Genomic DNA, 56,192 nt, shown 5'->3' on the forward strand with positions numbered 1-56,192 from the left:
GCGCCGCCCCCACGCGCAAGCAGATCGGCGCCCTGACGAGCGAGCTCTACGGCCCGAGTCCGCGCCAGGCGCAGGAGACGGCGCGGTCGCTGCGTCAGCTCAGCACCGACACCACGATGGCCCGCACACAGTCGGGACCGCCCGTCGCGTGGATCTGGGCGGGAGTCGCGCTGCTGGCGGTGCTCCTGGCGTCCGTGCTGTTCTGGGTCTGGACCATCAGCATGCGCCCCGCCGACGTGCCCAGCACCTCGAGGCTCGTCCCTGATCTGACGAACGTCGCCTCCGAGCGCGCGCAGGACGACCTCGCGGAACTGGACCTCTCCTCGAAGATCGTCATCGAGTCGAGCCCGTCGATCGCCGAGGGCAACGTCATCCGCACCGATCCCGAGGGCGGCGTGTCCGTGGAGAAGGGCTCGACGGTCACCCTCTACGTGTCGTCCGGCGAGGAGACGGTGGTCGTGCCGAAGCTCGAGGGGATGTCCCTCGATGCCGCGACGAAGGCGCTGAAGGCCGCCGGCCTCGAACTCGGCACGGTGACGCAGCGCAATGACAAGGGTCTCGCCGCCAACACGGTGATGACGGCGAGCGAGCAGCCGGAGGCCGAGGTGGCTCCGGGCACCGTCGTGAACCTCGAGGTCGCCAGCGGGAAGGTGACGCTGAACAACGTCGTCGGCTGGTCCATGGACTCGGCGACGCAGGCGCTCGACGACCTGGGACTCACGCCGGTGCCGACCGAGGCGCCGGAGTGCCCGGCGACGGATCCGGCGACGGTGCACTCGATGTCCATCGCTCCGGGCGATGTCCCCGTCGGGTCGTCGGTCGAACTCCGCTACTGCACCGGGTCCTGACGCGGGACGCGCCGCGGCTCAGCGCGTCAGCGGATCGAGGAGGGCGGAGCGGGCGACGGCCTCCTCGTCGCCGCAGAGGCGGAGCCAGTTGGCGAGGAGCCGGTAACCCCCTCGGGTGAGGACGCTCTCCGGATGGAACTGCACCCCGTGCAGCGGCAACGTCCGGTGCGCCAGCGCCATCACGGTGCCGTCGGGGGCGGTGGCGATGACCGCGAGGTCATCGGGGAGGTCTGCCGCGGACAGCGCGAGCGAGTGATAACGCCCGACGTCGAAAGGTGAGGGGATCCCCGCGAACAGGGCGGAGCCGTCGTGGCGGACCGCCGAGACCATGCCGTGCATGACCTCGGGAGCAGACCGGATGGCCGTGCCGAAAGCGGCCCCGATGACCTGATGCCCGAGACACACTCCAAGCGTGGGGATCCCCCGCCGCACCGCGATGCGAGCAGCGTCGATCGAGACGCCGGCATCGGCAGGAGCCCCGGGACCGGGGGAGAGCAGGAGCGCGTCATGCGCGCCGAGAAGCTCCTCGAGCTCGGCCGCGTCGGTCGCGTCGGACTCCACGAGCGTGGTGTCCGCACCGAGCTCGCGGAGATATCCCACGAGGGTGTGCACGAAGCTGTCATGGTTGTCGACCACCAGGACGCGCGTCATTCGACGTCGACCTCGCCGGGGGAGATGAGGGGGCTGACCCAGGGGAACACGTACCAGAACAGCGCGTAGAGCACCGCGGCGATCACCACGAGCAGGATGAGGACGCGCAGCCACCACGGACCGGGCAGCAGGCGCCAGAGTGCGGCGTACATGGGTCTTCTCTCTCCTGGAGGCGGGTCACACGGACGGTGCGGCCGGCGGGGGCGGCGGGTCGGTCAGAGCGGACGGGGGTCCCTCGGCTCGCGGCTGGAAGCTCTCGAACACCCCGTACGCGACGATGCGCTCGGCGAGCGAGTACAGCGGTGAGCAGGCCGTCAGGGTGATGTACTGCTCCCCCGTCTGCTGCTCCGGCATCTGCGGCACATCGGCGAGCACGTCGGTCTGCGTCGGCTTCACGTACTCCAGCGTGCGGAACCGATAGGTGTACCAGCCGTCAGGGGTCTCCACGACGATCGCGTCGCCGACGTGCAGCTTGTCGAGCTGGTTGAACGGCTTGCCCCAGGTCGTGCGGTGGCCGGCGAGCGAGAAGTTGCCGACCTCTCCAGGCATCTTCGACTGCGCGTAGACGCCGATGCCCTTCTGATCGAGGGTGCGCGCGCGACTCGTGCCGCCGTAGATGCCGAAGTTGTAGTCGGCGCCGAACCGGGGGATGTGCATCTGTCCGAACCACTCCCCGTCGGCCGGTGCCGCCGGGACGGGCGCCTCGTAGACCGTCTCACCGTCGTCCGTCTCGACCAGCGGCGGCAGTTCCGGTGCCTCCCCCGCGGCGAGCTGCTGCGAGATCGCGGCACCCTCCTCGTTCTTCTGCGCCGCGATGATGATGTCGCCGATCCACATCTGCCAGGCGACGAAGAGGAGCACGACGACGCCGGCGGTCAGGAGGAGTTCGCCGAGCACACTCGCGAACGTGGCGCGCGACCGGGGTCGCTGCCGCCGCTCGCGCCGCCCCCCAGGCACGACAGATGCAGTCACGGGCGTGATCATATCCGCCCGACCTGTGCAGCAGGAGTCGGGGCGCCGCCGATCGACGTCCTCACGTCTCGTCGGCGCCGAGGTCTCCCGGGTACAATGACGGCATGGCACGTGACCGCAAGACCGAAGAACCCGCCGTCGAGCGCGCCGAGGGCGACGCCGCTCCCAACGCCGTCTGGTTCAAGCCGGTGATGATCGGCTTCATGCTCCTCGGCCTCGCCTGGATCCTCGTCTTCTACATCTCGGGCATGCAGTTCCCCATCCCCGGCCTCGACAACTGGAATCTGGCCATCGGTCTGGGCATCGCCCTCATCGGATTCCTCATGACCACTCGCTGGCGCTGACCGCTCAGAACGAAAGGAACCCCTCGCCTCTTCGGCGGGGGGTTCCTTTCGTCTGTGCGGCAGGCGTCGAGTTATCCACAGGTTATCCCCACACTGGGGAGAATTACACCGATGTTATTCACAGGGGTTAACAACCCTGTTAACAACTCAGGATCAGGCCAAAAGGATGAGGGGCGGCACCACGGCGACCACGACGATCAACAGAACCACCAGGGCGGCGAGCGACACGATCTGCCATGTCCGCTGGTCACGGCGCTTCGTGCGGACGTAGATGAGGGCGACGAGCGCGCCCGTGATCGCGCCGCCGAGGTGCGCCTGCCAGGAGATGCCACCGGCGAAGAACCCGAAGGCGAAGTTGATGCCGAGGATCACGAGGATGCCGGTGACGTTGGCCCCGATGTGGCGTCCGATGATCAGGAGGGACGCCAGGAGCCCGAAGATCGCCCCGGAGGCGCCGACCGTCCACGTCTCCGGAGCGAGGACGGCCACCGCGACGGATCCGCCGAGACCGCTGATGAGGTACAGCGCGAGATAGCGGACACGACCGAGCATCGGTTCGAGATTCTGTCCGAGCATCCACAGGGCGAGCATGTTCAGCGCGAGATGCACGAAGCCCCCATGCACGAACAGCACGGTCAGCAATCGCCACGGCTCGAACGGCAGGAGGGAGAGGTTCGGGTAGAGGAACGGCGCGTAGAAGCCGAGAGCCTGGATGATCGGGGCGTTGAGCCCGGGGATCAGCTGCACCAGGCCGATGAACGACGTCACCGCCAGCAGGACGTACGTGACGACGGGCTTGCCGCTGCGCACGGCGCCCATGGTCGTGGCCCCACCACCACGCCACCGACGCGCGGCCTTCTTCTGAGCGGGGGTGCGGTTCTTGCGCTCCGCGTTCATGCACTCCGGGCAGATGACGCCGACCGGGGCGGGCGTCTGACACTCGGGGCAGATGGTGCGCAGGCACCGCTGGCAGAGCACGAAGGACTGCCGATCCGGATGCCGGTAGCAGAAGTTCTCACGGTTGTTCGTGAACTCGGGCGTCGTCATCCGGATCGGCCGTCGCTGTCGTCAGGCGGCGACGATGTCGATCGACTGCAGCACCACGGGCTCGATCGGGCGGTCGCCCGCCGCCGTCGGGACCGCGGAGATCGCGTCGACGACCTTGCGCGATGCGTCGTCGGCGACCTCCCCGAAGATCGTGTGCTTGCCCTGCAGCCACGGGGTCGGGTCGGTCGTGATGAAGAACTGCGAGCCGTTGGTGCCCTCGACCTTGCCGGTGATGGCGTTGCGGCGGAGGCCCGCGTTGGCCATCGCGAGGATGTAGGGCTCGTTGAAGTTGAGCTCGTTGTTGATCTCGTCGTCGAAGTTGTACCCCGGACCGCCGACGCCCTGGCCGAGCGGGTCGCCGCCCTGGATCATGAAGTTCGGGATGATGCGGTGGAAGATGACGTCCTTGTAGAGGGGACCCTCGCCCGGCTTGCCGGTGGCGGGGTGCGTCCACTCCTGGGAGCCGTCGGCGAGGCCGACGAAGTTCTTGACCGTCTTCGGGGCGTGGTCGCCGAAGAGGTTGATGACGATGTCACCGTGGTTGGTGTGCAGAGTTGCGACGTGGGAAGCGTGAACCATGCGTTCATTCTCGCAGAGCTTCCGGTGAGCGAGCCGGGCATGTACAACGCGGGAGCCGATGATGCAAGGGGCGGGCGATTCCCTCGCCGCATCCAGCCTCTCGTGGCAAGATGGGGAACCCGTACTCCAATGGACAGGAGAGCATCGTGAGCCTCAGCCGCAAGCGGAAGAAGCAGCTTCGTCGTCTTCAGAAGGACGCGAACCAGCTGTGGGAAGACCAGCAGGTGCTCGTCGGCCACGCTGCCGACGTCGCTCGTGAGGCGGGTCGCCAGCTCGGCAACTTCAATCGCGAGCAGATCGTCCCGGTGGTCCAGGACACCTACAACCGCCGCGTCGCCCCGGTCGTGGACCGCTCGGTCAAGGCCGGCAAGCACGTCGTGGACGACAAGGTCGTTCCGATCGTGGGCGGCGTCGTCGGTACGGCGCTGACCGCCTGGGACGTCGCGAACGCCAAGCGCCACGGCGTCGAATACAAGGCCCGCAAGGCCGTCTCGCAGAAGAAGGGTCCCGGTCTCGGATCCGTCATCGCCATCGTCCTGGGTGCTGCGGCCGCCGTCGGCGTGCTGTACGCCGCCTGGCAGGCGCTGCGGGCCGACGACGAGCTCTGGGTCGCCGACGACCCGCTGTCGGCTCCCGACGCGTGACCACTCCCGACCCGCACGCGCGGGTGAGGGATGCTGCGGCCGCCCGCGGACTCGACATCGAGATCCGCGAGCGGCCGCAGGCGCGTAGCCTCGTCGAAGCCGCCGAGATCCTCGGCATACCGCCGTCCGGCATCGTGAAGACCCTCGTGGTCAAGCGCTCGGACGACACCTATCTGTTCGCGCTCATCCCCGGTGGTCGGTCCATCTCCTGGCCGAAGCTGCGGGCCGTCGTCGGAGTGAACAAACTCCGCCTGCCCGAACCCGAGCTCGCTCTCGCGGCGACCGGTTACGAGCGCGGAACCATCGTCCCGATCGGCAGCACCACGGATTGGCCTGTCTACGCCGACGCGTCCATCGTCGGCGAGCGGGTCGCGATGGGCGCGGGCGCGCACGGATACAGCCTCTTCGTCGACGCCGACGCCCTCATCGCGGCGTACGGGGCGACCGTCGCCGACATCTCGGTGCCCGAAGAGCGCTGACCGTCGCCGGAGCCTCAGAGCAGGCCGGCCATCCGAAGGGCGATGTCCACCAGCCGTACACGCTGCAGTCCGGCGACAGCGGAGAGCGCGAACCACTCGGCGCGATCGGTGGAGCCGTCCGTCTCCCAGCGCAGCTTCCCCCCGGTGACCTCGGCCCGATAGACGATGCGCAGGGTATGCAGGGGGTCGGACGACTTCTGCACGCGCCGTCCGGCCGGGATGACACGGGAGTGGATGCCGAGGAGTTGCCCGACCCGGACCGTGTACCCGGTCTCCTCGCGGAGCTCCCGCCGCACCGCATCCTCCGGCGCCTCGCCCGGTTCCAGGCCGCCGCCCGGGAGCGTCCACGCCACGCGTCGGCCCTCCGTCCACCGCGCCAGCAGGAGGCGCCCACCCTCATCGGTGACGACCCCGTATGCGGCGACGCGCAGGTCCATGCGTCACACCTTATCCGGGTCTCGGGCCGTCCCTCGCCGCGTGACGATCGGGGTGATCGATCACGAATCGAGAAGCCCGACATCACGCGCCGTCCCTACGCTGGGAGCATCATCCGGCCCACGAGAGGAACATCATGGCTGACACCGAGAAGAACTTCACCGCCGAGGAGCGCGAGGCCATGCAGGCCGCCGCCAAGGAGGCCCGCACGCGACGCTCGCGAGCGAAGAAGTCGCCGGAGGAGCTGCGCGCGGCCGGAGAGGCCGACCTGAAGGAGGCCGTCGCCAAGCTCACCGATGAGGACAGGGCCCTTGCGGAGAAGCTGCACGCGCTGGTCTCCGAGGTGGCGCCGGACCTCGTGCCGCGCACGTACTACGGTATGCCCGCGTGGGGGCGCGACGGGAAGGTGCTGTGCTTCTTCCAGCCGGCCAGCAAGTTCAAGGTCCGCTACGGCACCTTCGGGTTCGAGCCGATCTCCAACCTCGATGACGGCACCGTCTGGCCGACCGCGTACGCGGTGACCGCGCTCACGGAGAAGGACCTCGAGTTCCTCGCCGGACGCATCCGCCAGGCGATCAGCTGATCCCGAAGTGGATCTGACGCAGCGGGGTCGCGCGCGTTAGCGTGGTGCCTGTGAGCACCCTTCCCTTCTCCGCCGCCGTCTACACCCGCCGTCTCGCACGCGCGCAGGAGCGCGCCCAGGAGGCTGGCCTCGACGCGATCATCGTCGGCCCCGGCCCCGACCTGCAGTACCTCCTCGGTGTCGAGGGTGACACCATCGAGCGGCTGACCGCCCTCGTCCTGCCGCCGCAGGGCGCGGCGACGGTCATCGTCCCGCGGATGGAGCTCGCCAAGGTGCGCAGCACGGCCGTCGGAGAACTCGGACTGACCGTCGCCGATTGGGTCGACGGCGACGATCCGTACGCCCTCGTCGCCGCGGCGACCGGTCCCGTCTCCCGCGTCGGGGTGTCGGATGCGCTTCCCGCGCTGCACGTCGTCCCGATCGGGGAACGGCTGGAGGCCCGGCTCGAACTCGCCACGCCGGTGCTCCGCGAGGGCCGGATGACCAAGGACGACGAGGAGATCGCCGAGCTGCGCCGAGCCGGCGCGGCGATCGATGCCGTGCACCGCCGCGTGCCCGGCTGGCTGCGCGCCGGCCGCACCGAGCGGGAGGTCGCCGCCGACATCGCCGCGGCGATCGTGGAGGAGGGGCATCGGACCGTCGAGTTCGTCATCGTCGGGTCGGGGCCCAACGGGGCCGACCCGCACCACGAGGTCTCCGACCGGGTCATCGAGGACGGCGATGTGGTGGTCGTCGACATCGGGGGTGCCGTTCCGAGCGGCTACAACTCGGACAGCACGAGGACCTACGTCGTCGGAACGCCCGATCCGGCAGCCGCGGACCGGATCGCCACTCTCGTCCGGGCGCAGCAGGCCGCCGTGGATGCGGTGCACCCCGGGGTCACCGCGGCGGAGGTCGACGCGGCCGCCCGCTCGGTTCTCGCGGAGGCGGGGCTCGGCGACGCGTTCCTGCATCGCACGGGTCACGGGATCGGCATCTCGGTGCACGAGGAGCCCTACATCGCGCCCGGCAACGACCTCGTGCTCCGCGAGGGCATGGCCTTCAGCATCGAGCCCGGCATCTACTTCGCCGGCGAGTGGGGAGCCCGCATCGAGGACATCGTGGTCGTGACGGCAGACGGGGCCGAGCGACTGAACACGGCGCCGCACGAACTCACGACGGCCGACCGGTGAGGGAGAGGATGGTGGAGCCTAGGAGATTCGAACTCCTGACATCCTGCTTGCAAAGCAGGCGCTCTACCAACTGAGCTAAGGCCCCGTGAGGGATTCTTGAATTGAAAGGGTGGGGCTACCAGGACTTGAACCTGGGACCTCTTCATTATCAGTGAAGCGCTCTAACCGCCTGAGCTATAGCCCCGTCAACCTCCAGAACTTTACCGGAGTTTCGGCGAAAATCCGAATCGAGGGCGAGGAACCCCTCCGGGATCCTCGCCCTCGGCCGGGTCACCGTCCCGGACTGACGTCCACGCTGCCGGCCGACACGGACACGTCGATCGTGCGGCGAGCGCTCGGGGACTCGTCGACCCGGGCATCGAACGAGCCCGCGTTGACGTCCTGACTGATCCGATACTCCACGTCGGGAAGGGTCAGATTCAGCGATCCGGCGCTCACGTCGATCGTGGTCGTCGTCGGCGCATCGCCGGTCAGCTCCACCGTCAGATCGCCTGCAGCGATGCCGAGATCCGCCTGGTCGACGCCGTCCAGGAGGACGTCCGCGCGTCCCGCGTTCATCTGCACATCGAAGGCCGAGGCCGCACCGGTGACGTCGAGGGATCCGGCGTTGATCTGGACCTCCAGCGTGCCGAACTCACCGGAGACGTCGAGAGCGCCGGCATCGAGCGTGAGACTCGCGTCGAGGTCGGAGCCGCTGAGCTCCTCCGGAAGGGTGAGGACGGCACGCTCGTCGTCGCCGAACCAGTTGCCGAACCACCAGCCGAAGGCCGGCCGAGGACTCCGGACGACGAGCTCGTCCGCCTCGCGCTCGAACGTCCACGAACCGCGGCCGTTGGTCACGGAGAGCTCCGCCGCGTCCACATCGCCGAAGTCGATGCGGACCATACTCGCGTCGGCGTCGAGATCGATCGCGGTGACGCCGTCGACGTCCACCGTCTGCACCGAATCCGGCCGGCTGGAGGAGAGGAGGGTGCCGGTCGCCGCGACGGCCGCCGTGCCTCCGGCTCCGAGCAGGGCGATCCCACCGACCACGGCGGTGACGATCATCACCGCCGTCGCTCCGGACGAGCGCTGGGGTCCGGGCGCGCCGGGCGCCGGCGTGGGTGAGGCCGCGGACGGCGGCGGGGGAGGAGTGATCGGGGTGTGTCCCCCCTGTGCTCCGGTGTTCTCGGTGGTCATCGTGTGACTCCTGTCTGGCCGTTCGGCGGCGTCGTGCCGCCCGTGTTCTCGAGGTGGGCGAGGGCGGCGAGCACGCGGCGGTTGCCCGACTCGTCCTGTTCGAAGCCCAGCTTCTGGAAGATGGAGGTGATGTGCTTCTCGACGCTCGCCGCCGAGAGGAAGAGGAGGCCGGCGATCGCCTGGTTCGACTTGCCCTCGGCGAGCAGGGCCAGCACGGTGCGCTCCCGCTCGGTGAGCCGCATCATGCGGTCGTCGCGGTTCCGCCGGGTCAGGAGCTGAGCCACCACTTCCGGGTCCAGCACCGTGGCGCCGTCGGCGATGCGCTGCACCGAATCGATGAACTCGGCGACGTCCGCCACCCGGTCCTTCAAGAGATAGCCGAGCGGACCGCCCTGCGCGGCGATGAGGTCGGACGCGTAGCGCTCCTCCACGTACTGCGAGAGCACGAGGATGGCGAGCGCCGGGTGCATGGCCCGCAGATCCAGGGCCGCGCGGATGCCCTCGTCCGTGAAGGTGGGCGGCAGCCGCACGTCCAGGATGCAGAGGTCGGGCGTGGTCGAGAGCACGGCCTCGCGAAGACCGGTCGTGTCGGTGAGCGCGGCGACCACCTCGTGGCCTGCGTCTTCGAGGAGCCGCACCAGGCCCTCGCGCAGGAGGACGGAATCCTCGCAGATCAGGATGCGCATGGCACGTTCACCTCCAGGCTGGTCGGACCGCCCTGGGGGCTGTCGAGTCGGAACGTTCCGCCCGCGGCGAGGATCCGGTTCGCGATGCCGTCGAGGCCCCCGCCCGGGATCACCTGGGCGCCGCCCATGCCGTTGTCCTCGACCCGCGCCCAAAGGGTGTTCCCCTCACGGAGCCGGACCGTGACGCGCGCTTCGCTCGCTCGGGAGTGCTTCGCCGCGTTGGTCAGCGACTCGGCGATGGAGAAATACACCGCCGCCTCCGCATCGCGCCCCGGCCGCGGGGTCCCTGAGCCGTACCCCTGGGTCCCTGAGCCGCCACCCTGGGTCCCTGAGCCGCGACCCTGGGTCCCTGAGCCGCGACCCTGGGTCCCTGAGCCGCGACCCTGGGTCCCTGAGCTTGTCGAAGGGTCCATCCGCACGTCCAACTGCACGGGGATGGGGGAGCGGCTGGCGAGCGCCGACAGTGCGGCGTCCAGGCCGCGGTCGTCGAGCACCGACGCGTGGATGCCTCGTGCGAGCTGCCGGAGCTCGGTGATCGCCGCCTTCGTCGACGTGTGCGCCTCGGAGATGAGCTCCTTCGCGGCGTCGGGGTCGGTGTCGATCTTCTGCTGGGCGAGCCCCAGCGTCATCCCGACCGAGACGAGCCGCGGCTGGACGCCGTCGTGCAGGTCGCGCTCGATCCGCGTCCGTTCCAGGTCGGCCGCGCGGACCGCTCCCTCCCGCTGGGCGGTGGATGCCCGCACACGCTCGGTGAGCTCGACCTCCCGGGCCCGGGCGACGATCGCCAGAGCGAGCGTGCGAGCCAGGAGCGCGAGGCCGATGATGCCGGCCGCCGAGGCGAGCGCGCCGAGGATGCCGATCAGGGGCGCCCAGGACACCGGGATCTGCCCGCCACCGAAGGGACCGATGATCGTCTCTACCGACGTCAGCGGGGCGAAGGCGATGAAGATCGACCAGAGGAAGGCCCAGAACAGCCGGAGCACCACGAACCCGAGGACGGCGGTGATGGCGAAGTTCGCGACCGCGCGCCACATCCGTCCGTCGATGGCCTGCCGCCCGAGGGAGCGGAGCCAGCCGCCGAAGCCGGGCCGGTCCCGGGGCTGGAGCCGCAGCGGGGCGTTCGGCACCCGGTACAGGCCGGCGACGCGGGCGATCTCGAACCAGCCGACGCCGAAGAGCGCGTACACGAGGCCTACGAGCACCACGATGCCGACGCCGAAGACGAAGAGGAGGCCGAGCCCGGTGCCGAGGAGCCCGCCGAGCATCCCGAAGATGGCGCCCCCGATCACCCCGACGCCGGCGAGATGCAGGATCGTGAGGGGGATGCGCAGCGGCGGCCTCCCGGTCGCAGCGGCCGCGGGGGTCGCAGTCTGTGTGGTCATGCTTCCACGGTAGGGCCGCCGCGCGCCCGCGCCCACCGAGTCAGCCGGACACTCCCGTTCGGGTTTTCCCTACTCTGCCGAAACCCCGTCCTATCGCCGAAACCCCGGCCTGCATCCGTGTGCAGGCCGGGGTCTCGGCGGGAAGACGGGGTCTCGGAGGCTCAGTTCGACATGAAGCCGACGAGCAGCCCGCCGGTGACCTTCACGGCCAGGTTGTAGATTCCGGCGACGACGGCGCCGAGCACCGTGAACACGATGAGGTTGAGGATCGCGACGACGGCGGCGAACGCCATGACCTGCGGCAGACCCACGAGCTCCGACAGCGGGATGGCGCCGTCGGTGAAGCTGCGCACGAACTCGTCCGCCGTGGACATGATGCCGGTGGCCTGGAGCACGAGGAAGATCAGGAAGAACGACACCATCGTGACCACGGCCAGTGCGACCGCTCCCAGGAACGAGAGCTTCACGGCGGACCAGAAGTCGACGTAGACGAGCCGCAGACGGACCTGCTTACCGCCGGTCTTCCGTGTCGACTTCTTCGCCAGCTTGTCGGCCACTGTGCTCATGCGTCTGTATCCTCGGGTGTCTCAGTCGTCTGGGGGGCCTCGGCATCGGCATCCGGCTCGGTCTCTTCTTCGGTGAGACCACGCTCACCGTTCCGGGCGATGGCGAGGATGCGGTCGGCCTCCGTCGTGCGGGCGAACACCACTCCCATGGTGTCGCGACCCTTGGCGGGGACCTCGGCCACGGCAGAGCGTACCACCTTGCCGCTGGACAGAACCACCAAGACCTCGTCGTCCTCGGACACGATCAGACCGCCCGCGAGAGTGCCCCGATCGTCGTTCAGCTTGGCGACCTTGATGCCGTATCCGCCGCGCCCCTGGACCCGGTATTCCTCGACGGCGGTGCGCTTGGCATAGCCGCCGTCGGTGACGACGAACACGTACTTCCCGAGTGCGGCGACCGAAGCGGACAGCAGGCTGTCGCCCTCGCGGAACTTCATGCCCTTCACGCCGGCGGTGGCGCGACCCATCGGGCGCAGGGCCTCGTCGGTCGCCTGGAACCGCACCGACATGCCCTTGCGGCTGATGAGGAGGATGTCGTCCTCGGCGTTGACGAGGAGGGCGCTGACCAGCTCGTCCTCGTCGTTCAGCCGGATCGCGATCACGCCGCCCTGGCGGTTGGTGTCGTAGTTGTCGAGGCGGGTCTTCTTGACCAGGCCTTCGCGCGTGGCGAGGACGAGGTAGTCGGCCACCGCGTAGTCGCGGATGTCGAGGACCTGCGCGATGCTCTCGTCCGGCTGCAGCGCGAGGAGGTTCGCGACGTGCGTGCCCTTCGCGTCACGCCCGGCCTCCGGCACCTCGTACGTCTTCGCGCGGTAGACCCGGCCCTTGTCGGTGAAGAACAGCAGCCAGTGATGGGTCGTCGTGACGAAGAAGTGCTCGACGATGTCGTCGGCGCGGAGCTGGGCGCCCTTGACGCCCTTGCCACCCCGGTGCTGCGAACGGTAGTTGTCGCTGCGCGTGCGCTTGATGTAGCCCTCGCGCGTGACGGTGACGACCATCTCCTCCTCGGCGATGAGGTCTTCCATCGAGACGTCGCCGTCGAAGCCGTGCAGGATGTGCGTGCGCCGCTCGTCCCCGAACCGGTCGACGATCGCGGTGAGCTCTTCGCGGATGATCGTCCGCTGCCGGCCCTCATCGGCGAGGATCGCCTTGTAGTCCGCGATGAGCGCCTCGAGCTCGTTCGCCTGGTCGATGATCTTCTGACGCTCCAGTGCGGCGAGGCGACGGAGCTGCATCTGCAGGATCGCATCGGCCTGGATCTCGTCGATGTCGAGGAGCTTCTGCAGACCCTCGTTCGCATCTTGGGTCGTCTGCGACCGGCGGATGAGCGCGATCACCTCATCGAGCGCGTCGAGCGCCTTCAGGTAGCCGCGCAGGATGTGCATGCGCTTCTCGGCCTCGTTCAGCCGGAACTGCGTCCGTCGCACGATGACGTCGATCTGGTGGGCGATCCAGTTCGAGATGAAGCCGTCGATCGCGAGCGTCCGGGGCACGCCGTCCACGATCGCGAGCATGTTCGCGCCGAAGTTCTCCTGCAGCTGCGTGTGCTTGTAGAGGTTGTTCAGCACCACCTTCGCCACGGCATCGCGCTTGAGCACGACGACGAGGCGCTGACCCGTGCGGTCCGAGGACTCGTCGCGGATGTCGGCGATGCCGGTGATCTTGCCGTCGCGCGCGAGGTCGCCGATCTTGACGGCCACGTTGTCGGGGTTCACCTGGTACGGCAGCTCGGTGATGACCAGGCAGGTCCGCCCCTGGATCTCCTCGACGTTGACGACCGCGCGCATCGTGATCGAGCCGCGGCCGGTGCGGTACGCCTCGTGGATGCCCTTCGTGCCGAGGATCTGCGCGCCGGTCGGGAAGTCCGGTCCGGGGATGCGCTGGATCAGCCCGTCCAGCAGCTGCTCCCGGGGGAGGTCCGGGTTGTCCAGCGCCCACAGCGCGGCATCGGATACCTCACGGAGGTTGTGCGGCGGGATGTTGGTCGCCATGCCGACCGCGATGCCGACCGAGCCGTTGACGAGGAGGTTCGGGAACCGGGACGGCAGAACCGTCGGCTCCTGGGTCTGGCCGTCGTAGTTGTCGGCGAAGTCGACGGTGTCCTCTTCGATGTCGCGCACCATCTCGAGCGCGAGCGGGGCCATCTTCGTCTCGGTGTATCGCGGTGCCGCCGCGCCCATGTTTCCGGGGGAGCCGAAGTTGCCCTGGCCGAGAGCGAGCGGGTACCGGAGCGACCACGGCTGCACCAGGCGGACGAGCGCGTCGTAGATCGCCGAGTCGCCGTGCGGGTGGTACTGACCCATGACCTCGCCGACGACGCGGGCGCACTTGGAGAACGACTTGTCGGGACGGAATCCGCCGTCGTACATGCCGTAGATCACGCGCCGGTGCACGGGCTTGAGACCGTCGCGCACATCGGGGAGAGCACGGCCGACGATGACCGCCATGGCGTAGTCGAGATAGCTGCGCTGCATCTCCGACTGCAGATCGACCTGGTCGATCTTGCCGTGCTCGTGGCCCTCGGTGATGTCGGGGCGTTCTTCGTCAGTCATGTGTCTTTCCTGGTTGGCTGAGCTTGTCGAGGCGTCGGATCCCCTGGCGCACGCTCGAGGACCCCGCGGTGATCAGATGTCGAGGAACCGGACGTCCTTGGCGTTGCGCTGGATGAAGCTCCGACGCGATTCCACGTCCTCGCCCATCAGCACGCTGAAGATCTCGTCCGCGGCGGCGGCGTCCTCGATGGTCACCTGGCGGAGCGTCCGGGTGGTGTGGTCCATCGTGGTCTCCCAGAGCTCCTTGGCGTTCATCTCGCCGAGACCCTTGTAGCGCTGGATGCCGGCGTCCTTCGGGATGCGCTTGCCGTTCTCGAGTCCGTAGGCCAGCAGCGCGTCGCGCTCGGCATCGCTGAACACGTACTCGTGCGCCGCGTTCGACCACTTCAGGCGGTAGAGCGGGGGCATCGCGAGGTACACGAAGCCGGCCTCGATGAGTCCGCGCATGTAGCGGAACAGCAGCGTGAGCAGCAGGGTGGTGATGTGCTGGCCGTCGACATCGGCATCGGCCATCAGCACGATCTTGTGGTACCGCGCCTTCTCGATGTCGAACTCCTCGCCGATGCCCGTGCCGAAGGCCTGGATCATCGCCTGGACTTCCTTGTTGCCGAGCGCCTTGTCGAGACGCGCGCGCTCGACGTTGAGGATCTTGCCGCGCAGCGCGAGGATCGCCTGCGTGTGCGGGTCGCGACCCTGGACCGCCGAGCCGCCTGCCGAGTCTCCCTCCACGAGGAAGATCTCGCTGATCGACGGGTCCTTGCTCGTGCAGTCCTTGAGCTTGTCGGGCATCGCGGCCGACTCGAAGACGCTCTTGCGGCGAGCCGTCTCGCGCGCCTTGCGGGCGGCGAGCCGCGCGGTCGCCGCGTCGATCGCCTTGCGGATGACGTTCTTCGCCTGGGTCGGGTTGCGGTCGAACCAGTCGCCGAGCTGATCGCCGACCACCTTCTGCACGAACGCCTTCGCCTCGGTGTTGCCGAGCTTGGTCTTGGTCTGGCCCTCGAACTGGGGCTCGCCGAGCTTGATCGAGATGACGGCGGTCAGCCCCTCGCGCACATCGTCGCCGGAGAGGTTGTCGTCCTTCTCCTTGAGGAGGTTGTTCGCACGGGCGTAGCGGTTGACGAGCGTGGTGAGCGCCGCCCGGAAGCCCTCCTCGTGCGTGCCGCCCTCGTGCGTGTTGATCGTGTTCGCGTAGGTGAACACGTTCTCCGTGTAGGACGTGGTCCACTGCATCGCGACCTCGAGCGAGATCTTGCGGGCCGTGTCCTCCGACTCGAAGGCGATGATCTCCTCGTTGACGACCTCGGCGTGGCGCACCTTGTTCAGGTACTCGACGTAGTCGACGAGACCGCGCTCGTAGAAGAAGACGTCGCTCGGCTGCTTCGTGACCGCCTGGCCGTCCTCCTCCGTCTCGTACGCCGACTCCGGCCGCTCGTCGGACAGCTCGATGCGCAGTCCCTTGTTGAGGAACGCCATCTGCTGGAAGCGGGTGCGGAGCGTGTCGTAATCGAACTCGACCGTCTCCTGGAAGATCTCCGCGTCCGGCCAGAACGTGATGCTCGTCCCGGTCTCCTCGGTGGCCTCGCCCTTCTCGAGCTTCTGCTGCGGGACGCCGCCGTCGGCGAAGCTGTGCCGCCAGACGAAGCCCTTCTGCTTGACCTCCACGTCGAAGCGGGTCGACAGGGCGTTCACCACCGAGGATCCGACGCCGTGCAGACCGCCGGAGACGGCGTAAGCGCCGCCGCCGAACTTGCCGCCGGCGTGCAGGATCGTCAGGACCACCTCGACGGTGGACTTCGACGGGTCGGAGGAGTGCGGATCGACGGGGATGCCGCGGCCGTTGTCGACCACGCGCACGCCGCCGTCGGCGAGAAGGGTGACGAAGATCGTGTCGGCGTAGCCGGCCAGCGCCTCATCGACAGAGTTGTCGACGATCTCGTAGACGAGGTGGTGCAGGCCGCGGGGTCCGGTCGAGCCGATGTACATGCCGGGGCGCTTGCGCACGGCCTCGAGTCCTTCGAGGATCTGGATCGAGTCGGCGCCGTATTCACCGGGCTGCTTCTTCGGTGCGGGTGCCGCCGATCCTCCGGCCTGTGAGCCCGACGAAGCGTCGTTGTTCGGTTCCGTCTCGTCAGCAGGGGATTCAGGCGTCATCAGAGGGCATTCTCCAGATCGATATCTCGAATTCCCATTCTAGCGGGGTTTCGAGTCGAAATGCCGCTCAACGGCCGCGTGTGGCCCTCTGAGCGTTTCGGACCCCTTGCATGGTGCCCTACCCGTAGGTATCGCGCGGGCCCCGCCCTGGAACGGCTCTGGGACCCCATTTCCACGAGGGGACGTCCGGTCCGATGAAGCGGAGGTTCTCCACCCCCGCCTCCGGATACCGTCGCCCGATCTCCGTGAGGATGGTCGCGCGCATGAACTGGAGGTTCTTCGCCCAGGCCGTCGAATCGCACTTCACGGTGAGCAGTCCGCGCTCGAGCGACACCGGCTCCGAGTGCTTCGCGGTGTCCGCCCCGGCGAGGTCGGCCCACTGGCGGACGAGGTCTTCCCGGGCGAGCGTCGTCTCCCACCCGGACTCGCGGCTGAGGATGTCGAGCACGGCACCGAGACTGCCCGGATCGCGCCCGGGGGTGAACGGCGCGTTGTCGTCGTCGACGGTGATCCGTCGCTTGCGCTTCCAGTTCTTGGCACTCGGCTGGAGTCCCCGCAGTCGCAGGTAGGTGGCGACGGTCTCGGGAGCCTCCGGCGCGGCCGCGCTGTCGGTGAGCACATCAGTCATTACTCGCACCCTCCTCTCCCTGCGATCGGTTCCGTTCGTCGCTGATGGTGCCCGCCGCGATACGGACCACGTGAGCATGGAGCACGTCGGGGATATCCTCCTCCACCGCCGCGGTGACCACCACCTGCTCGTAGCCGGCGGTGAGGGTGGCGAGTCGCTGGCGCCGATCCGCGTCGAGCTCGGCGAAGACGTCGTCGAGGATGAGCACCGGGTCGCCGGCGGGAGACTCGCTGCGCAGGAGTTCTGCGGAGGCGAGACGCAGAGCGAGTGCGACGGACCAGGACTCGCCATGCGAGGCGTAGCCCTTCACGGGGAGGTCGCGGACACGCAGCACCAGATCGTCGCGGTGCGGTCCGGTGAGGGTGAGGCCGCGGTCGAGCTCGTTCGATCGCTTCGCGGCGAGGGAGGCGCGGAACATCTCGGCGATGCGACGGGTGTCCCCGCGCACGTCGTCGGCGGGAGCGGTGCCCTCTGTGTCGTCCCGAACGTCGTCGTCCTCCGGATCGCCGCCGGCGACGGACAGGGCCCAGTCCAGCTGCGGCCGGTGGTCGGCGCCCGCGATCGCCGCGTAGGCGTCGGCCACCGGCTGCTGCAGGTCGGCGGCCAACCGCTGCCGCGCGGTGATGATCTCCGATCCGAGGGACACGAGCTTGTCGTCCCAGACGTCCAGCGTGCTCAAGGCCTCACCGCGGATGCCGCGCGCCCGCGCCGACTTGAGAAGGGCATTGCGCTGCTTGAGCACGCGATCGTAATCGGCCAGTACCGCGGCGAGACGCGGGGTGCGCTGGATGAGGAGCTGGTCGGCGAACCGGCGACGGGCCGACGGGTCTCCGCGGACGATCTGGAGGTCTTCCGGCGCGAACAGCACGACGTGCGCATAGCGGGGGAGCTCGTTGGTCTTCGACGGGGAGCCGTTGATGCGAGCCTTGTTCGATCCCTGCCGATTGAGCTGCACCTCGACCAGCACGCGCCGCTCGCCGTGGGAGAGCCGAGCCCGGATGACGGCGAAGTCCTGGCCGTCCCGCACCATCGGGGCATCGGACGACACCCGATGCGACCCGAGTGTCGCGAGGAAGACCACGGCCTCGGCGAGGTTCGTCTTGCCCTGGCCGTTCCGCCCGACGAGCACGTTCGGCCCTCGGTGCAGCGCGAGTTCCGCGGTCGCGTAATTGCGGAAATCGACCAGGCTGAGGTGCTCCACAATCACGGAGCCAGCCTACCTCCCGGGTCGGACACTCCCTCGGGGCGAGAGCTCGCGCTCAGCGCAGGAGCAGGTTGGGCTGCAGCAGGTACTTGAACGAGTCCAGACCGGCCTGGTCGACGGAGGTCTGGCTGGTGATGAGGACCGGGCTGAGCTTGTTGGCGTTGTCGCTGGAGGTGAACGTCACCCGCACGAACTCGCTCTTGACCGCGCCGAGCGCCTCGATGAGGTACTGCGGGTTGAGCCCCAGGGTCACCTCGTCGCCGCCGGAGAGGATCGCGTCGACCGACTCGGACGCGCGGGCGTGCTCGCTGCCGGACGCATCCATCGTGACGCTGTCGGTCGAGAACGTGAAGCGGAGCGGAGCGGCACGATCGAGCACGAGGGACACACGACGGACGGCTTCGATGAGATCGGCGGTGTTGACGACGGCGTAGTGGTCGGTCTGCTCCGGGAAGAGGCGTCGCACCGGGGGGAAGTTGCCCTTGATGAGCAGCGAGGTCACGGTCTTGTTGCCTGCGGTGAACGCGATGATCTCGCGGTCTCCGGCTCCCGAGAAGGCGATCTGGATCGTGCCGGCGTGACCGAAGGTCTTCCCGACCTCGACGAGCGTGCGAGCGGGGACCAGCGCGGTCGCCTCGACGGCCTCGCCGTCCCACGGCACGTCGCGGAGCGAGACCCGGTAGCGGTCGGTGGCGACGAGGCTGAGCGTGTGGCCGGTGACCTCGAGCTGGACACCCGTCAACACGGGAGTCACATCGTCGCGGGATGCGGCGAAGCCGACCTGCGCGATCGCGGTGCCGAACTCGTCGGCGGGGACGACGCCGGAGGATCCCGACACCTCGGGGATCGACGGGTATTCCTCGACCGGCATGGCGGCGAGCGTGAAGCGCGCCGAGCCGCAGGTGACGGCGATCCCGCCGTCATCCTCCACGGCGATCTCGATGGGAGCGTTCGGGAGTCGGCTCGCGATGTCCGAGAGCAGGCGGCCGTGGACGAGGATCGTGCCCGGGGTCTCGACCGTCGCCTCGATGGTCGTCCGTGCGGAGGCCTCGTAGTCGAAGGCCGAGAGCGTGAGCCCCGAACCGTCAGCCTCGATCAGGACTCCGGCGAGGATCGGCTGCGGATTGCGCTGGGGGAGCAGCTTGACGACGAAGGACACAGCCTCGCTGAAGACATCGCGGTTGACCTGAAACCTCACGGGTGCTCCCTTGTCGTCGAACATGACGGGTCGTCGTCGGGTCCTGCCAGTGCAGGGAATCCCATGCTAGCCCCACAGTCCTGCGCTTCCCTACGCCGGAGGACTTGTCATGCCTCGGACGGTTCTCCCCACCGTCTGGTGATCGGATCGCACCCTGAATGACTTAACTCCTTAACAGTGTTAACAGTTGTGGATACTGTGGATAACTCGGTGGAAAGCAGACGCGAGTAGGGAACTACAAGCCTGTCACTTGTGGAGACCCTGAGGAATCCGCGGGTGGAGAGGGGGCGGTCAGCGTTTCTTCTTCCCGGGGTTATCCACAGGTTTGCTGGATTGGCCCACATCCGGCACGGCGCGTTCCACGGTCATCCACAAGTTATCCACATGTGCATAGACGCATCTATCCGGCCATGCGGATGGTCGGGGAACGCCGAGAGGGACGCCGTCCGGGTATCGGATGCGGCGTCCCTCTCGTGAGTGCAGGTCGTCAGCGGCGGCCGAGCTGCGTGGTGATCTCGGTCACCTGGTTGTAGATGGAGCGACGCTCTTTCATGAGCTCGCTGATCTTCTTGTAGGCATACATGACCGTCGTGTGGTCGCGGTTGCCGAAGAGCTGGCCGATCTTCGGGAGGGAGAGGCTGGTCCGTTCACGACAGAGGTACATGGCGATCTGCCGGGCGGTGGCGATCTGCTGCGAACGGCTGGACCCGTAGAGGTCGTCGACGGTGAGCTTGAAGTACTGCGCGGTCGCCGTGATGATGTCGGTGGGCGAGATGATGTTGTCCTCGGCCGTGTCGATGATGTCCCGCAGCACGGTCTGGGCGAGGGAGATGTCGAGGGCCGAGCGGTTCAAGCTCGCGAACGCCGACACCCGGATGAGTGCTCCCTCCAGCTCGCGGATGTTCGAGGACACCACCGTGGCGATGTACTCGAGCACCTCGTCGGGGATGTGCAGGGCCTCGCTCTGCGCCTTCTTCCGCAGGATGGCGATACGGGTCTCGAGATCGGGCGCCTGCACGTCGGTGATGAGGCCCCACTCGAAACGGCTGCGCATGCGGTCCTCGAAGCCCGTGAGGTGCTTCGGCGCGACATCGCTGGTGATCACGACCTGCTTGTTGTGGTCGTGCAGCGTGTTGAACGTGTGGAAGAACGCCTCCTGCGTCTCCGCACGCCCCTGGAGGAACTGGATGTCGTCGATGAGGAGGATGTCCACCTCGCGGTACCGGGCTTGGAAGGCGGCGCCACGGTTGTTGGCGATGGAGTTGATGAAGTCGTTCGTGAACTCCTCGCTGGAGACGTAGCGCACCTTGACCCCGGCGTAGAGCGACTGCGCGTAGTCGCCGATGGCGTGCAGGAGGTGGGTCTTGCCCAGTCCGGAGTCGCCGTAGATGAAGAGCGGGTTGTAGGCCTTGGCGGGCGCCTCGGCGACGGCCACCGCGGCCGCGTGGGCGAAGCGGTTGGACTGGCCGATGACGAAGTTGTCGAAGGTGTACTTCGGGTTGAGGCGTGACTCGTGGCGTAGCGCCGTCGGCTGCTCCATCGGTGACTCGGCGCGCACCGGGTCCTGCCGACCATAGTCCGCCACGGCGATGGGAGCGGTGGGCTGATCGGCGAGCTCGTGGTTCACGACCACCCGATACGACGTCACTTCCTCGCCGACATGAGCGAGGGCCTCCATGATGGGCAGGCGCAGACGCTTGTTGATCTGTGCCGCGGTGAGGTCGTTCGGCACCTCCAGGTACAGCGTCGCCGACATCACGCCGGCCGGCACCGCGAGGCTCAGGAAGCCCTGGAGCTGCGGGGTGACCCGATCATCGGATTCCAGCAGCTCCTGCACCGTGGTCCAGATCGGGACATCGGGCTGGGCTGGTGAGGACATGGTGCTCCGGACGACGGATCGGGAAGGGGAGCGCGGGAGAGGCTGCCCTGTGGATAACTACGGATGCCCACGCTAGTCATCGGCGTCGGGAACGGCAACCTGCCGCAGAGAATCAGGTCGTGTGGCGGTTCGGTCGGTTGCTCGGGGTTGTGGATAGCTCCTGTGTGGAGGGGAGCCGCGCGCCGTCAGTCGGCGTCGTATTCGCAGCTGACCGTGCCCGAGTCCGAGGTCTTCTCGACGACCAGCTCATCGTTCCAGTAGATCCTGCAACCCACCGTCTGATCGTCGCTGTCGGTGGGTGCCGTGATCGTGATCCAGGCCGACGAGTCCGACGTGGTGTACTGCGCGTTCCCGACCGCCGGCCAGGGGAGAGTCCTGGTCTCGGTGTCGCTGCTGAAGGTGGCGGTGACGGATAGCATATCGACGGCCGGATGGCGCCCTCGCGCGCGGAGCGGCCGAGAACGGCCGTACGGTAGATTTGCCCTGCGCGCCGCCAAGACGTACCCTTAATCGGTTGACTTATGCCTGTATGGCAGTTCCCTATGTCTCCGGTCGAAGTGAATCCGGTGGCAGCATTCCCGGAGTGATCTCATGAGCAAGCGCACCTTCCAGCCCAACAACCGTCGTCGCGCCAAGAAGCACGGCTTCCGCGCCCGCATGCGCACCCGCGCCGGTCGTGCCATCCTCTCGGCACGCCGCGCGAAGGGCCGCACCGAGCTCTCCGCGTAAGCAGCTGTGCTCGCCCGCCCGTTCCGTTTGACCCGCGGGAGCGACTACCGACTGGTCGTTCGACGCGGATCACGTTGTGGCGGGGCCCGCGTCCTCACCTCCATGCTGGCGACGGGCGAGAGCAGGGCAGCGCGGTTCGGTTTCATCATCAGCAAGCAGGTGGGCACCGCAGTGGTGCGCAACACCGTGCGTCGGCGACTCAAAGCCGTCTGTGCGGAGGCGTTGCCGCGTGTTCCGCAGGGCACGGATGTCGTCATCCGTGCCCTTCCTGCGTCCGCGACCGCGTCGTACGCCGAACTCCGCAGCGACGTTCATCGCTGCCTGGCTCGGCTCACGCCGGCCGAGGCCGCATCATGACCGCCTTGCCGGCGTCCTCTGTGGGGTCCGGGGAGATGCGCGGGCGAGACGCGGTTCGGAGCATCCCGCTCCTGCCGCGCAACGCCGTGCTCGCGTTCCTCGCGGGGTACCGCAAGGTGGTCTCGCCGATGTACGGGGACGTGTGTGCGTACTACCCCTCCTGTTCCGCCTACGCTGTAGGTGCGGTGCAGCAGCACGGCGCCGTGCGGGGGGCTCTGCTCTCGGCGTGGCGCATCCTCCGCTGCAATCCCTGGTCTCGCGGAGGCGTCGACGACGTCACACCGCATCGACACTTCCGCTACGACCTGACCGCACACGGTTTCGTCGTCCCCTCCCGAAAGGACTGATCGGTGGGTCTTGACCTTCTGTTCGCCAGTGCCACCCCCAGCCCGGAACCGGCATCCGGCGGATTCGACCTGCTCGGCACGATCCTGTGGCCGCTGAAGTGGGTCGTCGAGCTCATCCTCGTCGCCTGGCACTGGCTGCTGACGGCCGTCGGTCTCCCTGCGGCCTCCGGAATCACCTGGGTCCTCTCGATCGTCGGCCTCGTGATCGTGGTCCGTGCAGCGCTCATCCCGCTGTTCGTGAAGCAGATCAAGAGCCAGCGGAAGATGATGGAAATTGCTCCTGAACTGAGGAAAGTCCAGGAGAAGTATCGCGGCAAGAAGGACCAGCTCTCTCGCGAGGCGATGAGCCGCGAGACGATGGCGCTGTACAAGAAGCACGGCACGACGCCGATGTCGAGCTGTCTGCCCCTGCTCGTGCAGATGCCGATCTTCTTCTCGCTCTACAGCGTGCTGAGCGACGTCAGCAAGCACGCGACGCAGGGCGTCGGCGGTGTCGGGCTGCTGAGCGCGGAGCTCACGCAGGAGTTCTACGACGCCAAGCTCTTCGGGGTCGCGTCCCTGCACGAGAACCTCGGCAACGCGATCGAGGCCCAGAACGTCACGGCGATCATCATCCTGATCACCCTGGTCGTCCTGATGATCGCGTCGCAGTTCTTCACGCAGCTGCAGATCATCTCGAAGAACCTCTCGCCGGAGGCCAAGACCGGCCAGGCGTACCAGATGCAGAAGATCATGCTCTACGTTCTGCCGCTGGGTTTCATCTTCTCCGGTGTCTTCTTCCCGCTCGGCGTGGTCGTGTACTGGTTCATCTCGAACCTCTGGACCATGGGGCAGCAGTTCCTCGTCATCCGTGAGATGCCGACTCCCGGCTCTGAAGCCGCCAAGGCTCGCGAGGAGCGGCTCGCCCGCAAGGGCAAGGCGATCGACTCCTCCGGCAAGGTCGTCCCGATGGCTGCCTACGAGGCCGAGCAGCAGCGCCTGCTCGAGGAGGCCGAGAAGGCGAAGGCGGCGGCGCCGAAGCGACAGCAGCCGGTCGGCAAGAAGCGTGCGAAGAAGAAGGGGAACGCGTCATGAGCGAGGTCGTGACCGGGAGCACAGAGCCCACTGTGGCGCAGCTCGAGAACGAGGGGGACGTCGCGGCGGACTACCTCGAGGAGCTGCTCGATATCGCAGACATCGACGGTGATCTGAACCTCGACGTCCGTCAGGGTCGTGCCTACGTCTCGGTCGAGGCCGAGGGTGACGGACTCGCGCTGCTCTCCGCTCCCGATACGGTGCAGGCGTTGCAGGAGCTCACGCGTCTCGCCGTCCAGAACAAGACCGGCTCGTTCTCGCGCCTCATCCTCGACATCGGTGGATCCCGCGACGCGCGGCGCCGTCAGCTCGTGACCCTGGTCGAGGCGGCGGCTGCCAAGCTCGATGAGGGCTCGTCGCAGGCCTCGCTGCCGGCGATGTCGAGCTATGAGCGCAAGCTGGTCCACGACATCGCCGCCGAGCGCGGGCTCGTCTCCGAGTCGTACGGCGAGGGCGCGGACCGCCACACGGTCCTGCGGCGGCACTGACACACGGAAGGCGAGCTCTGGCACGTGTCCGAGACGCAGGATCCCGGCGAGAAGACCGTCGAGCAGGAGCCGGCAGTCGCTGCCCAGATCTTCGGGGAGCGCCTGCAGCTCGCTCGACGGTTCACAGAATCCCTTGCGCGTGAGGGGGAGGAGCGGGGCCTGATCGGACCGCTGGAACTGCCCCGGTTGTGGACCCGTCACATCCTGAACAGCGCGATCGCCGCGCCCCTGTTCCACGGCTCCGTCGCGGACATCGGGTCCGGAGCCGGACTTCCTGGTCTGGTACTCGCGATCGCGCGACCCGACGTGTCGTGGACCCTCGTGGAGCCGATGGAGCGCCGGATCAATTGGTTGACTGAGCAAGTGAATGACCTGGGACTCACCAACGTCACCATTCTCCGCGCGCGTGCCGAGGACGTGCGTGCGAAGGGCGCCTTCGATGTCGTCACGGCTCGTGCGGTGAGCGCATTGCGGACGTTGATCCCTCTGACAGCGCCCCTAGTCCGCGATGGTGGGGAGCTGGCCCTGTTGAAGGGGATGAACGCCGCGAACGAGATCGAAGCGGCACGGAAGCAGATCGCGAAGTTCAAGCTCGCGGATGTTCGGGTCGAGGTGCTGGGTGAGGGGTTGCTCCCGGAGACCACGCGGGTCGTTCGCGCCTCCGTGCGCTGAGGAGGTCGCCGCTTCCCGTGAAACGGGGGGCTGACCCGGGGTCCGAACGTGCACCCATGTTCCCGGCGCCGTCGATACGTCGCCGGGAAGGCAGTCTCTACGGCGAGATGTCGGGCGAGCACGTCACGGAGGCTGCTCAGCTGCGGCTGCGGCTGTGTTCGTCCGGATCGAAGTCGGAGCTGTCGTCGTTCCCGGCGCCCACCATGGTTCGTCCTGTCGTCGTATCGATGGACTCACACCGCGGGTCGACGCGCTGGGCTGGGATGCCCTGTGTCGGTGCGTCGCGCAAGGTGCCTTACTCCGATTCGGACTCCGAGCTGTTTCACGTGAAACAGCTTCCCGTCTGCACCCTTGTATCGCCTTGGGGATAGGAACGCGACGCAGGGGGAGTGGGCTATCGTCACACTGCCGTGCGCCGATGCTTCGACATTCGTCCTTCTCCGGGCTCGTCAGTGGGTGCCGTGAACGCGGATGGGCGAACGGGACGATGGCGAGGTGGAGGTGTGGCCGAGGCAGGGCGGGATGGCACCCGTGAGGTTGAGGGGTGGGCCGTGTCCGTCGACCGTTGGGATGGGGTGACGTCCGCGCGGTGACTGCCGTGATGCCCTGTCTTCCGAGCGCTACCAAGGCAAGGCTCCGGTGCCTGCATGAGTAGGGCCCGGCAGCGCCCAGGCGATATCCGCGAACCGGGGCGACTCCGCTCGTCACGAACGCCTAGCTCCATGTGCTGTGGGCCCCCCATCCGGATGGGCGCGCCCCGATGCGAGGTCGGGTGGCAACGCGAGCGCTGCCCCGCTCAGCGCGTACTCGCGATGGCGGGCGGACGACTGGCTGGGCTCGGCCGCTCGGATTCACTCAGGAGAGGGCCGCGGGCCGCTTCGGCTGCCACCTGTCGGCTTTGGTCCGTTTCACGTGAAACAACGGCGACGACGTGTAGCGACTGCGGCGGACCAAATGTCCGGGCGGCACGGTAGAGGCGTACGGAGACGCGTTATGGGTAGGCGCGACTTCTGGCGTCCGACCCCTTCGGTGCGCTGAGGAAGACGCCGCCGACGTACACGTGAAAGGTCAGCTGAATTCAGCTGGGGTTCAAGCGCTGGGGTTCCGGGGAGATCTCGGCTCACGGCCTGAGGGCGGTAGGTACGGCTGGGCGGCGATATTGGCTAAGAGGCTTGGCGCGCAGGGCCGAGCATCGGGAGCCGTGCGGCGGTTTCACTTGAAACGGTGGCGACAGTTACCCGGGCGAAGGACTCTCGGTGCGTAAGGCAATCGTCTTGCTGCTCGAGCCCAGTGTTCGATGCTGCTGGCGGAGTTGGCAGGGAGCGCAGCGCGCAGGGCAGAGCGTCGGGCTGGTACCGCTGTTTCACGTGAAACGTTGGCCGTCAGGCGCCGCGCGAGCACCGCCGGCAGGGCGACAGCCGTCTCCTTATCTAGAAGAGGGCCTGATGCTGCGCGGCAGCGCTGAACCAGGATCGCAGCGCGCAGAGCCGAGAGTTCGGCGTCTTTCCGTGGTTTCACGTGAAACGGTTGGATCCAGTCGCTGTGGAAGCACGTGGGCAGTGGGGGAGCAGCCGCGTCCCAATCCACGGTCGGTGTCCCATGCTCCCCGGCGACGACGGCCACGGATCGCAGCGCGCGGAGCCGAGCGTCGGGCTCCGTACCGCCGTCTCCCCTGAACGTCGTCCAGGGTGAGCCTGCGGCGGTCAGGGCGGTTGCGTGATCTGACGAAGCCCGGCCCAATGACAGTCAGGTGGTTTCTGGGCGTCAGTCTTGGTGATCGGTCGTGGGTTGCGTCGCACTCACGGTGGCGCTCTCCATCTATGCGGCGGCTGGAACGCGGTCGTTCGTGGGTGCGGGTGCCCCTGTAGTGAGGGGCTTGGCGTGGGCCGCCTGATTGTCTGGTTGCAGGCGACAGCGAGCATCCAGGCGACGGCCAATGAAGGAGGTGTGCTCTCAGGGATTGGCGGACCGCGTGGAGTTCTCGTGCGTGACCGAGCACCGACCGGAGGCAATGAGCTTGACGACGTGCGCACGGTCACCCGCGTATCGTTCTGGGGGTGTCGCGGAGGATCCCGGGCCGTGCCTGGCGAACACTGGTGCCGAGCTTCTCGATTGCGCCACGGCATGGAGGGCGCACTCCAGCGGGCGCCACCGCTCCCGGTCCCCAGAAAGTTCACACCAGGTCGGCCTACTGGACCACCTGCGGTATCCAGCGACACGGAGTTCGCGTTCGCCTGAAGATGGAGGACCGCGGGACGTTTCACGTGAAACAGGGCCGGCGTGTGGACTCATCGGCTCTCCTCACGCACGAAGAGCAGCGGACCGGAGGATCCCGCGTGCCGGGTGACCGGCGTGCGCCGCGTACGACTCCCTACGGCAGCGACGGGTGGAGGCAGGCGCGGACGGAGCACCACGGGGGACCCGGGCTACGCCGAGTGCCTAGGCCGACCAAGGGTCGTGCGGAGGTTCACACGACGATGGCATGGTGCAGGTGAGCTGGACCGGTGCAGGGGGCCGTTCAGACACGGACAAGGAAGCAGTCCTCGGAGGCGCTCCCGTCTGGCGGCGTGGCGCTCGTCGTGCCTGCCCCGTCTTGGGGGAGCGGCGCGCAAATGTCGAGCCTGCGCGTGCCGGAGTGCCCATCGCGGGTCCCCGAAGCCGGGGCTCTTATGGGTTCAGGGCTGTATGACGGCGTGGAAGGACGGCGGAACGGGGAGGAATGTCCTCGATCTGGCCGAGGCGGGCGTGCCACCCGACGTGACCCTGGGACACGGATGAAGACGAGGCCCCAATTCCGCCCGCTACCCCGGACGACACGCCAGAGAAGTGAGGCAAGGAGGCCAATCTGCAGGACGGGAGTGCAACCAGGCGTTCCACGTGAAACGTCCAGGTTCTGCGTCCTGCAGGCCATCCGGCGGACGAGGTACGCGAGGCACGTATCCTGCTGCCTGGTCGTGCCGGTGATGCGAGGTCCGGCCCTGCGATTAGAGTGGAACGCGGCCCCGAAAGGAGTGGATGTTTCACGTGAAACAGTCCGAGAAGGCATCGTCGAACGAGTCGTTCGGGATGGATACACCCCTCGCGCGAGAAATCGCGGATCTCTCCGCCCGGCGCCGCGCGCTGGAAGGGGTCTCCGTTGAGTTCAGTGGCGACACCCGCATCCTGACGGTGTCGAATCAGAAGGGCGGCGTGGGTAAGACCACCAGCGCCGTGAACATCGCATCCGCGCTGGCGGGACTGGGCGCGAAGGTCCTTGTCATCGACCTCGATCCGCAGGGGAACGCCTCCACGGCCCTCGGGGTGCCCCACAATGCCGACACCCCGAGCGTTTACGACGTCCTCATCGACGAGTTCCCCCTCGCGGAGATCGTGCAGCCGAGCCCGGAGAGTCCGAATCTCTTCTGTGCGCCGAGCACCATCCACCTCGCCGGCGCTGAGATCGAGCTCGTCGCGCAGGTGGCGCGAGAGCACCGCCTCCGTCGGGCTCTGGAGGACTACCTCGCGGACCATCCGGTGGACTTCGTCATCATCGACTGCCCTCCTTCCCTCGGGCTGCTCACGATCAACGCTTTCACCGCCGCGAACGAGGTCTTCATCCCGATCCAGTGCGAGTACTACGCGCTGGAGGGTCTGAGCCAGCTGCTCGGCAGCATCCAGATGATCCAGAAGCACCTCAACCCGGGTCTGCATCTGTCGACCATCCTCCTCACGATGTTCGACGGACGGACGCGGCTGGCCCAGCAGGTGGCGGAGGAAGTGCGGTCCCACTTCCCTTCGCAGGTGCTGGACACCGTGATTCCGCGCTCCGTCCGTGTGTCGGAAGCCCCCAGTTTCGGCCAGACGGTCATCGCCTACGACGGTCAGTCCGCCGGGGCGATCGCGTACCGCGAGGCCGCCGTCGAAATCGCGTCGCGACAGACGCAGAGCAAGGAGAGATAATGGCGAAGCGCACTGGACTCGGCCGCGGTATCGGCGCCCTCATCCCGACGGCGGACCAGACCGAACGTCCCGTCGACGTGTTCTTCCCCGGCGCGAAGATCGCTCCGACCCCCGAGGCTCCCTCCACGAGCGCCGACGCCGCGCCCGAGACCGAACTCGAGGCGGTGCCGGGGATCCACCTGATCCAGGTCGACCCGCAGGCGATCGTCCCCAACCCGCGGCAGCCCCGCACGCACTTCAACCCCGAGGACCTCGCGGAACTCGTGCACAGCGTCCGTGAGTTCGGCGTGCTGCAGCCGGTGGTCGTCCGGAAGAACAACGACGGCGAATACGAGCTCATCATGGGGGAGCGGCGTACGCGGGCTGCCCGCGAGGCCGGACTCGAGGCGATCCCCGCCATCGTCCGCGACACGGCCGACGAGGATCTCCTGCGTGACGCGCTGCTGGAGAACCTCCACCGCTCGGAGCTGAATCCCCTCGAAGAGGCGTCGGCCTACCAGCAGCTCCTCGACGACTTCGGCATCACCCAGGAGGAGCTGGCCACGCGCATCGGGCGCTCCCGTCCCCAGATCAGCAACACCATCCGCCTGCTCAAGCTGCCGGTGCCGGTGCAGCAGCGGGTGGCCGCCGGCGTGCTGACCGCCGGGCACGCCCGCGCGATCCTCAGCGTGGACTCGCCGGAGGCGATGCAGCGTCTGGCGGACAAGGTCGTCAACGAAGACCTGTCCGTTCGCGCGACGGAGGAAGCCGCCAAGTCGCAGCCGTCCGCAGGGAAGACTCCCAAGCCCACGCCGGGTGCGCGGCGGGCCTACCTGGACGAGGTCGCCGGCAAGCTCGGAGACCGGCTCAACACGCGCGTCCGGATCTCGCTCGGTGCCCGAAAAGGCCAGGTCACGATCGATTTTGCATCGATCCAGGATCTGAACCGCATTCTCGAGGAGCTGGGCGAAGAAGGGTACGGCTCCGCGCGGTGACCCCGCCCCTGGTCGGGGCTGGCATAGACTCGCGTCATCTTGACGATGCGAGGGGGATGCCATGTCCAGACCAGCTGATCCAGCCACCATCAAGCGTCGCGTGATCGCCGTCAGTATCGCGGCGGCTCTGGGTGGATTCCTCTTCGGATTCGACACCGCGGTGATCAACGGCGCCGTCGACGCTCTGGCCGGAGACGTCTCCGGATTCGATCTCGGCACGGGCCTCAAGGGCTTCGCGGTGTCGTCGGCCCTGATCGGCTGCGCCGTGGGCGCCTGGTTCGCAGGACCCGTCTCGAACAAGTTCGGTCGCATCCCCGTGATGGTGGTCGCCGCCGCCATGTTCTTCGTCTCGGCGATCGGCTCCGGCCTCGCCTTCAGCGTCGTCGATCTCATCATCTGGCGTGTGATCGGCGGCCTCGGTGTCGGTGCGGCTTCGGTGATCGCACCCGCGTACATCGCGGAGGTGTCGCCGGCAGCGATCCGAGGGCGCCTGGGATCGCTGCAGCAGCTCGCCATCGTCCTCGGCATCTTCGCCGCACTGCTGTCCGACGCCCTGCTCGCGGGCATCGCGGGGGAGGCCGACCAGCCGCTGTGGGGCCTGACCGCGTGGCGATGGATGTTCATGGTCGCGGCCATCCCCGCGCTCGTCTACGGGCTGATGTCGCTCCGGCTGCCAGAATCCCCGCGCTATCTGGTCCGCAAGGGCGAGGTGAAGCGCGCCGCGGAAGTGCTCCAGACCGTCACGGGGACGATCGACACCGAAGCGAAGATCAAGGAGATCACGGGCACGATCGACACGGAGCGCTCGGAGTCGCTGCGGGACCTGCGGGGAAGCCGGCTCGGACTCAAGCCGATCGTCTGGGTCGGCATCCTGCTGTCGGTGTTCCAGCAGTTCGTCGGCATCAATGTCATCTTCTACTACTCCACCACGCTGTGGCAGTCGGTGGGCTTCGACGAATCCAGTGCCCTCCTCACGTCCGTCATCACCTCCGTCACGAACATCGTCGTCACGATCGTCGCGATCCTCCTCGTCGACCGGGTCGGTCGTCGGATCATGCTCCTCGTCGGCTCGGTCGGCATGACGGTGACCCTCGGACTCATGGCGCTCGCCTTCTCGTTCGGCACGCTCGACGCCTCCGGAACCGCGACGCTCCCGGACCCCTGGGCCACCGTCGCCCTCATCTGCGCCAACGGCTTCGTCGTGTTCTTCGGTGCGAGCTGGGGCCCGCTGGTGTGGGTGCTCCTGGGCGAGATCTTCCCGAACTCGATCCGTGCCGGTGCTCTGGCCGTCGCCGCGGCGGCGCAGTGGGTGGCCAACTTCTTCATCTCGACGACGTTCCCCGCATTCGCCGAGATCGGCCTCACCTTCGCGTACGGGTTCTACGCGTTCTTCGCGTTGCTGTCGTTCTTCTTCGTGTTCTTCAAGGTGCCGGAGACCAAGGGCCGCGAGCTCGAAGACATGAGCGAGGATGCGAAGGTGGAGCGCCGACCCCGTCGCGCACGCGCGTAGGCTGGAGGGATGACCGAATCCGTCCCCCGTCGCGCCAGCCTGGAAGTGCTGCGCGCCGAGGCGTCGGACGAACTCGCCGTCCTCGTCCAGGAGCGCCTTCTGGGCGGTGAGGACCCCTGGGAGTTCATGGAGGAGCTGCCCAGCGTCGACGAACTCGTCGTGTACCTGCTCCGTGCGGACAACATCGCGGCGAACGACGGTGTGCGACCCAACGCCGCACGACACTACCGCGTGCTGCGGCAGATCGCCCTCGAGTACCCGGAGCTCACACCGGCCGTCTGGGGGCTTCTGGACGAGAAGCAGCGCCACCGCCGCTGGGATCCCCGCATCGCCGACGCGTCCTGACGACCGATGCTCCTCGTTCCGTATGATCCGTCGTGGCCGCAGCGGTTCGAGGAGTTCGCGACATCGATCCGCGCCGCCGGGGCCGAGGAATGGATCATCGAGCACATCGGCTCGACCGCGATTCCCGGGATGAGCGCGAAGCCGGTCATCGACCTCGCGGTGCGCGTGGAGACAGGGGAGCAGTTCGGCGTCCGGAGCTCCGCACTGGAGGAGGCCGGCTGGCGCATCGGCAGCGGGGTTCGCACGCATCCGGTGATGATCCGGGAGTCGGCGGGGGAGCGCCTCGCCATCGCGCATTTCTTCCCTGTCGCGGAGTGGCATCTCGCGCCCCAGCGTCTGCTGCAGGACTGGCTGCGCGCGCATCCGGCAGACGCGGAGCGATACGAGCGCGCCAAGCACGACGCAGCGCGGGCGGCGGCGGACGGGGTGTCCTCCTACAACGCGGGAAAGACGGCCGTCATCCAGGAGATCGTGAACAGCGCCCGGGCCGCGCGCGGTCTCGAGCCCGTGGACGTGTACGACAAGCGCTGACCGGGCGCAGGCGTCCCCGGGAATGCCAGAAGGACCGCACCCGGAGGTGCGGTCCTTCTCGTGGTCGTGGGGGATCAGCCGAGGAAAGCGGCGAGATCCTGCTCGAGGGCGAACTTCGGCTTGGCGCCGATGATCGTCGTCTTGACCTCTCCGCCCTGGAAGACCTTCATCGCCGGGATCGACGTGATCTGGTACTTCATGGCCAGCTCCGGGTTCTCGTCCACGTTGAGCTTGAGGATGGTGATCTTGTCGGGGTTGTCGGACTGGATCTCGTCCAGCACCGGCGCGACCATACGACACGGACCGCACCACTCGGCCCAGAAGTCCACCAGCACGGGACCATCGGCCTGCAGCACGTCCTGCTCCCAGGTCGCCTGGCTCGTTGCCTTTGCACTCATCAGAGTTCTCCTTGTTCGAGGTTCGCCTGTTGCAACAACGGGCGGGGGGAAAGTGTTCCCGGCCGTTGTCAGGCCGTGATGACCTCAGCGGCCTCGGCCGCAGGGACCTCGACGGAGGAGTCCTCGAGGTCGGCGAGGAAGTGCTCGGCGTCGAGGGCTGCGATCGTGCCCGTCCCGGCAGCCGTGATGGCCTGGCGGTAGGTGGGGTCGATCACGTCGCCGGCGGCGAAGACACCGGGGACCGACGTGCGCGAGGAGCGACCGTCGACCCAGATCGTTCCCTCGGGCGTGAGCTCGAGCTTCTCGTGGACGAGGTGGGTGCGCGGGTCGTTGCCGATGGCGATGAACAGGCCGTCGAGGGGCAGGTCGCGGAGCGAGCCGTCCTCCGTGGAACGCAGCTGCACGCCCGAGACGGCGTTGTCGCCGAGGATCTCCACGACCTCGCTGTTCCACACGAACTCGATCTTCTCGTTCGCGAAGGCACGCTCCTGCATGATCTTCGAGGCGCGGAGGGTGTCCTTGCGGTGGATGACGTACACCTTGTCCGCGAAGCGCGTGAGGAAGGTGGCCTCCTCCATCGCCGAGTCGCCGCCGCCGACGACGGCGATCGTCTTCTGACGGAAGAAGAAGCCGTCGCAGGTGGCGCACCAGGAGACACCGAAGCCGGAGAGACGCTCCTCGCCCTCGATGCCGAGCTTGCGGTAGGCGGAACCCGTCGCGTAGATGATGGTCTTCGCCTCGTGGGTGGCGCCCGAACCGAGGGTGACCTTCTTGACGGGACCGGCGACGTCGAGCTCGGTGACGTCGTCGTAGAGCACCTCGGTGCCGAACTTCTCGGCCTGCTCCTGGAACTTCGCCATGAGCTCGGGGCCCTGGATGCCCTCCGGGAAGCCGGGGTAGTTCTCCACCTCGGTCGTGTTCATGAGCTCTCCGCCGACCTCGACGGAGCTCGCGATGAGGAGCGGCTCCAGGTTCGCGCGCGCCGCGTAGATGGCAGCCGTGAATCCGGCGGGGCCGGAGCCGATGATGATGACCTGACGCATGTGATCTCCGTTAGAAAGGCGGTGCCGTCGAAAGACGTCCGACTGCTTCAACCCATGGTAACCGCGGGACATTCCCGCGTCAGCGGCCGGGCAGGAAGCGGCGGACGAGCCCGCCGGCGGCCTTCAGCTCCGGGGCGCGGAAGACCGCGAGGATCGCGACGTAGACGAGCACCACGACGAGTCCGATGACGGCGGTGCCGAGCGCACCGAGCATCGCGCTGCCCATCATCCAGCCGTCCGCTCCTCCGCTCAGCACGAACACGCCCCAGCCGGCGAGGCCCGCAGGCACCGCAGCCAGACCGAATCGCCCCACGGCGGCCAGCCAGGAGCGCACTCCCAGACCACCGATCTTCCGGTGCAGGAGCCAGACGGCCAGGACGGTCTGCAGGATGCTGGCCACGGACTGCCCCAGGGCGACGGCGGCGGCCAGCAGGGACAGCGGCAGCACCTCGGCCTCGAACAGCGCCCAGGCGAGGAGGGCGGTGGCCACGATGAGCGTGCACTGCACGATCGTGAACCAGAACGGGGTGCGGGTGTCGTCGTAGGCGTAGAAGGTGCGCTGGACGATGAAGAGAACGGTCAGAGGGATCAGGCCGAGCAGGTAGCAGAGCAGGACCAGGGCGGCGGACCTCGCCGCGTCCTCGGCGGTCACGAACTCGGTGTCCTTCGTGAAGACCCGCGAGGCCGGAACGGCGGCGGCGGCCACGGCGGCGACGGCGGCGGCGATGAAGAAGAGGAGCGTGCGGATGCTCCGGGAGATGTCGCTGCGGACCTCGTCGTCCCGGCCACTCGCGGCGTGCTCGCTGATCTGGGTGAAGTAGGGGGTACCGATCGACAGCACGATCACCGAGTAGGGGAGCATGAAGATCAGCCAGGCGTTGGTCGTGACCGTGGCCGAGGCCTCGAGTCCCGCCGCCTCGCTGACGATGAAGCCTTGCAGGGTCCCCGCAGCCAGGCTCACGAACGCCATCAGGAAGGTCCATCCGGCGAGGCGGCCGACCGTGCCGAGCCCGACGCCGCGCCAGCGGAAGTCCGGCTTCAGAGCCAGCCCCGTACGACGCCAGAAGACCAGCAGCACCACGGCCTGCAGGGCGATGCCGAGGGTCGCGGTCCCGCCGAGGAGCGAGATCATCGTCGGCGTCCACTCCGCCGCGCGCGTGGGCACGGGTCCGAAGAGGGCGCCGAGCGCCAGGAACCCGATGATCGAGACGACGTTGTTGACGACCGGCGCCCACGTGAAGGGCCCGAAGATGCGGCGGGCGTTGAGCGCCTCGCCGATCATCGCGTACAGGCCGTACAGCAGGATCTGCGGGAGGCACCAGTACGCCAGCGCCGTGGCGAGGGCCAGTAGCTCCGGGTTCGCACGACCGGCCACGATGTGCACGAGCCACGGTGCGCAGGCCGTGGCGATACCGGTGACCACGACGAGGACGACCGTACCGAGGGTGAAGAGCTTGGAGATGAACGCGTTGCCGCCGTCCGCATCCGCCGTGGCCTTGACGATCTGCGGCACGATGACGGCTGTGAGGATGCCCACCGAGATCAACGAGAAGACGCTGTTGGGCAACTGGTTCGCGTAGGTGAAGGCGTCAGCGGCCTCGGAGGCGACGGAGCCGAGCACACCGACGAGGACGATGCTGCGCAGCAGCCCGGTCACGCGGGAGACCAGGGTGCCCGCGCCGATGATGGCGCTGGCGCGCCCGAGACTAGTCACGCGACTCCTTCGCGGAAGGGGCCTCAGGGCCGTCGAGACGCTCTTGCACCGCGGCCTCCGCCTCCTTCTCCTCGATCAGTTCCTCGACGGCCGCCTCGACCGCCTGCTCCTCGATCGCCTCCCGGCGCTTCCGACGCACCGTGCGGACCACTCCGAGAGCGATGAGGAGCACCGCGAGTCCGCCGAAGACGACGAGGCCGATGGTCTCCCACTCCGCGCGCACCGCGACTCGGATGGTCTGCTCGGACTGGATCGGCACCCCGGTCGGGCTGGTGAGGCTGAGGCGCAGATCGAGTTCGCCGCTGCCGACACGGGCCGACACCGGCACCTTCGCCCGCGTGGTCGAGTTCGCCTGCACGGCGACGTCGATCACGGGCGTCACCTCGAGGCGCGGATCGGTGGGGGCGGCATACAACCGCACCGTCACCGGCCACGGGAGGTCGTTGCGCACGGCGATGGGGAGGTCGGCGTTGGCCGTGAGGAGCTGGATGGTGCTGGAGTCGGGGATGCTGACGGCGCCGAGCGTCTCGGTGGTGCGCGCACGATGTGCCGCTACCTTCTCGGCGAAGGCTTCCGCGGACGATCCGACCGCGATGGTCCGCAGGATCCGGATCCGCTCGGGGCTGAGCAGCACGAGGGGGTCGCTGAGGACGGTGGCGAAGGCTGTGAGGGAGCGCTCGTCGGCGAGGAGATTGGTGAGGTCGGACGCCCGGGTCGCCGCGGCCGTCTCGGGCAGCCTCACCGAGGCGGCGGGAGCCGCGCGCACCGTCGAGAGCTCGAAGCCGATCGAGTCGGCTGCCGAGATCGCGTCGCGGAGGGCGTCCGCGGAGCGGTTCTCGTCGCGCTCCAGGCCGATGAGGATCGGAGCGCCGGGGGCCCGGGCGCCGGCGAGGAAGAGCCGCGCGGCCGCTTCCGCCAACAGCCCCTGGCGGGGAACCGAGGCGGATTCTGTCGCCGCAGCAGACAGTGCGGCCGACGTGGCGGCGTCGGTGACGAGCAGGTCCTGACCGTCCGCTGTCGCATGCGCCGCACTCTTGTCGCCGACGGTCTCGGACGACACGATGGTCGTGGCGGGGCGGCCCAGATAGCCGGTGAACGCCGCGAGGTCGGCCTCTGTGAGGTCGCTCTCCGGCCAGACGATCCCCGGGATCGCGCCTTCGATCTCCGTGAGCTCCTCGTCGGTGGGAAGAGCCGGTCCGTCGGTCGGCGTCGCCGACGGTTCTGCGGTGGTGCCGGGAGTGCTCGTCGGTGTCACGGCTCGCTGCTGGGGGAACGCCGCGGGATCGAGCAGCGAGGTCAGCGGCAGCGGTGCCAGCGCCTCGGGCAGACCGGCCTGCGCCTGCACCGTGAGGTCGGCATCGCCGAACTGCAGGGCGAAACGGGCGTTGGGGAGTTCGTCGAGCCGCTGCAGCCAGTCGGTCGCCGCCGAGGGGGCGGCGGTGCCCAGCGCGCGGATCGACGTGAGGATGGCAGGGTCGACCGCGAGCACCGCCGTCGTCCCGGCCACGCCGTCGAGCTGCGCGGTGAGGTCGCCGTCCGGGGCGGTCAACTCCGTGAGCTCCTCGGCGCTCAGGAGGGCACCACCCGTCGGCGTGGCGGTGATGGGCACGATGACCCCGACGGGGCTCGTGGGGCCGGAGGTGACGACGAGGACGCTCGTCGCGGTGGTGTCCCAGGTCGTGGTGCGCTGCCCCTCACCATCCTTCGTGCCGGCTTCGCTCAGGGCAGCCCGCAGCGGGTACACCCCGGGTTTCAACGGCTTCAGGGTCTCCTGCGGCACGAACACGGTGGTGCCGACGGATCCGCCCGCCTCCGCCGGCTTCGTGGTCTCCTCTCCGAGGGGGAGGAAGGAGCCCGCGGCCTGGCCCTCGTCCAACCATTCGGTGACGGCGTCGTCGTCGGTCAGTGGCGTGCTGCCGAGCTCGATCTCGACGCGGCCCGCGGAGAGCTCCGCCTCGGTGCGGTTGTCGATCGTGACCACGGCCGACGTCGAGGTCCCCGGGGCGACGGTCCCGCGCAGGCCCGCCGTGACATGCAGTTCGACCCGTTGATCGTCGTCGGCGGCTGGCTGGTCGGCCGCCACAGCGGGACCGGCGACGCCGACGGCGAAGACGCCGGCGGCGACCACGAACGCCGCGAGCCGGCGCACGCGCGCGCGGAGGCCCGTCTCGGGAGTGATCGCGGTCATGAAGGTCTTCCTCGAACGCCGGGGAGAGGCGGATCGTGAGTACTGACTCTGCGATTCTAGGAGGCCGGACAGAGGAGAACCCTGAAGACGCGTAGAGTGACGGCCGTGTCCGACACCCCCGCCCCCCGCCCCGACCCGCTCCGCAGCGCCGCGCTCGCCGCTGATCTGGATGCTGCTGACCTCCGATCCGAGCCGCTGCGACAGCTCTGGGGCGAGGAGGCGGACGACGCACTGGGCCGTGGCCTGCGCGAACCCATCCTGCGGGCTATCGCCGGGGACGAGGGCGTGCTCGCGACCCTCGGGCGGCTCCTGGTGCTCGGGCTTCCCCAGCCCCGAGCGGCGGTGGAGCGCGCCCTGCCCACCCTCGGCGTGGACGGTCTGGAGGCGCTGGGCCTGGCGACGGTCGACGCCGACTCCGTGATCCCGGTCGCGCTGCTGCGCCCGCAGTCGTTCGTCGACGAGGACGGTGTCGGGGAGTGGTGGATCGCCAGCGATCTGGACGAGGTCGCCCTCGACGGTCCGCTGCCGGCCGATCACGTCCTCGGCGTGGGCGGGGCCTCGCGCACGCTCGCCGAGACGGTCGTGCCGCTCGCGGTGGATCGTGCGCTCGACCTCGGCACGGGCTGCGGCATCCAGGCGCTCCTCGTCGCGCGGCGGGCCGGCCGGGTCGTCGCCACCGATGTCTCCCACCGCGCGCTCGCCTACGCCGCGTTGAACGCGCAGCTCAACGGGGTCACGAACATCGAGTTCCGCCACGGGAGCATGTTCGAGCCCGTCGCCGGGGAGGCGTTCGACCTCATCGTCTCGAACCCGCCGTTCGTGATCACCCCCCGAACGGAGGGCGTCCCCGCCTACGAGTACCGCGACGGCGGTCTGGTCGGCGACGCGCTGGTCGAGCAGTTCGTGCGCACGGCACCGGCACACCTCACGCCGCGCGGCATCGCCCAGCTTCTCGGCAACTGGGAGTCCCGCACGGGGATCACCGGCCTCGCCCGGCTGGACGCGTGGGTGCCCGCCGACCTCGACCTGTGGGTGGTGGAGCGGGAGGAGCTGTCCCCCCTCGCGTACGCGGAGCTGTGGATCAGGGACGGCGGGATCACGCCGCGCGACGCCGCGTTCACCCCGCTGCTGACCGCGTGGCTCGACGACTTCGCGGCGCGGGGCGTGACCGCGATCGGCTTCGGCTACGTGCTGCTCCGCCGGGGGCAGGGGGAGCCGCTGCGGCGGTCGGAGCGGGTCTCGCAGCCCGTGGCGAACGTGGGGGCGGCGCTCGGTCTCGGCCTCGCGGCCCACGATGCGCTCGCCGGGGGACTGCCGGACACCCTCGTCGTGGCCGCCGACGTCACGGAGGCGCGCCACCTGCTTCCCGGCAACGACGACCCGAGCGTGATCGAGCTGCGTCAGGGCGGCGGATTCGCGCGGACGGTCGCAGTGGATCCTGCGCTCGCCGGATTCGTCGGCGCCTGCGACGGCGAGCTCCAGGTGCTGCAGATCGCCCCCGCCCTCGCCGACCTCTTCGAGGTGCCCTTCCCGCAACTGTGGGCGGAGCTCGAGCCGCGGATCCGGGGACTCGTGCTCGACGGCTTCCTCCTCCCGGGGGAATAGTCCCGGCTTCCATGCGTTCGAATACACCATGAAGGCTTTCGGATTCCTCTCGTTCGGTCACTATGCCGACGTGCCCGGCTCGGCGACCCGCACCGCGGGCGACATGCTGAAGCAGACCATCGAGATCGCGGAGGGCGCGGACGAGCTCGGCGTCAACGGCGCCTATGTCCGCGTGCACCACTGGGCCCGCCAGGCGGCGTCCCCGATGCCGCTGCTGACGGCCATGGCCGCGCGCACCGAGCGGATCGAGGTCGGCACCGGCGTGATCGACATGCGCTACGAGAACCCGTTCCAGTTCGCGGAGGAGGCCGCCGCGCTCGACCTCATCGCCGACGGCCGGATCGCGCTCGGCGTGAGCCGTGGGTCACCCGAGACGGCGCTGCGCGGCTACGAGACCTTCGGCTTCCGCGACGAGGAGGACCCGGAGCGCGGCAGCGTGCTCGCGCGGGAGAAGTTCGAGATCTTCCTGCGGGCCATCGACGGCGAGCGCCTCGCCCCCGGCGACCCCCGGATGGTGGGCGCGGGACAGTACCTCGCGATCGAGCCCCAGTCGCCCACGCTGCGCGACCACATCTGGTGGGGCTCGGGTTCGCGTGCCACGGCCGAGGAGACCGGACGCCAGGGGCTCAACATGATGAGCTCGACGCTCGTGACCGAGGCCACGGGGCAGCCGTTCCACGAGCTGCAGCGCGAGCAGATCGAGCTGTTCCGCTCCGCCTACCGCGAGGCCGGTCACACCGGGTCGCCGCGGGTCTCGGTCAGCCGCAGCGTGTTCCCGCTCGTGTCGGACATGGACCGCGCCTACTTCGGGCTGCGCAGCGAGGAGAACGCCGACCAGATCGGCATCATCGACGGGTTCCGCTCCACGTTCGGCAAGACCTACGCCGCGGAGCCCGATGTGCTCATCGAGCAGCTCCGACAGGACGAGGCGGTCATGGCCGCGGACACCCTCATGCTGACGATCCCGAACCAGCTCGGGCCGGAGTACAACCTCCATGTGCTCGAGGCGTTCGCGGAGCACGTGGCGCCGGCCCTCGGGTGGAAGCCCAACACGGAGGGTCCGGTCCAGGGCGACCCCGTGGCCTGATCCGGCACGGCGGTCCGGCGGATAGTGTCGGATCCATGTCCGCAGGAAGTGCCCCGCTCATCATTCGGCCGTGTCGAGGGGAAGAGGAGTACGCGGCACTCGTCGAGATCTGGCGCAGTGCCGTTCGTGCCACGCATGACTTCCTCGACGAGGCCGACTTCGCCCGGATCGAATCGCATCTCGCGTCCGACTACTTCCCCGCGGTGACCCTCACCGTGGCCGAACAGGACGGGATTCCCGTCGGGTTCGCGGGTGTCCACGACGGCGGGCTGGAGATGCTCTTCGTCTCCGATGCCCTCCGCGGCCGCGGTGTGGGCTCCGTGCTCCTCGCCGAGGTCGTCGCCCATCAGGCCGTGGTCAGGGTCGATGTGAACGAGGACAACCCGGGCGCGCGCGGGTTCTACCGCAGCCGGGGCTTCGTGGAGGTGGCTCGGAGCGCGCTCGACGGCGACGGTCGTCCCTACCCGACCATCCACATGGCGCTTCCGGGAGATCCCGGGGCCTCTTGACAGGGGCCGCGTGACGCCCGACGCTGGGGACGGCGCGCCGACCGGCGCCCGTCCCCACCGCTTCGGAGGCACCATGACCCGCGTGCGCGTCGACCTCAACATCACCCTCGACGGCTTCGCCACGACGACCGATCAGACCCCGGAGAACCCCTTCGGCGAGGACTGGGGACGCCTCACCGCGGCCTACACCGCGACCCGCACCTTCCAGGAGCGCGTCTTCCACGACACGAGCGGCGCGGGCACCACCGGGGTGGACGAGAAGTACGCGGCGCAGTACTTCCAGGGCATCGGCGCCGAGATCATGGGCGCCGGGATGTTCGGGCTCCACGCGAACCCGGACGACCCGGAGTGGCGCGGCTGGTGGGGCGAGGAGCCGCCGTTCGAGGTTCCGGTGTTCGTCCTCACGCACACCGCGCGGCCGCCGATCGAGTTCGCGAACGGCACGAGCTTCCGCTTCCTCTCCGCGACCCCGGAGGAGGCGTTGCGGGAAGCCGTGGCGGTGGCCGGAGGGCGTGACGTGCGCGTCGGCGGCGGGGCGACCACGGTCCGGGAGTTCCTGCGCGCCGGGCTCGTCGACGACCTGCACGTGGGCATCACCCCCATCCTCACCGGCAGCGGCATCCGGCTGTGGGACGACCTGCGTGGCCTCGAGGCCGGCTATCGCGTGACGTCCGAGGTCGCGGAGTCCGGGGTCACCCACGTCACGTTCTTCCGCGAGGGCTGAGTCACCGGCGCGGGGTCGCAGAATCGCACCGAGGTCGCGGGCATTCCCGGAGACTCTGCGACCTCGTGCGGAAGTGCGCTGTCAGAGCGGAGGGCCGAACAGCTCCTCGCCGTGCTCGTGGAGGAGCCGGTACGCGTCGGCGAAGGTCTCCGGTTCCTTCTCGCCCGCCGCGCCGTAGCGGGCGAGGAGGAGCCCGAGCAGCCCCCGGGCGGGAGGCGTGAGCGGCTTGAGGTGATCGGCCTCGTTCGGCTGCGGGGTGCCGTCTTCGGGATTCGGCGGCGTGTACGCGGGTGTGGTGACGGGCCAGTCGGCCGGGTGCCGCGGCTTGTCGAGGTTCACGACGTTGAGCAGCGTGTTGGCCGACTGATCGCGGTCGTTCAGCGGCTCCAGGCCGTGCAGGCGTGACAGCGTGGCCGTGACCGACCCGTGGTGCATCTCGTCGTGGACGATCGTGCCCCGCCGCGTGTACGCCGACACCGCGATCGCCGGGACGCGACAACCGAGCCGGTCGAATGTGAAGCCCATCTCCCCGGCACCGGTGTCCTTCGTGGGTTTCGTGGCCGCGGGCGGAGGCACGTGGTCGTAACAGCCCCCGTGCTCGTCGAAGGTGATGAGCAACAGGGTGTTCACGGCGTTCGAGCCGCCGGGCGTCGCGCTCGTGCGCACGGCCTCGTAGACGTCGTGGATGAGCCGGTCGCCCGCCCGCACATCGGAGATGGCGCTGTCGAACACGGGTTCGCCGTCGACCACGCTCTCCCGCGGCTTCCCGAACGGCGGATGGAAGTCGTTGTGGTCGTAGACCATCCGGGGCTCGATGAACGCGTAGGCCGGGAGGGTGCCGTTCTTCGCGTCGGCGTAGAAGTCCTCCATCGTGCCGAAATGATCCGTGCGCCAGTACTTCTCGAGCACCGCCGCATGCAGCATCCCCGTGAAGGAGACCAGCTGGAGCTCGTCGATGTAGATCCGCCAGCTCACCTTGCGGTCTTCCAGGCGGTTGAACACCGTCGGTGCGGCCGGGGCGTCGAGCCACTTCCGGTAGCCGCCGCCACCCTGATTCGTCACGAAGCCGTGCGAGGTCGAGGCGTGGAAGAAGGAGCGGTTGCAGAAGGTCTGGGAGGGCACTCCGGCGTACCAGTGGTCGAACACGGCGAACTCGGCGGCGAGGGTGGAGAGCACCGGGAGCATCTCCGGCGAGAACGAGCCCATGATGTGCCGCGCTTCGTCCAGGCTCGGCTCCTTCCCGTCGCGCAGTCGGCGGAAGTTGATGATGTAGTCCTCGAGGAAACCGGACATCGTCGCCTTCTCGCCGTGGGTGGGGGCGTTGAAGGGCGTGGTCATCTCGTCGACGAACAGGTCCGCGTTGGTCTTCGGATCGACGGTGCCGAAGATCTGCGTGTTGACGTGCGGGTACTCCTCACCCGGGTCCGGATCGGGGAGGCTCATGATGCGGTCCGTGTCGCCCCGGTAGACGTGCGCCTCCACCACCGTGCCGTCCGGGGCGGTGTTGCTGTGGGTGCCGAATGCGAGACCTTCGAAGGTCTCGCCCGCCGGCAGCGTCTCGGCCGTGTAGAGGTAGCCGAGGAGGTTGTCGAAGGAGCGGTTCTCGCCCATCACCACGACCATGTGATCGAAGCCGGGCTCCGAGCGGGGCGTGAGTGCGGCGAACGGATCCGGGTCATCGGCGAAGCCGTCCCGGCCACCGGCTCCGGCGACGGAGGCTCCGATCGCCGCCCCTCCCGCGCCCCCGATAACCGCTCCCGCCAGGGCGGCACCGCCCACGGCGAAGAATCCGCGCCGTGAGGGGTCGCGGGGAGAGGCATCGGAGGGGGTGTCGTCGTCGACCATGCCGCGATCCTACGGCCGGTCGAGCCCACTCAGCATTCCGGTATCCCAGGAATGTCGCGGAACGGGTCTGGAAGGATCGGGGAGTGCATTCCGCGGTCGTCCCCTCCGAAACCGTCCCGTTCCTGGCTCGCCGCCCCGTGGTGCTCGCCGCCTTCCTCCTCCCGCTGGCACTCGCGATCGTGCTGTTCACGATCGAAACCGGCCCCGTCTTCCTCCTGTGTCTCGCCGCCGTTCTGCCCGCGGCGGCCGTGACGATGTTCGCCGCCCGCTGGATCGCTCCGCGGCGTGCGCGGTCATGGGCGTCGTCCCTGCTCGCCGTGGCCTGGGGCGCCGGTGCCGCCGTGCTCCTCGCGGCCGCGATCGGCGCGTGGTCGTCCGAGCAGGCGATCTATGTCGACGACCAGGGCATCGTGCGTGAGGCGGTCCCCACGATGTGGGTGCTGACGCCCATCGTGGAGGAGATCGGAAAGGGTCTCGGCGTGCTGCTCGTCCTTCTGCTCGCACGACGCCTCGGCCTGCGCGGCGTGCTCTTCGGCGCGATGGTCGGCGCACTGGTCGGCGTGGGCTTCGCAGCCGTGGAGGACGCCTCCGCGATCGCGGCGGAGATCGCGGCGAACGATCCCGGCTCCGGCATCGCGACCTGGATCGTCCGCACCCTGACGTTCCCCACCCATGCCGCGCTCACCATCTGGACCGGGGCGGCGCTCGGTCTCGCTCTCGACGCCCGTCGCGCCTGGACGCGGCCGCTCCTCGCGGTCGCCGGGCTCCTGGTGGCGATCGGCGCCCACGGGGCGATCAACTACGGGAACGTGGCCGGCGCCACCGATCAGGCCTCGTTCTTCACGTCCCTGGGCACGGCCTTCGGCTGGATCGTGGTGTCGACGGTCCTCGCCGTGACCCTCCGTCTCGTGCTGACCCGTCGCCGGGTCTGAGCCGCCCGGACGGGGCACAGCTTCGGAGATCGCGGCCGACACGCGGTCGTGCGAGGCTGTCGCACGACGTGTCGGGGCTGGTCTCCGAAGCTGTGCGCGGGGTGGTTCAGGCGGCGGGGATCCAGAGGACGGCGCCGTCGCGCCAGCCGAGACCGGCCGCGCCCTCGGGGAGCGGGTCCTCGTGCCGCGGACGGACCACGCGGAGGCGGCGCCCGGCGAGCTCGACGATGTAGACGACGTCGGCGCCGCGGTAGACGTGCGCGATCACCTCGACCGGGACGGGGGCACCCGGACCCGCCGCGGGCGACAGATGCAGATCCTCCTGCCGGAGCACGACCTCGCCCGAGCCGTCCGGCCCGGCGCCCGTGAGCGGGACCTGCACGGCGGTGCCGTCGAGGGTCGCGATCGCGCCGGAGCGCGTGGCGGGAAGGAGGTTCGCGGCACCGATGAAGTCGGCGGCGAAGGTGGTGAGCGGGGCGCTGTACAGCTCCGCCGGCGCGCCCTCCTGTTCGATGATCCCGCCGTTCATGAGCACGATGCGGTCGGAGAGGCTCATCGCCTCCTCCTGGTCGTGCGTGACGAACACCGTCGTGAGACCGAGCGTGCGGTGCAGTTCCTTGAGCTCGACCTGCATGTCCTCGCGCAGACGCGCATCGAGGTTCGACAGCGGCTCGTCGAGCAGGAGCACGCGCGGCTCGAACGCGATGGCGCGGGCCAGGGCGACGCGCTGCTGCTGTCCGCCGGAGAGCTGCGCGGGCATGCGATCGGCGAGGTGGCCCATCTGCACACGCTCCAGCGCCCGGACGGCGAGCTCCTTCTGCTCGGCCTTCGACTTCTCGCCCGACATCCGCAGCCCGAAGCGCACGTTCTCGGCGACGCTCATGTGCGGGAAGAGCGCGTAGCTCTGGAACATCATGCCGAGGTGACGCTTCTCGGGCGGCAGCTTCGTGACGTCCTGCCCCGCGATCTCGATCGTGCCGCTCGTGGGCGACTCGAGCCCGGCGATGCAGCGGAGGAGCGTCGTCTTCCCGCAGCCCGACGGGCCCAGGAGCGAGACGAACTCGCCGGACCGCATCGAGAGGTCGATGCCCTTGAGCACCTTCGTCCCCTTGAAGTCCTTGGTGAGTGCAGTGATGGTGAGCGTTGTCATCAGACGAACAACCTTCCCAGGCCGATGATGCGTTCGAGGACGATCATGAGGACGACGGTGAGCAGGACCATCAGGGTCGAGACGGCGGCCACGGTGGGCGACGTGCTGAACTCCAGCTGGCCGTAGATGGCGATGGGCAGGGTCTCCAGCTGCGGGGTGCGCAGGAAGAGGGCGATGACCGCATCGTCGAACGAGATGTTGAAGGCGAAGAACGCTCCGGCCGCGATGCCGGGGCGGGCGATGGGCAGCACCACGAGGCGGTAGCGGTTCCAGGTGCCGGCGCCGAGGGTGCGCGCGGCCTCCTCGGTGAAGTGGTCGGCACGGGTCATCACGCCGGTCACGGTGCGCATGACGTAGGGGATCGCGATGACGACATGGATCGCGATGAGCACGCCCACATTCGGGGAGCCGATCGTGAGCGAGGCGATGGAGAGGGCGCCGATCGCGAGGATGATCGTGGGGATCGTCAGCGGCGACATCAGCAGCGCCTGGATCGCCGCGCCTCCCGGAACGCGGAACCGCGTCAGCGCGAGGGCGGCCGCGGTGCCGATGGAGGCGGCGAGGATCGCGACCGACACACCCACCACGAGGCTCAGGCGGAACGGCTCCAGGTAGGTGTCGGAGGTGAGGGCCTCCACGTACCAGTCGAGCGTGAAGCCCTGTCCGGGGAACGTGAGGAAGCGGTTCTCTCCCACCGAGGCACCGGCGACGACGAGCAACGGGACGAGCATGTAGAGCGTCACGATGATGCCGAGGAGGATGGCGAGGATACGGCCGAGGATCGGGACGGAACGGACCATGGTCACACCTTCTGCTTCCCGAGCCGGGACGTGGCCGCGAGCACGAGCATCACGCCCGCGAACAGCAGCACGGCCTGCGCCGCCGCGAACGCCCAGTCGAGGTTGGTGGTCGCGTCGACGTAGATCGTCTGCGCGAACACGGGGATCTGCGAGCCGCCGATGAAGCGGGGGGTGATGAAGGAGCTCACCGAGAGCACGAACACCAGGGAGGCGCCGGCGACGATGCCGGGCACCGACAGCGGCAGCACGACGTGCCGTAGCGTGCGCCAGAATCCGGCGCCGAGGGTGCGGGAGGCCTCCTCCAGCTGCGGACGGATGCCGGAGATGACGCCGAGGATGCTGAGCACGGCGAACGGCAGCAGCACCTGCACCATCGCGATCACGACGCCGGTCTCGGTACCGAGGAATCCCTGCGTGCCGCCGACGAGGAACTCTGCGCCGGGGATCTGCATCATCAGGCCGGACGGCCCCATGAGCACCACCCAGCCGAAGGTGCGGACGACGACGCTCGTCATCAGCGGCAGGATCACCACGATGAGGAGGAAGGAGCGCACCTTCGAGCCGGCGCGCGCCATGATGTACGACAGCGGGACGGCGATGACGAGGGTGATCACCGTCTGGATCACCCCCAGGCGGAGCGATCGCAGCGCCGCCTGGAGGTGATACTCGCTCGCGAACAAGCGAGTGAAGTTGTCGAGGGTGAACCCGCCTGCCGGCGATTGCACGCTCATGAGCAGCATGCCGGACACCGGGGTGACGAAGGCGAGCGCGAGCAGCACGATCGCCGGCAGGAGCAGGAGCCAGGGCTCCTTACGGGTTCGGACGCTCATTTGGTGATCAGCGCATTCCACTCATCGGTCCACGCCTGACGCGACGCGGCGATGTCTCCCGGGGCGTAGACCACGACGTCGTCGAGCTCGTCGCCGGTGAGCACGGCCTCGGCCGCCTCGTCCGACAGCTCGGCCTTCGTGTTGACGGGGGAGTAGCGCATGTTCTCCGCGAAGACGGCCTGCGCTTCGGGGCGCAGCTCGTAGTCGATGAAGAGCGTCGCCAGCTCGGGGTTGTCCCGGCCCTCGACGACGTTCGCCGTGATGAGCGACACGGTGGCGCCCTCCTCCGGGACGATGAACTCGACGGGGAGACCCGCGTCCTGCAGGGTGCCTGCGTAGTCCATCGCGTACGGGGCCAGCCAGGTGCCGCGCTGGGCGAAGGCGGTCTGCAGGTCCGGCGAGGTGGGGACGACGATCGCGTCGCCCGAGGACGCCAGCGCTCCGAGGTCGGCGATGGCCGCGGACGGGTCCTCGATGCCACCCCCGAGCGCATCGGCCACCCGGAGCATCGACAGCACCCCGTAGGTGTTCGAGAAGTCCGTCAGGGCGACGTGACCGGCGTAGGCGTCGTCGAAGAGGTCTTCCCAGGACGTCGGCGCCGGGGCGTCGGCCTCGGTGTTGTAGACGAGCCCGATGGGCGCGAGCTGGATGACCGGACCCTCGCCGCGCTCGAGGCCGGCGGTCGCGATGTCGATGAGGTCTCCCGACGCAGACAGGTCGTCGGCGGCGATCGGGGCGATGAGGCCCTGCTCCGCGGCGGTGAACTCCTGTCCGCCGGAGAAGTGCACGACATCGATCTGCGGGCTCGCCTTCTGGGCGGTGACCTGGGCGAGGGCATCGGCGCTGTACAGGGTGATCAGCTCGACCTTCGCTCCGGTCTCCTCCTCGAACGGGTCGACGACGGCCTCGATGAAGGCCTTCTCCCAGTCTCCGCCGAACGACGTGACGACCAGGGTCTCGCCGGCGAACTCCTTGTCACCACCGGACGAGGACTCGCCGTCGCCGGACGCGCAGCCGGCGAGGACGAGGGCACCGGTGGCGACGAGCGCGCCGGCGGTGAGGATTCTGCGGGTGTTCATGCACTGCTCCTTCGGGATGGGTCCAGCACGGGGGGTGGACGCCTAGACCAGGCGTCCGATGGTGAGCTGCTTCGCTCCGTCGATGCGGATCGCGGCGCTCTCCTGAGCGAACTCCGCGAGTCCTTCGGTGATGCCGGCCCAGATGTTGACGGGTGTCCATCCGAGGGGGCCGAGAATACGGGCACCACGATCGTAGAAGACTCCGATCTCGTACCACTCGAACGGCAGTCCGCCCATCTGCATGGGGCGCTGCCAGTACCACTGCAGGTCACCCGGTGCGGGCACGACCTGCTGGTTCTCCGCGGGCACGGCCTCGGGGTCGAAGTTCTGGGCCTCCTCGGGAAGGCCGACCATGACCTCGGGTCCGGCGTACATCGCGTGCATGGCCTGCATGGTGACCGGCTTCTCCAGCGCGCCCCACATCGCCTCGCACGTGCGAGGGGCGAGGTCCTCGAACAGGGTGGCGACGGCGCGGACGCCGTTCTCGTACTCGAGGAAGACCTGCTTGGTCATCGTGTTCCTTTCTGGCCAGCGGACGGTTCCGCTGCGCGTTCACGGGCGGCCGCGACGAACGCCGCGAACAGCGGGCGCTCCTCGGCGGCCTCTTCGGGGGCTGTCATCTTCTCGGGGTGCCACTGCACCGCCCAGAAGGCCCAGTCGTCGTCCGCCTCGACGGCTTCGACGATGCCGTCGGGAGCCCAGGCGACGGGGCGCAGCCCGGGGGCCGGGGTGTCGACGGACTGGTGATGGATGGTGTTGACGGTCCTCGTCGTCGTCCCGTAGAGCGCGGCGAGCCTGCTGTCCTCCGCGAACGCGACGGCGTGCCGGGCGGAGAGCTGCTCGTCTGCTCCTCGCACCGGGTGATGGTCGGCCGTGGCGGGGATGTCGACGATGAGGGAGCCGCCGAACGCGACGGTGCAGACCTGGAGCCCGCGGCAGATCGCCAGCACCGGCAGGCCTCGTTCCCGGGCGCCGAGGGCGAGCGCGATCTCGTAGCCGTCGCGGGCCGAGTCGTACGACTTCCCGTCCTGGGTCTCGGCGCCGTAGTGCGAGGGGTGCAGATCCTCCCCGCCGGAGAGCACCAGTCCGTCGAGCCGATCGAGGACCTCGTCGACACCGGCGGTCGGCGGCAGCAGCACGACGGCGCCGCCGGCGGCCTCGATCGGCGTGGCGTATTCGGTGCCGAGGCTGTGCGCGGGGCGGCCCGTGCCGAGGTCGGTGTCGATGGCGCGGCGCCAGGTGGTGATGCCGATGAGTGGGCGGGTCACGACAGCTCGATCCACGTGGTCTTCAGGTCGGTGAACTTCTCCATCGCGTGCAGACTCTTGTCGCGTCCGAAGCCGGAGCCCTTGACCCCGCCGAAGGGGATGGTCATGTCGCCCTCCTCGAAGCAGTTGACCCAGACGACACCCGCCCGCAGCCGCCGGGAGAGGGTGTGCACGGCGTTGAGGTCGGTGCTCCACAGCGCGGCGGCGAGGCCGTACTCGGTGCCGTTGGCGATGTCGAGGGCGTCGTCGACGTCGTCGTACGCGATGACCGACAGCACGGGGCCGAAGACCTCGCGTTGCGCCACCTCGTGCGCGGGGGTCACGCCGAGCACGACCGGGGCGAAGTAGCTGCCGCCGTCGACGGCGGAGAACCGCTCGGCGCTCCCGGCCGCGAGCTCGGCGCCCTCGGCCTCCGCGCGCTCGACGAACCCGGCGATCCCGGCGAGCTGCTTCTCGCTGACGATCGCCCCCATCGACGTGGACACGTCGAACGGGTCTGCGGGAAGGCTCGTGCGGGCGACCTCGGCGGCGATCTCCAGGGCCCTGTCGTACTGCGCGCGGGGGACGAGCAGCCGGGACGAGGCCGTGCACATCTGCCCCTGGTTGTAGAAGCAGCCGTCGGCCGTGGCCCGGACCGCCCGCTCCAGATCGGCGTCCGGCAGCACGAGGCTCGCCGTCTTGCCGCCGAGCTCCGGCCACACGCGCTTGCCGTTCGACGCGGCGGCGTAGCCGAGGAACCGGCGGCCGACCTCGGGCGAGCCGGTGAACGTGACGACGTCGACGTCAGGGTGCTCGCCGAGTGCGCGGCCGGCGACCTGGCCGGCGCCGGGGGTGACGTTCAGCACGCCGGCCGGGATGCCGGCCTCGTGGGCGAGCTCGGCCAGGCGCAGGGCCGAGAAGGTGGTGTGCTCGGCGGGTTTGAGGACGACGCTGTTGCCGACGGCGAGAGCGGGGGCGAGCTTCCAGGCCGTCATCGTGAGCGGGAAGTTCCACGGCACGACCGCGGCGACGACGCCGGCCGGCTCGCGGGTGACGAGCGCGAGGCTGTTCGGGGCGGTGACGGGGAGCTCGTCGAGCACCTTGTCTGCGGCCTCGCCGTACCACCGGAAGCAGTTCACGACCGCGCGGAGTTCGGTCTGCAGCGCCTCGCGCACGGGCTTGCCCATCTCGAGGGAGATGGTGAGGGCGAGTTCTTCGGCGTTGTCGTGGATCTTCTGCGCGAAGGCGATCAGCAGCTGGCCGCGTTCGCGGGGGGCGATGCGCGACCAGACGCCCGCGTCGAACGCGGCACGGGCGGAGCGGACCGCGCGGTCGATGTCGGCGGCGGAGGCGGCCGCGATCGGGGGCAGAGCCCGGCCGTCCCGGGGGCTGATCGGTGCGAGGGGCTCGGCGGTCCCGTCCTCCCAGGAGCCGTCGATGAACATGCGGGTGTGCAGCGACAGTGCCGCCGCGCGGTCCGCCCAGTCGTCTCCAGTTGCCGTGAACACGATCGTCCTCTCCAGGGGTGAAGGCCCTGGAAGGGATACTCGCTCTATTTCGCCATCACGTCAAGGCAATGCGAACGATCTCGCCATTTCTTTACACGTCCGTAACAGAATCGGCCTACAAGCGGATGGCTCCCGTCGGCATGTCCTGAGCCAGCGCCGCCGGCGCCTCGTCCACGATCAGCGACCCGCGCAGCACCGGAGTGATGACGACGAGCGACTCCACGACCTCCAGCCCGTCGTGGCCAGCGACCGCGGGACCGGTGAGGAACTCGTAGAACTCGTCCGCGTCGCGCACGAGCACGTTCATGAGGAGCTGCGACGTGCCCGTCGTCGCGACGATGAACTTCACCTCGGGGGCGGCGGCGAGGGCGGATCCCACCTTCTCCAGCCGACCCATCGGCACCCGCAGCCACACGAGTGCCTCCAGCCCGAGGCCGAAGAGGCTCGGGACGATCTCCGTGCGGGGGTGCATGAGCCCGCGGCGGTTGAGGGATTCCATCCGTCGACGCGTCGTGGTGACGTTCAGTCCGAGCGCGCGGGCGAGCTGCGCCACGGGCATCCGTCCGTCCTTCAGCAGGAGCCGGATCAGCGCTTCCTCGTCCTCGCTCAAGGCGTCCGCCGGGTCGACCTCGGATCCCGAGGACTCGTCCAGCATGCGCACCTGTTCGTCGGACAGCACCCCCACCCGCCAGTCGTGCCCGGAGCGGAAGAACTTCAGCACCGTGGTGACGTTGATCGACGCGATGCCCTCCACCTCGGGGAAGTCGGTGAAGAGCAGCTCGCGGATCGATGCGTCGTCGTGCGGGAGGAGCATGCCGGCGATGTCGCTGCTGCCCTCGAGGACCGACACGGACGACGCATCGGCACGACGGGCGAGGGTGCGGGCGACGTGCCAGAGCGCATGCGGTTCGGTCGTTATCCGGAACAGGACGGCGCGCGCATGGAGCACGCGCGCGGGGTCGACGTAGGTCGAGACGCGCACGAGCCCGCGGTCCAGGAGACGCTGTCCGCGGCGGGCGACCGTCCGCTCCGGAAGGTCGACCACGCGGGCGATCTCGCCCCAGGACGCGCGGCCGTTCACCTGCAGGGCCGCCGCGACGATCCGATCGGTCTCATCGGCCAGGGCATCGTTCGCGGGCACGGGTTCTCCTTCGCGGGTCGGGCACGTGAAGGTTATCCCAGACCCGGAAGGGACCGGTGCATGGTCCGAGGCGAGAGCCGGGGGAGACGGCACGGGCGCCGCCGGAGGACCGGTGGCGCCCGTGGAGGGACAGACGACCGGGTTACCCGGCTTCCGTCGTCTCGACCACCGCTGTCGCACGGCGGCGACGCAGGGCGAACAGGCCGAGGCCGGCGGCGAGCAGCACGATGGCCCCGATGACGAACGGCATGCTGTCGGCACCGGTCGTCGCGAGGTCGCCGTCGGTCGCGCCACCCGAGTCGCTCTCACCGGGGACGACCGCTCCGCCCCCGGCCGCCGCGGTCACGGTGAGGGAGGCCGTCACCTCCGTGCCGTCGGGGAGGATCACGGCGAGGGTGTGCGTGCCGGCCGGGGTGCCGGCGGGGATGGTGACGGTGCGCGAGAACGTGCCGTCGGTCGCGACCGTGACCGTACCGAGCGAGACCGGATCGGATCGCAGCTCGAGCGCGAGTTCGGCGCCGGCCGCGAAGCCGCTTCCCGACACCGCGAGCGTGCCGCCGGCCGCAACCGAGGACGCGCCCAGCTCGACCGTCGCGGGCTTCTCCGGCTCCGGCTCCTCCGTGACCGGCGGGGTGACACCGGCCTCGGTGACCCACTTCTCACCGGCGTCGGACTTCGTCACGGTGAACGTGTCGTAGACGGCGCCGACGGGGAGGTCGGTCGTGGCGTCCGGCTGCTTCTCGGCGAGGTACGACCGGTAGACGAGCTGGTTCTTCAGGACGTCGATCACCTGGTACGTCGTCACGCCCTGACCGCGCAGCACTTGGGTGGCGCCGTTGTTGGTCCAGACGTTCTTCTCCGGGGTCTCCAGGTCGTAATGCTTCGCGCCGGAGTTCGACACGACGTAGACCGGGCCCGTCGTGAGACCGGGGGTCTCGGTCGCATCCGTGTTCACGTAGCCGCGGGCGTACGTGTGGTCGTGGCCCATGAGCACGAGGTCGATGTCGTTGCGCTGGAAGACGGGCAGCCACTCGGCGCGGAGCACCGGCTCGTCACGACCGGCCGAGGCCGAGAAGACCGGCTGGTGGAACGTGACGACGTTCCACTTCGACGGGCTGTTCTGCAGCAGCAGGTCGAGCCAGGCGGCCTGGAAGCGCGTCCACAGGGTGCCGATCTGCGACGACGGGCACTCCGCGCCCGTGCAGGACGGGAGCCCCGCCGGGGTGAGGAAGGTCGTGTCGCGGGTTGCGTTCAGGGTGATGAAACGGACGCCCTGGTAGTCGGTGTAGTACGCGGTCTCGGCTGCGAACGAGCTCCAGTGGTCGAAGAACGCGCGGTACTGCTGCGCGACCTCGGAGTCGCCCTTCGCGAGGTTCGCGAGTTCGCCGATGGAGCTCGTCGACGGGTTGTTGTGCGGGTACTCGAACGCGGCCTTCCAGGCCGTGAGCAGCTTGTCGCCGGAGTACTCGTGGTTGCCGGGGGCGGCCATGACGTTGGTGCGGACCGCCGAGTCCTTCATGCCCTTGAACCAGTTGACCCACTCGTTCTCGTTGCTGGAGGTGTTGATCAGGTCGCCCGCGTGGACGGAGCCGATCGAGCGAGGAGCCTGCGCCTCGGCCTGCTTCACGACGCTCGGCCAGGTGGTGTCGAGACCGATCTGGGCGTCGCCGTAGTAGATGAACTGGAAGTCGCTCGCGTTCGGGTCCGCCGTGCGGAACTCGTACCAGTCGCTCCAGCTCCCGGGGAGACCCACCCGGTAGCGGTAGGCGGTGGCGGGGGCGAGGTCGGTGACCGTGACCGAGAAGTGCTTGTTCGGGTTGCCGTTCACCACACCGGCGTCGTATGCGTCGACCGTGCGGGTGGCACCACCGGTCGCGAGGCCGATCTCGACCTGGCCGACCGTGTGCGAGGCGTCGCCGGCGAGCCAGGAGAACGACTGCGACACCTCCGGCTTCTCGGTCGGGGTGAGGATGACGCGGGTCGGCGCGGCGACCACGGGCGTGCCGGGGTCGGAGGCCTTCACGAGGGTGAGCGATGACATGTCGAAGTAGATGTCGGAGCTCGACGCGCGGTCCTGGAACAGCGACACGGCGATCGTGTTCGTGCCGTCGCGGAGCAGGTCGCCCTCGGCGCTGAACGTGCTGGTGAGCGGGTCGCCGTTGGAGTCGCCGGCGTACTCGACGTTTGTCGTGTCGGTGATCCGGCCGTCGACGTAGCGGGCCACCTCTTCGCCGTTGATCCACACGATGAGCGCGTCGTCGAAGGTGACGGTGCTCTGCAGGGCGGCGACCTGGTCGGCGACCCCGGCCTCCAACTCGAATGTCGTGCGGAAGAAGTACGTCGGCACCGTCGGCGCCGCCGAGCCGTCGAGGTAGTGGTTGAGGAGCGTCTTCGGGGTGTGCGGCCCGACGGGGGCGAGCGCCCCGCTCTTGGCGCCGAACGAGCCGGGTGCGGTCTTCCACGCGCTGTCATCGTAGGCGGGCAGGGTCCAGTCGCGCAGCGCGGCCGGGGCGGGGGACGGGTCGGAGCCGTCGTCGAGGTAGTGCCAGGGCGTGTCGCCGGTGACGAGCGATCCGGTCGGCACCTCGGGGTCGGGCGCGGCGAGGGCCGCGGGGGCGACGACGGCGCCGCCGAGCACGGCGAGCAGCGCGACGGACGTCAGTCCGCGACGCCGCCACCGCACCGCAGGGGTGGGGGAGGTCATGTCTGTCCTTCGTGGGTGGGTGTCCGTGCTCAGCCGCACGGGGCGTCCCCAGCCCAGCGGAGCCGGATGACGGAGGTCTGACATCGAGGCGACGGGGAGGTGAACGGGGCGCAGGCGGGCACAGCTTCGGAGATCGCCCGTGACACGCCGGGGGTACCGGCTCGGAGCCGGCGCGTCGGCCGGAAGCTCCGAAGTCGTGCCCGGGCCGGGAGGGGTGGAAAGCGGGCCGGTACGCTGGAACCCATGCTCAACATGGCCGACGGCCTCGCGCGTCTCGGCGCGCTCGCCGAGAATCCCGTCGTCCGTACGCTCGCGGAGGCCTTCGACGAAGCCGGTTTCGAGCTCGCCGTCGTCGGCGGTCCGGTGCGCGATGCGCTGCTCGGCCGCGAGACGCACGACCTCGACTTCACGACGAGCGCCTCGCCGGACGAGATCCTCGCGATCGTGAAGCCGGTCGCCTCCGCGCACTGGGACATCGGCCGGGCCTTCGGGACCATCGGCGCCCGGGTGCGGGGCGAGCAGGTCGAGATCACGACCTATCGCGCCGACAGCTACGACGGCGTGACGCGCAAGCCCACGGTGGAGTTCGGCGACTCGATCGACGGCGACCTCGTCCGCCGCGACTTCACGGTCAACGCGATGGCCCTCCAGGTGCCCGCGGTGAAGCTCGTCGACCCGACCGGCGGGGTCGAGGACCTCGTGGCGGGCGTGCTGCGGACACCGACGGACCCCCGGGTGTCGTTCGGCGACGACCCGCTCCGGATGCTGCGTGCCGCCCGGTTCAGCGCGCAGCTCGGCTTCACGGTCGAGGAGGACACGGAGCGGGCGATCACCGAGCTCCGCGAGACCCTGAAGATCGTGAGCCCGGAGCGCGTGCAGTCCGAGCTCGTGCGCCTCATGCAGACCGACGACCCCGTCCGCGGCATCCGGGTGCTGGTCGAGACCGGACTCATCGAGGAGTTCCTCCCCGAGGTCAGCGCCCTCAAGCTCGAGGTCGACGAGCACCACCACCACAAGGACGTCTACGAGCACTCCCTCACGGTGCTCAGTCAGGCCATCGCGCTCGAGCACGCCAGGAACCCCGGGGCCGCGCCGGACGTGCCGCTGCGGATCGCGGCTCTGCTCCACGACATCGGCAAGCCCCGCACGCGCAAGCTCGAGCCTGGTGGCGCGGTCACGTTCCACCACCACGACGTCGTCGGCGCCCGGATGGCCCGCAAGCGGCTGCAGGCCCTGCGCTTCGACTCGGCGACCACGGATGCCGTCGCGACCCTGATCGAGCTGCATCTGCGGTTCTTCGGCTATGCGGAGGGGGCGTGGACGGATGCCGCCGTGCGCCGCTACGTCCGCGATGCCGGGGACCTGCTGGAGCGCCTGCACATCCTCACCCGCGCCGACGTCACCACGCGGAACAAGCGCAAGGCCGCCCGGCTCGCCGCCGCCTACGACGACATCGAGTCCCGGATCGCGGCGCTCCGCGAGCAGGAGGAGCTCGACGCGATCCGTCCGGAGCTCGACGGCAACCGCATCCAGGAGGTCCTCG

At 68.9% G+C, this 56,192-nt stretch carries 54 protein-coding genes and 2 tRNA genes (2 of these 56 running past the window's edge); 23 read left to right on the top strand and 33 right to left on the bottom strand.

Annotation, left to right across the window (positions count from 1 at the left end; genetic code table 11):
- Positions 1 to 848 carry the 3' portion of a Stk1 family PASTA domain-containing Ser/Thr kinase gene (pknB, locus tag KVS71_RS02040; protein WP_217583378.1) on the top strand. Its footprint begins 844 nt before the window's first position, so the window shows 848 of its 1,692 coding nt (coding positions 845-1,692); the start codon falls outside the window, past its left edge; its stop codon occupies positions 846 to 848.
- 18 nt (positions 849 to 866) lie between these two features.
- Here pknB and KVS71_RS02045 read toward each other — a convergent pair whose 3' ends face one another.
- The 3 genes from KVS71_RS02045 to KVS71_RS02055 are packed head-to-tail and all read right to left on the bottom strand — an operon-like array spanning position 867 to position 2,471.
- Positions 867 to 1,499, bottom strand: a complete 633-nt coding sequence (locus KVS71_RS02045; protein ID WP_217583386.1) for an aminodeoxychorismate/anthranilate synthase component II — start codon at positions 1,497 to 1,499, stop codon at positions 867 to 869.
- A complete protein-coding gene (locus KVS71_RS02050) occupies positions 1,496 to 1,651 on the bottom strand; it encodes a membrane protein (protein WP_036292274.1) in 156 nt (51 codons plus the stop codon). The genes KVS71_RS02045 and KVS71_RS02050 overlap by 4 nt, the downstream gene beginning before the upstream one ends.
- A gap of 25 nt (positions 1,652 to 1,676) precedes the next feature.
- Positions 1,677 to 2,471 (bottom strand): class E sortase, encoded by a 795-nt coding sequence (locus tag KVS71_RS02055; RefSeq protein ID WP_217583395.1) that lies wholly within the window; start codon positions 2,469 to 2,471, stop codon positions 1,677 to 1,679.
- Between the two features lie 104 nt (positions 2,472 to 2,575).
- Between KVS71_RS02055 and KVS71_RS02060 the strand changes: the two genes are divergently transcribed.
- Complete coding sequence (locus KVS71_RS02060; RefSeq protein WP_025102888.1) at positions 2,576 to 2,815, top strand: cell division protein CrgA; 240 nt, start codon at positions 2,576 to 2,578, stop codon at positions 2,813 to 2,815.
- A 153-nt stretch (positions 2,816 to 2,968) separates the two neighbouring features.
- Here the strand turns inward: KVS71_RS02060 and KVS71_RS02065 are convergent, their stop codons facing one another.
- Both KVS71_RS02065 and KVS71_RS02070 read right to left on the bottom strand, forming a co-directional pair.
- The gene (locus KVS71_RS02065) at positions 2,969 to 3,862 is read right to left on the bottom strand and encodes a rhomboid family intramembrane serine protease (RefSeq protein WP_105948957.1); all 894 of its coding nucleotides are present in this window, start codon (positions 3,860 to 3,862) and stop codon (positions 2,969 to 2,971) included.
- Between the two features lie 21 nt (positions 3,863 to 3,883).
- The gene (locus KVS71_RS02070) at positions 3,884 to 4,441 is read right to left on the bottom strand and encodes a peptidylprolyl isomerase (RefSeq protein WP_025102886.1); all 558 of its coding nucleotides are present in this window, start codon (positions 4,439 to 4,441) and stop codon (positions 3,884 to 3,886) included.
- A 146-nt stretch (positions 4,442 to 4,587) separates the two neighbouring features.
- Between KVS71_RS02070 and KVS71_RS02075 the strand changes: the two genes are divergently transcribed.
- Together KVS71_RS02075 and KVS71_RS02080 are read left to right on the top strand one after the other, a co-directional pair.
- Positions 4,588 to 5,085, top strand: a complete 498-nt coding sequence (locus KVS71_RS02075) for a hypothetical protein (protein WP_025102885.1) — start codon at positions 4,588 to 4,590, stop codon at positions 5,083 to 5,085.
- On the top strand, positions 5,082 to 5,564 hold the full coding sequence (locus KVS71_RS02080; protein WP_231919545.1) for an aminoacyl-tRNA deacylase: 483 nt from the start codon (positions 5,082 to 5,084) through the stop codon (positions 5,562 to 5,564). Before KVS71_RS02075 ends, KVS71_RS02080 begins: the two co-directional genes overlap by 4 nt.
- A gap of 14 nt (positions 5,565 to 5,578) precedes the next feature.
- On the opposite strand, the gene KVS71_RS02085 is transcribed toward KVS71_RS02080, so the two are convergent.
- A complete protein-coding gene (locus KVS71_RS02085; RefSeq protein WP_060922727.1) occupies positions 5,579 to 6,001 on the bottom strand; it encodes an NUDIX hydrolase in 423 nt (140 codons plus the stop codon).
- A gap of 134 nt (positions 6,002 to 6,135) precedes the next feature.
- On the opposite strand from KVS71_RS02085, the gene KVS71_RS02090 reads away from it, so the two are divergent.
- Together KVS71_RS02090 and KVS71_RS20380 are read left to right on the top strand one after the other, a co-directional pair.
- A complete protein-coding gene (locus KVS71_RS02090; protein ID WP_060922728.1) occupies positions 6,136 to 6,582 on the top strand; it encodes an iron chaperone in 447 nt (148 codons plus the stop codon).
- 50 nt (positions 6,583 to 6,632) lie between these two features.
- Positions 6,633 to 7,754 (top strand): Xaa-Pro peptidase family protein, encoded by a 1,122-nt coding sequence (locus tag KVS71_RS20380; protein ID WP_217583397.1) that lies wholly within the window; start codon positions 6,633 to 6,635, stop codon positions 7,752 to 7,754.
- A 9-nt stretch (positions 7,755 to 7,763) separates the two neighbouring features.
- On the opposite strand, the gene KVS71_RS02100 is transcribed toward KVS71_RS20380, so the two are convergent.
- The 13 genes from KVS71_RS02100 to KVS71_RS02160 form a co-directional block, all read right to left on the bottom strand.
- Positions 7,764 to 7,839 (bottom strand) — tRNA-Ala (locus KVS71_RS02100).
- A gap of 25 nt (positions 7,840 to 7,864) precedes the next feature.
- Positions 7,865 to 7,938 (bottom strand) — tRNA-Ile (locus KVS71_RS02105).
- Positions 7,939 to 8,024: 86 nt separating this feature from the next.
- The gene (locus KVS71_RS02110) at positions 8,025 to 8,933 is read right to left on the bottom strand and encodes a DUF4097 family beta strand repeat-containing protein (RefSeq protein WP_217583404.1); all 909 of its coding nucleotides are present in this window, start codon (positions 8,931 to 8,933) and stop codon (positions 8,025 to 8,027) included.
- Positions 8,930 to 9,619 (bottom strand): response regulator transcription factor, encoded by a 690-nt coding sequence (locus tag KVS71_RS02115; RefSeq protein ID WP_060922731.1) that lies wholly within the window; start codon positions 9,617 to 9,619, stop codon positions 8,930 to 8,932. Before KVS71_RS02115 ends, KVS71_RS02110 begins: the two co-directional genes overlap by 4 nt.
- Positions 9,607 to 11,001, bottom strand: a complete 1,395-nt coding sequence (locus KVS71_RS02120) for a histidine kinase (protein WP_254635348.1) — start codon at positions 10,999 to 11,001, stop codon at positions 9,607 to 9,609. The genes KVS71_RS02115 and KVS71_RS02120 overlap by 13 nt, the downstream gene beginning before the upstream one ends.
- Positions 11,002 to 11,162: 161 nt before the next feature.
- A complete protein-coding gene (locus KVS71_RS02125; protein WP_025102877.1) occupies positions 11,163 to 11,567 on the bottom strand; it encodes a DUF3566 domain-containing protein in 405 nt (134 codons plus the stop codon).
- Complete coding sequence (gene gyrA / locus KVS71_RS02130; protein WP_105948955.1) at positions 11,564 to 14,119, bottom strand: DNA gyrase subunit A; 2,556 nt, start codon at positions 14,117 to 14,119, stop codon at positions 11,564 to 11,566. Before gyrA ends, KVS71_RS02125 begins: the two co-directional genes overlap by 4 nt.
- A 72-nt stretch (positions 14,120 to 14,191) precedes the next feature.
- Complete coding sequence (gene gyrB, locus KVS71_RS02135) at positions 14,192 to 16,270, bottom strand: DNA topoisomerase (ATP-hydrolyzing) subunit B (RefSeq protein ID WP_217583412.1); 2,079 nt, start codon at positions 16,268 to 16,270, stop codon at positions 14,192 to 14,194.
- A 118-nt stretch (positions 16,271 to 16,388) separates the two neighbouring features.
- Entirely contained in the window at positions 16,389 to 16,898 is a 510-nt protein-coding gene (locus KVS71_RS02140) for a DUF721 domain-containing protein (protein ID WP_144881643.1), read from the bottom strand.
- A complete protein-coding gene (recF, locus tag KVS71_RS02145; protein ID WP_217583414.1) occupies positions 16,891 to 18,105 on the bottom strand; it encodes a DNA replication/repair protein RecF in 1,215 nt (404 codons plus the stop codon). The genes KVS71_RS02140 and recF overlap by 8 nt, the downstream gene beginning before the upstream one ends.
- Before the next feature lie 52 nt (positions 18,106 to 18,157).
- Positions 18,158 to 19,300, bottom strand: a complete 1,143-nt coding sequence (dnaN, locus tag KVS71_RS02150; protein WP_025102872.1) for a DNA polymerase III subunit beta — start codon at positions 19,298 to 19,300, stop codon at positions 18,158 to 18,160.
- 487 nt (positions 19,301 to 19,787) lie between these two features.
- Positions 19,788 to 21,179, bottom strand: a complete 1,392-nt coding sequence (gene dnaA / locus KVS71_RS02155) for a chromosomal replication initiator protein DnaA (protein ID WP_060921326.1) — start codon at positions 21,177 to 21,179, stop codon at positions 19,788 to 19,790.
- Between the two features lie 185 nt (positions 21,180 to 21,364).
- Positions 21,365 to 21,598 carry a hypothetical protein gene (locus KVS71_RS02160; RefSeq protein ID WP_060921327.1) on the bottom strand — a complete coding sequence of 78 codons (234 nt, stop codon included), beginning with the start codon at positions 21,596 to 21,598 and terminating at the stop codon, positions 21,365 to 21,367.
- 172 nt (positions 21,599 to 21,770) lie between these two features.
- Here KVS71_RS02160 and rpmH point away from each other — a divergent pair, with 172 nt between their 5' ends.
- The 11 genes from rpmH (at position 21,771) to KVS71_RS02215 (ending at position 32,145) form a co-directional block, all read left to right on the top strand.
- Positions 21,771 to 21,908: a 50S ribosomal protein L34 gene (gene rpmH, locus KVS71_RS02165; RefSeq protein ID WP_022879826.1), complete on the top strand. Its 138-nt coding sequence runs from the start codon at positions 21,771 to 21,773 to the stop codon at positions 21,906 to 21,908.
- A 6-nt stretch (positions 21,909 to 21,914) separates the two neighbouring features.
- Complete coding sequence (gene rnpA / locus KVS71_RS02170; protein ID WP_082749949.1) at positions 21,915 to 22,265, top strand: ribonuclease P protein component; 351 nt, start codon at positions 21,915 to 21,917, stop codon at positions 22,263 to 22,265.
- Positions 22,262 to 22,612, top strand: a complete 351-nt coding sequence (gene yidD / locus KVS71_RS02175; protein WP_060921329.1) for a membrane protein insertion efficiency factor YidD — start codon at positions 22,262 to 22,264, stop codon at positions 22,610 to 22,612. The genes rnpA and yidD overlap by 4 nt, the downstream gene beginning before the upstream one ends.
- Before the next feature lie 3 nt (positions 22,613 to 22,615).
- On the top strand, positions 22,616 to 23,686 hold the full coding sequence (gene yidC, locus KVS71_RS02180) for a membrane protein insertase YidC (protein WP_060921330.1): 1,071 nt from the start codon (positions 22,616 to 22,618) through the stop codon (positions 23,684 to 23,686).
- A complete protein-coding gene (locus KVS71_RS02185; protein WP_025102865.1) occupies positions 23,683 to 24,174 on the top strand; it encodes a R3H domain-containing nucleic acid-binding protein in 492 nt (163 codons plus the stop codon). The genes yidC and KVS71_RS02185 overlap by 4 nt, the downstream gene beginning before the upstream one ends.
- Positions 24,175 to 24,198: 24 nt before the next feature.
- Positions 24,199 to 24,846, top strand: a complete 648-nt coding sequence (rsmG, locus tag KVS71_RS02190; RefSeq protein ID WP_060921331.1) for a 16S rRNA (guanine(527)-N(7))-methyltransferase RsmG — start codon at positions 24,199 to 24,201, stop codon at positions 24,844 to 24,846.
- 3,015 nt (positions 24,847 to 27,861) lie between these two features.
- On the top strand, positions 27,862 to 28,785 hold the full coding sequence (locus KVS71_RS02195) for a ParA family protein (protein ID WP_105950712.1): 924 nt from the start codon (positions 27,862 to 27,864) through the stop codon (positions 28,783 to 28,785).
- Positions 28,785 to 29,759 (top strand): ParB/RepB/Spo0J family partition protein, encoded by a 975-nt coding sequence (locus KVS71_RS02200; RefSeq protein WP_060921333.1) that lies wholly within the window; start codon positions 28,785 to 28,787, stop codon positions 29,757 to 29,759. The genes KVS71_RS02195 and KVS71_RS02200 overlap by 1 nt, the downstream gene beginning before the upstream one ends.
- Positions 29,760 to 29,820: 61 nt before the next feature.
- Positions 29,821 to 31,269: a sugar porter family MFS transporter gene (locus tag KVS71_RS02205; protein ID WP_217583417.1), complete on the top strand. Its 1,449-nt coding sequence runs from the start codon at positions 29,821 to 29,823 to the stop codon at positions 31,267 to 31,269.
- A 9-nt stretch (positions 31,270 to 31,278) separates the two neighbouring features.
- Entirely contained in the window at positions 31,279 to 31,614 is a 336-nt protein-coding gene (locus tag KVS71_RS02210) for a hypothetical protein (protein WP_025102860.1), read from the top strand.
- Between the two features lie 6 nt (positions 31,615 to 31,620).
- Positions 31,621 to 32,145 carry a GrpB family protein gene (locus KVS71_RS02215; protein ID WP_217583419.1) on the top strand — a complete coding sequence of 175 codons (525 nt, stop codon included), beginning with the start codon at positions 31,621 to 31,623 and terminating at the stop codon, positions 32,143 to 32,145.
- A gap of 74 nt (positions 32,146 to 32,219) precedes the next feature.
- Here KVS71_RS02215 and trxA read toward each other — a convergent pair whose 3' ends face one another.
- The 4 genes from trxA to KVS71_RS02235 form a co-directional block, all read right to left on the bottom strand.
- Entirely contained in the window at positions 32,220 to 32,543 is a 324-nt protein-coding gene (trxA, locus tag KVS71_RS02220) for a thioredoxin (RefSeq protein ID WP_025102859.1), read from the bottom strand.
- A 68-nt stretch (positions 32,544 to 32,611) separates the two neighbouring features.
- On the bottom strand, positions 32,612 to 33,586 hold the full coding sequence (gene trxB, locus KVS71_RS02225; protein ID WP_025102858.1) for a thioredoxin-disulfide reductase: 975 nt from the start codon (positions 33,584 to 33,586) through the stop codon (positions 32,612 to 32,614).
- A 79-nt stretch (positions 33,587 to 33,665) separates the two neighbouring features.
- Positions 33,666 to 35,300, bottom strand: a complete 1,635-nt coding sequence (gene murJ, locus KVS71_RS02230; protein WP_217583436.1) for a murein biosynthesis integral membrane protein MurJ — start codon at positions 35,298 to 35,300, stop codon at positions 33,666 to 33,668.
- Positions 35,293 to 37,488 (bottom strand): DUF6049 family protein, encoded by a 2,196-nt coding sequence (locus KVS71_RS02235; protein WP_217583438.1) that lies wholly within the window; start codon positions 37,486 to 37,488, stop codon positions 35,293 to 35,295. The genes murJ and KVS71_RS02235 overlap by 8 nt, the downstream gene beginning before the upstream one ends.
- 105 nt (positions 37,489 to 37,593) lie before the next feature.
- On the opposite strand from KVS71_RS02235, the gene KVS71_RS02240 reads away from it, so the two are divergent.
- The 4 genes from KVS71_RS02240 (at position 37,594) to KVS71_RS02255 (ending at position 41,413) form a co-directional block, all read left to right on the top strand.
- Positions 37,594 to 39,093, top strand: coding sequence for a class I SAM-dependent methyltransferase (locus tag KVS71_RS02240; RefSeq protein WP_368874532.1), 1,500 nt, complete (start codon positions 37,594 to 37,596; stop codon positions 39,091 to 39,093).
- Positions 39,094 to 39,121: 28 nt separating this feature from the next.
- Complete coding sequence (locus KVS71_RS02245; RefSeq protein ID WP_060921339.1) at positions 39,122 to 40,180, top strand: LLM class flavin-dependent oxidoreductase; 1,059 nt, start codon at positions 39,122 to 39,124, stop codon at positions 40,178 to 40,180.
- 35 nt (positions 40,181 to 40,215) lie between these two features.
- Complete coding sequence (locus KVS71_RS02250) at positions 40,216 to 40,689, top strand: GNAT family N-acetyltransferase (RefSeq protein WP_217583456.1); 474 nt, start codon at positions 40,216 to 40,218, stop codon at positions 40,687 to 40,689.
- Positions 40,690 to 40,762: 73 nt separating this feature from the next.
- Complete coding sequence (locus KVS71_RS02255) at positions 40,763 to 41,413, top strand: dihydrofolate reductase family protein (protein WP_217583458.1); 651 nt, start codon at positions 40,763 to 40,765, stop codon at positions 41,411 to 41,413.
- 81 nt (positions 41,414 to 41,494) lie between these two features.
- Here KVS71_RS02255 and KVS71_RS02260 read toward each other — a convergent pair whose 3' ends face one another.
- Positions 41,495 to 43,258 (bottom strand): alkaline phosphatase family protein, encoded by a 1,764-nt coding sequence (locus KVS71_RS02260; protein ID WP_217583460.1) that lies wholly within the window; start codon positions 43,256 to 43,258, stop codon positions 41,495 to 41,497.
- 83 nt (positions 43,259 to 43,341) lie between these two features.
- On the opposite strand from KVS71_RS02260, the gene KVS71_RS02265 reads away from it, so the two are divergent.
- Positions 43,342 to 44,190, top strand: a complete 849-nt coding sequence (locus KVS71_RS02265; protein ID WP_217583462.1) for a PrsW family glutamic-type intramembrane protease — start codon at positions 43,342 to 43,344, stop codon at positions 44,188 to 44,190.
- A 106-nt stretch (positions 44,191 to 44,296) separates the two neighbouring features.
- Here the strand turns inward: KVS71_RS02265 and KVS71_RS02270 are convergent, their stop codons facing one another.
- The 9 genes from KVS71_RS02270 to KVS71_RS02310 all read right to left on the bottom strand — a co-directional run bounded on the left by KVS71_RS02270 (position 44,297) and on the right by KVS71_RS02310 (position 54,649).
- The gene (locus KVS71_RS02270) at positions 44,297 to 45,340 is read right to left on the bottom strand and encodes an ABC transporter ATP-binding protein (RefSeq protein ID WP_105950703.1); all 1,044 of its coding nucleotides are present in this window, start codon (positions 45,338 to 45,340) and stop codon (positions 44,297 to 44,299) included.
- Positions 45,340 to 46,140: an ABC transporter permease gene (locus KVS71_RS02275; RefSeq protein WP_234024182.1), complete on the bottom strand. Its 801-nt coding sequence runs from the start codon at positions 46,138 to 46,140 to the stop codon at positions 45,340 to 45,342. The genes KVS71_RS02270 and KVS71_RS02275 overlap by 1 nt, the downstream gene beginning before the upstream one ends.
- Before the next feature lie 2 nt (positions 46,141 to 46,142).
- Positions 46,143 to 46,970 carry an ABC transporter permease gene (locus KVS71_RS02280; RefSeq protein ID WP_217583464.1) on the bottom strand — a complete coding sequence of 276 codons (828 nt, stop codon included), beginning with the start codon at positions 46,968 to 46,970 and terminating at the stop codon, positions 46,143 to 46,145.
- On the bottom strand, positions 46,967 to 48,049 hold the full coding sequence (locus KVS71_RS02285) for an ABC transporter substrate-binding protein (protein ID WP_217583466.1): 1,083 nt from the start codon (positions 48,047 to 48,049) through the stop codon (positions 46,967 to 46,969). Before KVS71_RS02285 ends, KVS71_RS02280 begins: the two co-directional genes overlap by 4 nt.
- A gap of 42 nt (positions 48,050 to 48,091) precedes the next feature.
- Positions 48,092 to 48,562 (bottom strand): DUF3830 family protein, encoded by a 471-nt coding sequence (locus tag KVS71_RS02290; protein ID WP_025102846.1) that lies wholly within the window; start codon positions 48,560 to 48,562, stop codon positions 48,092 to 48,094.
- Positions 48,559 to 49,317 (bottom strand): gamma-glutamyl-gamma-aminobutyrate hydrolase family protein, encoded by a 759-nt coding sequence (locus tag KVS71_RS02295; RefSeq protein WP_217583468.1) that lies wholly within the window; start codon positions 49,315 to 49,317, stop codon positions 48,559 to 48,561. The genes KVS71_RS02290 and KVS71_RS02295 overlap by 4 nt, the downstream gene beginning before the upstream one ends.
- A complete protein-coding gene (locus tag KVS71_RS02300) occupies positions 49,314 to 50,804 on the bottom strand; it encodes an aldehyde dehydrogenase family protein (RefSeq protein WP_217583470.1) in 1,491 nt (496 codons plus the stop codon). The genes KVS71_RS02295 and KVS71_RS02300 overlap by 4 nt, the downstream gene beginning before the upstream one ends.
- A 115-nt stretch (positions 50,805 to 50,919) precedes the next feature.
- Positions 50,920 to 51,945 (bottom strand): Lrp/AsnC family transcriptional regulator, encoded by a 1,026-nt coding sequence (locus tag KVS71_RS02305; RefSeq protein ID WP_217583478.1) that lies wholly within the window; start codon positions 51,943 to 51,945, stop codon positions 50,920 to 50,922.
- Positions 51,946 to 52,087: 142 nt separating this feature from the next.
- Entirely contained in the window at positions 52,088 to 54,649 is a 2,562-nt protein-coding gene (locus KVS71_RS02310) for a metallophosphoesterase family protein (protein WP_217583480.1), read from the bottom strand.
- Between the two features lie 243 nt (positions 54,650 to 54,892).
- On the opposite strand from KVS71_RS02310, the gene KVS71_RS02315 reads away from it, so the two are divergent.
- Positions 54,893 to 56,192, top strand: partial view of a CCA tRNA nucleotidyltransferase gene (locus KVS71_RS02315; RefSeq protein WP_217583488.1) — the 5' portion only. 128 nt of this gene lie beyond the right edge of the window; 1,300 of the gene's 1,428 nt are visible here — the first part of the coding sequence; it begins with the start codon at positions 54,893 to 54,895; its stop codon lies off the right edge, out of view.

It is taken from the genome of Microbacterium sp. GbtcB4, from assembly GCF_019091465.1.
GTDB classification, from domain to species: Bacteria; Actinomycetota; Actinomycetes; order Actinomycetales; family Microbacteriaceae; genus Microbacterium; species Microbacterium paraoxydans.

Bases quoted from the DNA above. Each gene is read 5' to 3' on its own strand.
- KVS71_RS02090 (WP_060922728.1), top strand. From the start codon at position 6,136: ATGGCTGACACCGAGAAGAACTTCACCGCCGAGGAGCGCGAGGCCATG.
- KVS71_RS02250 (WP_217583456.1), top strand. From the start codon at position 40,216: ATGTCCGCAGGAAGTGCCCCGCTCATCATTCGGCCGTGTCGAGGGGAA.
- KVS71_RS02140 (WP_144881643.1), bottom strand. From the start codon at position 16,898: ATGACTGATGTGCTCACCGACAGCGCGGCCGCGCCGGAGGCTCCCGAG.
- dnaA (WP_060921326.1), bottom strand. From the start codon at position 21,179: ATGTCCTCACCAGCCCAGCCCGATGTCCCGATCTGGACCACGGTGCAG.
- trxA (WP_025102859.1), bottom strand. From the start codon at position 32,543: ATGAGTGCAAAGGCAACGAGCCAGGCGACCTGGGAGCAGGACGTGCTG.
- KVS71_RS02110 (WP_217583404.1), bottom strand. From the start codon at position 8,933: ATGACCACCGAGAACACCGGAGCACAGGGGGGACACACCCCGATCACT.
- KVS71_RS02235 (WP_217583438.1), bottom strand. From the start codon at position 37,488: ATGACCGCGATCACTCCCGAGACGGGCCTCCGCGCGCGCGTGCGCCGG.
- gyrB (WP_217583412.1), bottom strand. From the start codon at position 16,270: ATGACGCCTGAATCCCCTGCTGACGAGACGGAACCGAACAACGACGCT.
- KVS71_RS02270 (WP_105950703.1), bottom strand. From the start codon at position 45,340: ATGACAACGCTCACCATCACTGCACTCACCAAGGACTTCAAGGGGACG.
- KVS71_RS02215 (WP_217583419.1), top strand. From the start codon at position 31,621: ATGCTCCTCGTTCCGTATGATCCGTCGTGGCCGCAGCGGTTCGAGGAG.
- KVS71_RS02210 (WP_025102860.1), top strand. From the start codon at position 31,279: ATGACCGAATCCGTCCCCCGTCGCGCCAGCCTGGAAGTGCTGCGCGCC.
- KVS71_RS02285 (WP_217583466.1), bottom strand. From the start codon at position 48,049: ATGAACACCCGCAGAATCCTCACCGCCGGCGCGCTCGTCGCCACCGGT.
- KVS71_RS02185 (WP_025102865.1), top strand. From the start codon at position 23,683: ATGAGCGAGGTCGTGACCGGGAGCACAGAGCCCACTGTGGCGCAGCTC.
- KVS71_RS02195 (WP_105950712.1), top strand. From the start codon at position 27,862: ATGTTTCACGTGAAACAGTCCGAGAAGGCATCGTCGAACGAGTCGTTC.
- gyrA (WP_105948955.1), bottom strand. From the start codon at position 14,119: ATGACTGACGAAGAACGCCCCGACATCACCGAGGGCCACGAGCACGGC.
- KVS71_RS02205 (WP_217583417.1), top strand. From the start codon at position 29,821: ATGTCCAGACCAGCTGATCCAGCCACCATCAAGCGTCGCGTGATCGCC.
- KVS71_RS02310 (WP_217583480.1), bottom strand. From the start codon at position 54,649: ATGACCTCCCCCACCCCTGCGGTGCGGTGGCGGCGTCGCGGACTGACG.
- KVS71_RS02275 (WP_234024182.1), bottom strand. From the start codon at position 46,140: ATGGTCCGTTCCGTCCCGATCCTCGGCCGTATCCTCGCCATCCTCCTC.
- KVS71_RS02115 (WP_060922731.1), bottom strand. From the start codon at position 9,619: ATGCGCATCCTGATCTGCGAGGATTCCGTCCTCCTGCGCGAGGGCCTG.
- KVS71_RS02160 (WP_060921327.1), bottom strand. From the start codon at position 21,598: ATGCTATCCGTCACCGCCACCTTCAGCAGCGACACCGAGACCAGGACT.
- KVS71_RS02060 (WP_025102888.1), top strand. From the start codon at position 2,576: ATGGCACGTGACCGCAAGACCGAAGAACCCGCCGTCGAGCGCGCCGAG.
- KVS71_RS02070 (WP_025102886.1), bottom strand. From the start codon at position 4,441: ATGGTTCACGCTTCCCACGTCGCAACTCTGCACACCAACCACGGTGAC.
- KVS71_RS02065 (WP_105948957.1), bottom strand. From the start codon at position 3,862: ATGACGACGCCCGAGTTCACGAACAACCGTGAGAACTTCTGCTACCGG.
- KVS71_RS02280 (WP_217583464.1), bottom strand. From the start codon at position 46,970: ATGAGCGTCCGAACCCGTAAGGAGCCCTGGCTCCTGCTCCTGCCGGCG.
- trxB (WP_025102858.1), bottom strand. From the start codon at position 33,586: ATGCGTCAGGTCATCATCATCGGCTCCGGCCCCGCCGGATTCACGGCT.
- KVS71_RS02085 (WP_060922727.1), bottom strand. From the start codon at position 6,001: ATGGACCTGCGCGTCGCCGCATACGGGGTCGTCACCGATGAGGGTGGG.
- rpmH (WP_022879826.1), top strand. From the start codon at position 21,771: ATGAGCAAGCGCACCTTCCAGCCCAACAACCGTCGTCGCGCCAAGAAG.
- KVS71_RS02245 (WP_060921339.1), top strand. From the start codon at position 39,122: ATGAAGGCTTTCGGATTCCTCTCGTTCGGTCACTATGCCGACGTGCCC.
- KVS71_RS02125 (WP_025102877.1), bottom strand. From the start codon at position 11,567: ATGAGCACAGTGGCCGACAAGCTGGCGAAGAAGTCGACACGGAAGACC.
- KVS71_RS02260 (WP_217583460.1), bottom strand. From the start codon at position 43,258: ATGGTCGACGACGACACCCCCTCCGATGCCTCTCCCCGCGACCCCTCA.
- KVS71_RS02120 (WP_254635348.1), bottom strand. From the start codon at position 11,001: ATGACCACACAGACTGCGACCCCCGCGGCCGCTGCGACCGGGAGGCCG.
- KVS71_RS02290 (WP_025102846.1), bottom strand. From the start codon at position 48,562: ATGACCAAGCAGGTCTTCCTCGAGTACGAGAACGGCGTCCGCGCCGTC.
- yidD (WP_060921329.1), top strand. From the start codon at position 22,262: ATGACCGCCTTGCCGGCGTCCTCTGTGGGGTCCGGGGAGATGCGCGGG.
- KVS71_RS02045 (WP_217583386.1), bottom strand. From the start codon at position 1,499: ATGACGCGCGTCCTGGTGGTCGACAACCATGACAGCTTCGTGCACACC.
- KVS71_RS02050 (WP_036292274.1), bottom strand. From the start codon at position 1,651: ATGTACGCCGCACTCTGGCGCCTGCTGCCCGGTCCGTGGTGGCTGCGC.
- KVS71_RS02200 (WP_060921333.1), top strand. From the start codon at position 28,785: ATGGCGAAGCGCACTGGACTCGGCCGCGGTATCGGCGCCCTCATCCCG.
- KVS71_RS02255 (WP_217583458.1), top strand. From the start codon at position 40,763: ATGACCCGCGTGCGCGTCGACCTCAACATCACCCTCGACGGCTTCGCC.